The following is a 56,710-nucleotide window of genomic DNA, read 5'->3' as shown; positions in this document are numbered from 1 at the left end:
AGAACCGCGTGCCGGCCGAGGCGACCGGGGTGGGGCTCTCCCTCAAAGGCGGCAAGAACCTCGAGGTGTACGGTGACGAGGCGATGCTCGTCGTCGCCGTGCACAACCTCATCTCGAACGCCATCCACTACTCGCCCACCGGCGCGCACGTGGGTGTCGGCGTCCGGGCGGTCGACGACGTCGTCGAGATCGCCGTCACCGATCAGGGCGTCGGGATCGCCGAAGAGGACCGCGACCGGGTCTTCGAACGGTTCTTCCGCGTCGACCAGGCGCGGTCCCGCCACACGGGCGGCACCGGACTCGGCCTCAGCATCGTCAAGCACACCGTCCAGAACCACGGCGGCGAAGTGAAGGTCTGGTCGCAGCTGGGCCGTGGCTCGACGTTCACCATCCGCCTCCCCAGAGCAACGACCCCGCCGGAGGACCTCTCCACCGGCACGGCAAGGAGTACCCCGTGACCCGCATCCTGCTCGTCGAAGACGAAGCGTCCCTCAGCGAACCATTGAGCTATCTGCTCGAACGGGAGGGGTACGAGGTCGAGGTGGCGGAGGACGGTCCCTCGGCGGTTCAGGCCTTCACGGCTCGCGGCGCGGACCTCGTGTTGCTCGACCTCATGCTCCCCGGCATCCCCGGGACGGAGGTCTGCCGTCAGATCCGCGCGGTCTCGAGCACACCGATCATCATGCTCACCGCGAAGGACTCCGAGGTCGACATCGTCGTCGGGCTCGAGCTGGGCGCCGACGACTACGTCACGAAGCCCTACTCGACCCGCGAGCTCCTCGCGCGGATCAGGGCGGTGCTGCGACGCCGTGTCGAGGCGGACCAGGCGCAGGAGGAGGTGCTGCTCGAGGCCGGCACGGTCCGGATGGACACCGAGCGCCATGTCGTCGAAGTCAACGGGGCGCCGATCCCGATGCCGCTCAAGGAGTACGAGCTGCTCGAGCTGCTCCTGCGGAACGCCGGACGGGTTCTGACCCGTGGTCAGCTGATCGACCGGGTGTGGGGGAGCGACTACTACGGCGACACCAAGACGCTCGACGTCCACATCAAACGCATCCGTTCCCGGATCGAGGCGAACCCCTCGGAACCGGTGATGCTCGTCACCGTGCGTGGGCTCGGCTACCGCTTCGAGGCCTGACGCAGGTCCAGACGGACGAACGCCCCGCACCTCCGAAGAGGTGCGGGGCGTTCGGTCGTGTGGGGCGACGGAGCGCTATTCGGTCGGCTCCGTGGTGGGCGTCGCGAGCGGCGTCGGCGTCTCGGTGGGCTCATCCGTCGGCAGCGGCGTCGGGACGAGCGTGGAGTACTCGAGCAGCTGGCCGGTGAGGACCGGGACGCTCGCCGTGGCGCCCGTCTCGTCGCCGTACTGGAAGAAGACGTCCAGGATGGCTCCAGGCTGGACACCGAGGGACTCGATGCGCAGCGGGTCGTTCGCTCCCGAGCCGTCGAACGTCGTCAGGCCGGGCTCCGCGAGGACCTGGAACTGCTCGTCCTTGCCCTCGATCTCGATCAGCACCGTGTGGGCGCGATCGTCGCGGTTCGCGACGCTGAAGACGAGGTTGCCGGTCTCGCCGTCGTCGGAGACGACGATGGCGTTCCGGACAGCCACCGAGCCGACGGTGACACCGACGCCGTCCGAGGCGTCGTACTGCTTCAGGGTCGCCTGCGGCGCGATGAGGTTGCAACCGCTCATGCCGAGTGCGACAGCACCCGCGACGACGATGGAAGCGATGAGACGCGCCTTCACAGAACCCTCCAAGATGTGGTGGCCCCGGGCGCAGACGAGTGACAGGTGTCCCGGGATCCGGATTCGAGTCTAGCCCACGGCTGCGAAGGGGTGTGGCCGGGTCGTGGACCCGTGATCGGCCGGTGCACCACCCGGTTCGCTGGGCACCCGGTACCCGGCTCTGATCAGGGGTGCCGTGGTATTCTGGGAGACGCTGAAGGGACCGAGACCCATGATCTTCGAAGTTGGCGAGACCGTCGTCTACCCGCACCATGGCGCCGCGACCATCACCGAGGTGAAGACCCGGATCATCAAGGGCGAGGAGAAGCTCTACCTGAAGCTCCGCGTCACCCAGGGCGACCTCGTGATCGAGGTCCCGGCTGAGAACGTCGACCTGGTCGGGGTACGCGACGTCATCGGGCGCGAGGGCGTCGACCGCGTGTTCGACGTGCTCCGTGCGCCGTTCACCGAGGAGCCGACGAACTGGTCCCGCCGCTACAAGGCGAACCTCGAGAAGCTGGCCTCGGGCGACGTCATCAAGGTCTCCGAGGTGGTCCGCGACCTGTGGCGTCGCGACCAGGACCGAGGCCTCTCCGCTGGAGAGAAGCGGATGCTCGCGAAGGCTCGCCAGATCCTGGTCTCCGAACTGGCGCTGGCGGAGCAGACCGACGAGGAGCGGGCGTCGTCGGTCCTCGACGAGGTCCTCGCCTCCTGAGCCGAGCGTTCGTTCGGACGTGTCGCCCGAGAAGTAGGCTCGTGGCATGACTGCCATCGACGAACCGGGTGCTATCGCCGATCCATCCCTGGACGGCCCGGCGGTCGGCGTGATCATCGTGGCGGCGGGTAGTGGGACGCGCCTCGGTGCCGGGATCCCCAAGGCGTTCGTGTCGCTCGACGGCAGTACCGTGCTCGAACACGCGCTCGCCCCGGTCTTCCGCCTGCGGGACGCGGTCCAGGTCGTCGTCGTCGTCCCCGCCGATCGCGTCGGTGAGGCGGAGACGATCGGTCGTCGCGCCGCGGGGAAGGCGGCCGACCACCTCCGCGTCGTCGTCGGAGGCGACACGAGACAGTCCTCCGTCCTCGCCGGACTCGCCGCCCTGTGGCCGGGAGTGCGGACGGTACTCGTCCACGACGCCGCACGGGCACTCACCCCGACCGAACAGTTCGAACGGGTGATCGACGCCGCCGCGCGGACGGGGTGGGGGGTCGTACCGGGGCTTCCGGTGACCGACACGATCAAACGGGTCGATGCGAGCGCCCTCGTCGAGCAGACCGTGGATCGGGCCGCCCTCAGAGCCGTCCAGACACCGCAGGCGTTCCCGCGTGATGCCCTCGTCGCGGCCTTTCGCGTCGCCGAGGACCGCCTCGCGGCGGCCACCGACGACGCGGCACTCTACGCGGACGCCGGACACCCCGTCCTCACCGTCGACGGGTCGGAGGCGGCGTTCAAGATCACGACCCCGTGGGACGCCCAGCGTGCGGAGCGACTCCTGGCGGACCGGGACCGGGATCAGCAGCAGGAGGTGGGCGCACGGCCGACCTCCTCGATCAGGACCGGCATCGGCATCGACGTCCACGCCTTCGCCGACGACGGCGAGCTGAGCCTCGCCGGCCTCAGGTGGCCGGGGGAACGGCCGCTGGCCGGACACAGCGACGGGGATGCGGTCGCCCATGCCATCGTCGACGCCCTGCTGTCCGCTGCCGGCCTCGGCGACATCGGCTCCATGTTCGGCACGGACGACCCCCGGTTCGCGGGGGCGAGCGGCGAGGTCTTCCTGCGGGCAGCTGTTGACCGACTGCACGCCGCGGGCTTCGTCGTCGTCAACGTCGCGGTGCAGCTCGTCGGCAACCGCCCTCGGTTCGCGCCGCGTCGGACGGAGGCGGAGGGCGTGCTGAGCGCACTGGTCCACGGGCCGGTCAGCATCGCGGCGACGACCACCGATGCGCTCGGGTTCACCGGCCGTGGCGAGGGTGTCACAGCCATCGCCACCGCCCTGATCGAGCGCCGCTGACGGTTCGACCCTCAGTCGGTGGACGTCGCCTCGTCGACCGACGCATTGAGTCCGAGGAACCGGCCGTATTCACCAGCGGCTCGTCGGAACCTGGCCTGCACCCGCTGCGACAGCGGTTGGAACGGCGTCGGGGTGACGACGACGCCGGTCGCACTTGTCCGTCGGCGCCAGGTGCCGACGACGCGCCCGTCGACGGCGATCATCGGGAGGAAGATGCCGTTCGCGCCGGGCACGATGCGGTCCGCGAACGCCGCCGGGAGCGTCAGCTCGCGGTCGCGGTAGCCGAGGAGCAGCTCGTCGAATCCGGGAAGCGCGAGCACCCGCGGTGGTCGTGGAGCAGATGGCGGTTCGATGCCCTCGGCGGTCGACCAGCGCGTGACCCCGTCGCGCGATTCGGAGAACAGCCGACCGGCGGCCACCTCGACGCCGCGTTTCGCCTGGGCGACGGTGAGCTTCGACCACCACGTGAGGTCGGCGATCGTCGACGGGCCGTGGCCGGTGAGATAGCGGACGATGAACTCGCCGAGCGCCTCGTCCGCCTCGAGCACCCGCGGTGCACGGATCCACTCCTCAGTCAGGACGAGTGCCTGCTGTCTCCCGGCGGGAGGTCCCCAGCAGACCACACCCGACATCGCGAGTTCCATGATGAGGTGTGAGCCTCGTTGACCGTCGATCGGGATCCCGGCGTCGGTGTGGGCCGTCAACAGCTCATCCCTCGTCACGCGCCGATGCCCGCTGAGCAGTCCCTCGGTGAGCGCGCGGGAGCGCGAGAAGGTCTCAGCGTCGAGCTCGAGTTGACGGTGTCTGGCCGCGATCGTCGAGCGGACCCGCGGGACACCGAGTCCGAGCAGCCACCCGAGGTCCTCTGCGGCGACGAGATGCAGGGTGCCGCGCATCGGCCAGGACCGGACGATCGAGCCGTCCTCGAGCGCCGCGAGCACCTCGTCCATCGTGGTGCCGGTCGACCTGACGCCGACCGCCCACAGCGACGAAGCGAGGTCTTGGGCCTGGATCGCGAGCAGCCGCGAGACGACACCCGTGGGGGAGCGGTGATCGGCTCCGTCGAGGAGCTGGGCCGCGAGTCGCGCGCGGAGAACCTGCTGGTCGTCGCGTCCCGTGGTCATGGGACCATCATGCCCGGACGACGGCGGCTAGTCTGGTCTCGTGGCCCTCCGACTCTACGATTCGAAAACGCAGTCCCTCCGGGACTTCGTGCCGCTCCGCGAAGCCGAGGCGGGGCTGTACGTCTGCGGACCGACCGTGCAGTCCTCTCCGCACATCGGACACCTGCGCAGCGCGCTCGTCTACGACCAGCTGCGTCGCTGGCTGACGGCCTCCGGGGTCCGCGTCACACTCGTCCGCAATGTCACCGACATCGACGACAAGATCCTCGCGAACGCCGCCGCCGGCGTCGAGGGCGGGTTCGCCCAGCCCGGCGAGGAGTGGTGGGCGCTCGCCTACCGGTACGAACTCGAGTTCACCGCCGCCTACGGTGCCCTGGGTATCCTGCCCCCGAGCTACGAGCCCCGCGCGACGGCGAGCATCCCCGAGATGCAAGAGCTCATCGAGCGGCTCATCGACGCCGGGCACGCGTACCCGGCTCCCGACGACTCCGGCGACGTCTACTTCGACACCGCCTCATGGAGCCGCTACGGCGAACTCACCCGGCAGAGCGCCGAGCACATGGAGGCCGCGACCGACGCCGACCCGCGCGGCAAGCGGGATCCCCGCGACTTCGCGCTCTGGAAGGGCACCAAGCCTGGGGAGCCGCGCTCGGCGAGTTGGATGTCTCCGTGGGGCGAGGGACGGCCCGGCTGGCACATCGAGTGCTCGGCGATGTCGACCAAGTACCTCGGTGAGGAGTTCGACATCCACGGCGGCGGACTCGACCTCCGGTTCCCCCACCACGAGAACGAGCTCGCCCAGTCGAGCGCAGCCGGCGACCCCTTCGCGCGGTACTGGCTGCACAACGGGCTGGTCGCCGTCACGGGCGGGCAGAAGATGTCGAAGTCCCTCGGCAACTCCGTCTACGCCGCCGACCTCCTGGCAGCAGCCCGGCCGCTCGTCGTCCGGTACTACCTCGGTGCAGCGCAGTACCGATCGACGCTTGAATTCCATCCGGGCGCACTCGCCGAGGCCGAAGCCGCACTCGGACGAATCGAGGGCTTCCTCGATCGCGCCGCCCGCGCCGACCTGCTCACCGAGACGGGCACGGCCGCCAGTCGAGCGACGCTTCCGGCCGCCTTCGTCGAGGCGATGGACGACGACCTGAACATCCCCCGCGCGCTCGCCGTGTTGCATGACGCCGTGCGCGTCGGCAACGCCGCCCTCGATGGCGGCGACGACCTGGCGACAGCCCGCGAGCGTGCGGTCGCCGTCCTCGACATGACCCGGGTGCTCGGCATCGACCCGACCGACCCCTCGTGGTCGTCGGGCACCGACCCCGTCACTCACCGATCCCTGTCCGCACTCGTCGAGCGTCTGCTCGTCGATCGCGCGGACGCCAGGGTCGCCAAGGACTTCGCAGCGGCCGACCGGATCCGCGACGAACTCACAGCGGCTGGGATCACCATCGAAGACACCCCGTCCGGAGCACATTGGAGTATCAGTGGCAAGTAAGCCTTCCCGCCCGACCGGGCCGAAGAAAGCGAAGAAGGGTCCCACCAAGGGCACCGGTGGCCTCGGCCGCAAGGCGCTCGAGGGTCGTGGACCGACCCCCAAGGCCGAGGACCGCGCCTGGCACCCGGCCGGCAAGCGGAAGGCTGCGCAGGAGCGCTACGCGGCCTCCGGTGGCACCGGTAAGCCGAAGCAGGCGGCCGGCCAGAACGGACGCCCGTCCACGAACGGCCGGACCAAGCAGAAGTCGAGCGACGAGTCCGAGGTCGTCACCGGCCGCAACTCCGTCCTCGAAGCGCTCCGCGCGAAGATCCCCGCCACCACGCTGTACGTCGCGACCCGCATCGAGATGGACGACCGGGTGAAGGAGGCGCTCAGCATCGCCACCCGGCGCGGGATCCCGGTGCTCGAGGTCATGCGTCCGGAGCTCGACCGGATGGCCGGGTTCGACGGCGTGCACCAGGGCCTCGCCATCAAGGTGCCGCCCTACGAGTACGCGCACCCCATGGAGTTGCTCGACCAGGTCATCGCCCGTGGCGAGAACCCGCTGTTCATCGCCCTCGACGGCATCACCGACCCCCGGAACCTGGGTGCGATCATCCGATCGACCGCAGCCTTCGGTGGTCACGGCGTGATCCTGCCGCAGCGCCGGAGCGTGGGCCTCACCGCCTCCGCGTGGAAGACCTCGGCAGGCGCGGCGGCTCGGACGCCGGTCGCGATGGCCGCCAACCTCACTCAGACGCTCAAGGCGTTCAAGGAGCGCGGCGTCTTCGTGATCGGTCTCGACGGCGACGGCGACGTCTCCCTTCCCGGGCTCGAACTCGCCGACCAGCCGATCCTCGTGGTCGTCGGCAGCGAGGGCAAGGGCCTGTCCCGCCTCGTCACCGAGACCTGCGACGCGGTCGTGTCGATCCCGATCTCGGCCTCGACCGAATCGCTCAACGCCGGGATCGCGGCCAGCGTGACGCTGTACGAGATCGCGCGTCGCCGGAACGCCGAATAGGCGACCGGCGCTCGCGGCGCACGAACGAGGACAGGCCCTCGGAACGGATCTCCGTTCCGAGGGCCTGTCTGTCGTCAGGCGAGGTGACGGACCCGATCAGACGAGGTCTCGCCAGTCGACCGGTCCGGTCATGGCGGCGGGGATGCTGATCGCCTCGGTCGGTGGCACGATCATGGTCGCCTCGTCGCGGCGGTGGCGCAGGACGGTGTTCACGTAGGAACCGACGGCTTCCGCCAGAGGGATGTCGCGACCCTCGTTCTGCGCGAGGAACCAGCGGTGCTCCAGGAGCTGGTGGAAGATCTCGGCGGGCTCGAGCTTGCCGCGGAGTTCGCGGGGGATCGCCTTCACCACCGGTTCGAACACGCGGATGAGCCACTCGTGCGCCGCCATCTCCTCGTCGAACCCGTCCTTCCCGAACGAGGCTGAGTAGGCGTCGAGGTCGTTGAGCAGGCGCCTCGCCTGGTTCTCGCCGGCGTCGAGGCCGGTGAGCCGCAGGAGGCGGCGCTGGTGATGCCCGGCGTCGACGACCTTCGGCTGGATCCGCACGGTCGAGCCCTCGTCGGTCGTCTTGATCGCGAGTTCCTCGATGTCGAAGCCGAGTTCGTTTAGACGGTGGACGCGCTCGGTGATGCGCCAGCGCTCAGACGCGTCGAAGGACTCGGAGCCCGTGAGCTCCTTCCAGAGGGACCGGTAGGCGGCGACGATGCCGTTGCTCACGGTGACGGGGTCGAGTTCGGCGTCGGCGCGTCCGCCGGCCTCGAGATCGAGGAGCTCGCCGGCGATGTTCACCCGGGCGATCTCGAGGTCGTTCTCCCGCTGCCCGTTCGACAGGCCGCCCTCGTAGAGCTTGCCCGTCTCGGCGTCGACGAGGTAGGCCGCGAAGGCGCCGGCGTCGCGCCGGAAGAGCGTGTTCGACAGCGACACGTCGCCCCAGAAGAAGCCGACGATGTGCAGGCGGACGAGGAGGACGGCGAGGGCGTCGACGAGGCGGGTCGCCGTATCGGGCCGGAGGGTGCCCTGGAAGAGCGCGCGGTAGGGGAGTGAGAACTTCAGGTGCCGTGTCACGAGCACGCTCGGCAGCTCACGGCCCTTGCGGTCGCTCCGGTTCGTGATGACCGCGAGCGGGTCGACGCAGGGGATGTCGAGCCGCTGCAGGGTGCGCAGCATGTCGTACTCGCCCTTCGCCATCTCCGCGGTCGTCTCCTTGACGGCGATGACATAGCCGGACAGGTTCGCGAACCGGACCAGGTGGCGCGAGATACCCTTCGGGAGCGAGGCGATGGCCTCATTCGGCCAGTTCTCGAGGGGGAGCTCCCAGGGGAGGTCGAGCAGCGCCGGGTCGACGGTGGCAGCGGTGATGTTCAATGCGCCGGACATGGTGCGGAGCGCTCCTCGGTGATCGTCGTGCTGAGACTGGACAAGCGAAAACGACGATGGCCGAGCGATCGGAGACCGACCGCTCGACCATCGTCGGCGGGAAACTAGATCGAGGAGGACACGACCGGCTTGTTGCCCAGACGCTCACCCGATGCCGAGTCGAACGCGTGCACGTGGTGCGGCGTCGGAGCGAGGAACACCGTGTCGCCGATGTGCGCGTGGTTGCGACCGTCGACGCGGGCGACGATGTCGGTGCGCTTGCCGGAGACCTCGGTGTGGCCGTAGAGGTAGCCGTCGGCGCCGAGCTCCTCGACGAGGTCGACGGTCACCTCGATGCCGGAGCCCGAGTTGCTGGACACGGTGATGTCCTCGGGGCGCACGCCGACCGTGACGTTCTTCGACGGAGCGGCGTCGGTGATCTCGCGCTCGACCGGGATGATGAAGCCGCCGAGCTTGATGCCGCCGTCGGCGATCTCACCCTCGAACAGGTTCATGGCCGGGCTGCCGATGAAGCCGGCGACGAAGACGTTGTTCGGCTTCTCGTAAAGGTCGCGCGGGGTGCCGACCTGCTGCAGGATGCCGTCCTTGAGGACCGCGATGCGGTCGCCCATGGTGAGCGCCTCGGTCTGGTCGTGGGTGACGTAGACGGTGGTGACGCCGAGACGACGCTGCAGCGACGCGATCTGGGTGCGGGTCTGGACGCGGAGCTTGGCGTCGAGGTTCGACAGCGGCTCGTCCATGAGGAACACCTGAGGCTGACGGACGATGGCTCGGCCCATCGCGACGCGCTGACGCTGACCACCGGAGAGCGCCTTCGGCTTGCGGGTCAGGTAGTCCTCGAGGTCGAGGAGCTTGGCGGCCTCGAGCACGCGGGTGGCACGCTCTTCCTTGCCGACACCGGCGATCTTGAGCGCGAAGCCCATGTTCTCGGCGACGGTCATGTGCGGGTAGAGCGCGTAGTTCTGGAACACCATCGCGATGTCGCGGTCCTTCGGCGGCACGTCGGTGACGTCGCGGTCGCCGATGAAGATGTGGCCGTCGTTGACCTCTTCGAGGCCGGCGAGCATGCGGAGGGAGGTGGACTTGCCGCAGCCGGACGGGCCGACGAGGACGAGGAATTCGCCGTCGGCGACCTCGAGGTTCAGCTTGTCGACCGCGGGGCGGGTGCCACCCGGGTAGAAACGGGTTGCGTTGTCGAACGTCACAGACGCCATGGTTGTTCTCCTTCACCGGCAGGTACGTGCCGGACGATCCGTTGTGAATGGACGCGAACCCGTCATCGATGGCCGGTTCGCCGTTCCAGTATGCCACGACCACCTGTGAATGGAAGGTCCAGAGGACAGCGGATCTCTCGGTGGACGCACAGCCGGCTCTCGGCCTGGTTTGGGCCTCTCCCAGGCGGCAGGTCTACGATTACTCTGTTTGGCGCTGCCTCGTCTCCGCAGCGCGAGCCCCCCGAAACGAGGATCAATGTCTGGCGCTGGATCGCAGAACCGACCGACCAAGAACGAACGCCGCGACGCGGCTCGCGAGAAGGCGCGGGTGCTGCGCGAGCAGCAGAAGCGCCGCGACCGCCGCAACCGGGTGCTGCTCCAGGGCGGCATCGTGCTCGGCGCGCTCGCGATCGTGGCGGTGGTGGCGGTCATCATCGTGACGTCGATCAAGCCCGCCGGACCGGTCCCGACCGCGGCGAAGAACGACGGCTTCACCGTCTCCGCCGGCTTGCAGCTGGTCGGAGCCCCGGCCGGTGCGTCTACACCGACGCCGAGCGCGACCAATCCGGCCGCGCCCGCGGAGCCTGCCCCGGCCGAGACTCCGGCAGCCACCGAGACCCCGGCCGCCGACGGCGTCGAGATCTCCGTCTACCAGGACTTCCTCTGCCCCTACTGCGGTCAGTTCGAGACCACGAACGCCGAGCAGGTCAAGGGCTGGCTCGAGGCCGGCGCCGCGACCTACACGGTCCACCCCCTCGCAACGCTGAGCAACCTCTCGCTCGGGACGCAGTACTCGCTGCGCGCCTCGAACGCGGCGGCCTGTGTCGCGGAGTACTCGCCGAACGACTTCTTCTCCTTCAATACCGCACTGTTCGAGAACCAGCCCAAGGAGAACACCGAGGGCCTGACCGACGCCGAGCTGAAGTCGATCGCCAAGGGCGTCATCTCCGGCGGCGAGAAGAAGATCAACGCCTGCATCGACGACGGCACCTACAAGTCGTGGGTGAAGGACTCGACCGACCGTGCGCGCAGCGGCCCGCTGCCCGGCACCGACGTCGCCAAGGTCGAGGGGACGCCGACCATCCTGGTGAACGGCAAGCAGTACACGGGTTCGCTCACCGATGCCGAGCAGTTCGCGGCCTTCGTCCTCGCCGTCTCGAGCGAGAGCTACTCCACCGGAACGCCGACGCCGGGTGCCAGCGAGTCGCCCGTGACCAACGGCTGATCCGCCGTCATCGTAGGATGGACGGGACCGGGGCCAGCCCCTGTCGGCCGACGTGGCGCAATTGGTAGCGCAACGCTCTTGTAAAGCGTAGGTTACGGGTTCAAGTCCCGTCGTCGGCTCCAGCCGAGAACCGCCCGCTCAGCCTGCTGAGTGGGCGGTTCCTCATTGGAAGGAACCCTCCCGTGACCCGTGTCCCAGCGCCGCTCGCGCTCCTCATCGCCGTCGTCAGCGGTGCCTTCATCGCGGTGCAGGCCCGGTTGAACGGCGAGCTCGGCGCGCGACTCGGCGATGGGTTCACCGCAGCTGCGATCTCGTTCGGCGGCGGGTTGATCATCCTCACCGTCGGACTGGCGCTGTCCCGTACCGGTCGTCGCGGTCTCTCCACGGTGGCCGGTGCCGTCCGACGCAGGGAGATGCCCTGGTGGACGGTGCTCGGTGGGTGTGCCGGCGCGTTCCTCGTGCTCTCGCAGGGGCTCACCGCCGCCACGCTCGGCGTCGCCCTCTTCACGGTCGCGGTCGTCGCCGGCCAGACGGCGAGCGGACTCGTGCTCGACCGGATCGGTTTCGGCCCGGGAGGTGTCGTCGGGTTCAGCGTCCAGCGCGTCCTCGGGGCGGTCGTCGCCCTCGTCGCAGTCGGCGTCGCGGTCTCGGGCGAGCTCGGCGGGAGCATCCCACTCGGACTGCTCGTCCTCCCGCTCCTCGCCGGCATCGGAATCGGCTGGCAGCAGGCGGTCAACGGACGGGTCAAGATGCGGGCGCAGAGCACGCTCGCCGCCACGTTCATCAACTTCATCGTGGGAACGGTCGTGCTGGTCATCGCCGCCGTGCTCCACGCGGTCATCGTGGCGCCGCCCGGACCGCTCCCGGGGGAGTGGTGGCTCTACCTCGGCGGCCCGATCGGATGCGTGTTCATCGCCGTGGCGGCGTTCCTCGTGCAGCACACGGGCGTGCTCATCCTCGGCCTCGGCACGGTGGCCGGTCAGACCCTGAGTGCGCTCGCCCTCGACGTGCTCCTGCCCACCGACGACGGCGGCGTGCATGTCGCGACGGTCATCGGGACACTCCTCGCGTTCGCCGCCGTGGCGATCGCATCGGCGCGGTTCAGGCGTCGTCCCACGGCATCGTCAACCGCCGACTGAGTCGAGCCGTCGGATGCCGTGAGCGACTCCGTCCTCAGGGCATGGAGCTGAGGTGCGCCTTCGCGTTGATCGTCTTGCGGCGCCCTGTGCGAGCGTTACCCGGCTTCCCTCCGACGTACAACCAGCCGAGGAGCTCCTCGCCCTTCTTCAGACCGTGTGCCTTCCGGACCGCTTTGGCGCGAGTGGCGCCGCCCGTGCGCCAGAACACGCCCCACCCGGCGTCGTCGAGCAGGAGGCTGACCATGTGGGCCACTCCGGCCGCGACCGCCTCCTGCTCCCAGGCGGGCACCTTCGACTTCTTCACGCTGACGACGACCGCGAGCAACAGGGGCGCGCGGAGCGGCTTCGTCGAGGGCTTCGAGTCGCCCTCCGCCTTCGCGAGCGCCCGGCCGAGCTTCACCCGGTCGTCGCCGCGGAGGGTGATGACCCGCCACGGACGCAGGGCACTGTGGTCGGCCACTCGACCGGCCGCCCCGAGGACCTCGAGGAGTTCCGCGTCACTCGGAGCGACGTCGGTGACCTTGGACCACGAACGGCGCCCGGCGACGGCGGCGAGGACTGGACGCTCGACCGGTTCGGTCACTCCGTCGGCTCGGCGGTGTCGGCCGCGGCGAAGTTGAGCGCGATCGAGTTCATGCAGTAGCGGTCGCCGGTGGGCGTCCCGAAGCCGTCGTCGAACACGTGGCCGAGGTGCGAGCCGCAGTTGGCGCACCGGACCTCGGTACGCACCATGCCGAGGGTGCGGTCCTCGATGAGCTGCACCGCCTCGGGGTTCACGGACTCGTAGAAGCTCGGCCATCCACAGCCGGAATCGAACTTGGTACCGCTCTTGAAGAGTTCGGCGTTGCAGGCGGCACAGGTGTAGAGGCCCGCGCGCGACTCGTCGAGGAGCTCACCGGTCCAGGCCCGTTCGGTCGCCGCTCCGCGGAGGACCTGATACTGCTCCGGCGTGAGTTCCTCGCGCCACTGCTCATCGGTCTTCGACACGTCGTACGTCATGCTGCTCCATTCGTCTCGGTCATCCTACGTGCGGGGCTGCCTCGTGCATGCGGCTCCCGACGTATTCCATAACACTGCACCGAGCCTGATCCTTCCCGGTGAACGTCGGCCATCGCCGGGGTGGATGCGGCCCGGCGGGCATCGGCTGAATAGACTTGGACGACGGCGGACCGGAGCATGACTCCACGGTCGCCGCATCGGCACCGATCGGCAGGAGATGAGCATGCAGCCAGCGTCGCGCACGCCTGCCGATGACGACGCGTCGACGCCGACGGGAGGCCTCGACCAGCGCGAGCTCGAGATCCTCGAGTTCGAGTCCCACTGGATGCAGCACGTCGGGGCCAAGGAGGCCGCCATCCGCGACCGCTTCGCCCTGTCCCCGGCCCGGTACTATCAACTGCTCGGCGCGCTCATCGACTCGCCGTCCGCCCTCGCCCACGACCCCATGCTGATCAAGCGGCTGCAGCGCACCCGCGACGCCCGACTCTCGGCGCGAGGAGCCTCGGCTCCCCGCACCGACGGCTGAGCAGCTCTCGGAGACCACACCATGGCTGAATCCTTCCCGCCCGACCGCTTCGACGAGGTCCCCGACCTCAAGCGCGTCGGCGCGCACCGTGCCCCTGCTCCCAAGGGACGCGGCTGGATCGCCTTCCTCGTCGCCGTGGTCGCCACGCTCGTACTCGTGGGGGTCGGCACCTTCGCCCTGTTCGGGTTGAACGACCGGATCGACTTCTTCGGCGGCTCGCAGAGCCCGAGCGCCACGCCCACGCCGACCCCCACCCCGACCGAGGCTGCCCCCGTCGTCGACCCCGCGGCCAGCATCCTCGTCCTGAACGGCACACCCACCGCCGGCCTCGCCGCATCGGCGGCGGCAGCGATCGCGGCTGCCGGCTTCACGCAGCAGATCGGGACGAGCGACGCCAGCACGGAGGACGTCACGACGAGCGGCGTCTACTACCAGGATCCGTCGCAGGAGGGCGTCGCCCGCGCCATCGCGAACGCGCTCGGCGGCATCCCGATCCAGATCACGGACACGTACGCGATCCCCGTCGAGGAGGGCGAGGCGCCGGTCCTCCGCATCGTCGTCGTGGTCGGCGCGGACTACCAGCCTGCCGCCTGAGCGCGGGTGGAGCGGGTCGATCGCTCGGGTCGCCGGCACGCCGTGTTTCCGGAGTGTTTCCTCCATGTTGAGTTGTCGTATCACTCCGCCCCGTTTGTCGATTTCGGGGTGAATCCGCGCGGTGCTCCGGATTAGTATCTGGAACTGGCCGCTCATCCCGTCCCGTCTCGACTCGCCCCCGGGTCCACTTCGGCGCAGGGTGGTCACCGGGGTCCCGATCCCGGATGGCAGGTCCGGGTTCGGCAACAGTCGATGCCTGCGAGCACGCAGCAATGGGAGTATGAAATGGCGAACGGAACCGTTAAGTGGTTCAACGCTGAGAAGGGCTTCGGCTTCATCACGGTCGACGACGGTGGACAGGATGTCTTCGTCCACTACTCGGCGATCGACATGAGCGGCTACAAGTCCTTGGAAGAGGGCCAGGCGGTCGTCTTCGAGGTCGGCACTGGAGCAAAGGGGCCTCAGGCCGAGGGTGTGCGCCTGGCGTAGCCGCTGATCAGGTACGCGATTCCTGCGACGCCGTCCACTTCGGTGGGCGGCGTCGTTCGTCGTTCCGGGGCTGTTCCCGGGAGTTCGCTCAGGGCGCCGGTGCTCACTTGCACTCCCACCCCCTGAGTGCCAGAATCGACTTAGCACTCGTACTCATTGAGTGCTAACAACGTTCATGACGTCCGGGAGGGACGAAAAACACACATGGCTAAGATCATTGCTTTCGACGAGGAGGCCCGTCGCGGCCTCGAGCGTGGACTGAACATTCTTGCTGACACGGTCAAGGTCACCCTTGGGCCGCGCGGTCGCAACGTTGTCCTCGAGAAGAAGTGGGGCGCCCCCACGATCACCAACGACGGCGTGTCCATCGCCAAGGAGATCGAACTCGACGACCCGTACGAGAAGATCGGCGCGGAGCTCGTCAAGGAGGTCGCCAAGAAGACCGACGACGTCGCCGGCGACGGCACCACCACGGCGACCGTGCTGGCACAGGCGCTCGTCCGCGAGGGCCTCCGCAACGTCGCCGCAGGCGCCGACCCCATCAGCCTCAAGCGCGGCATCGAGAAGGCCGTCGAGGCCGTCACGGTCGAGCTCATCGCCAACGCCAAGGAGGTGGAGACCAAGGAGGAGATCGCTGCGACCGCTTCCATCTCCGCCGGCGACACCACCATCGGCGAGATCATCGCCGAGGCGATCGACAAGGTCGGCAAGGAGGGTGTCGTCACCGTCGAGGAGTCGAACACCTTCGGCACCGAGCTCGAGCTCACCGAGGGCATGCGCTTCGACAAGGGCTACCTGTCGCAGTACTTCGTGACCGACCCCGACCGCCAGGAAGCGGTGTTCGAGGACCCCTACATCCTCATCGCCAACCAGAAGATCTCCGCGATCAAGGACCTCCTGCCGATCGTCGACCAGGTCATCCAGTCGGGCAAGCAGCTCCTCATCATCGCTGAGGACGTCGACGGCGAGGCTCTCGCGACGCTCGTCGTCAACAAGATCCGTGGCATCTTCAAGTCCGTCGCCGTCAAGGCTCCGGGCTTCGGCGACCGCCGCAAGGCTCAGCTGCAGGACATCGCCATCCTCACCGGTGGCCAGGTCATCTCCGAGGAGGTCGGCCTCAAGCTCGAGACCGTCACCCTCGACCTGCTCGGCCGTGCCCGCAAGGTCGTCATCACCAAGGATGAGACCACCATCGTCGAGGGTGCCGGCGACGCCGACGCCATCGCCGGTCGTGTCTCGCAGATCCGCAAGGAGATCGACAACACCGACAGCGACTACGACCGCGAGAAGCTCCAGGAGCGTCTCGCCAAGCTCGCGGGCGGTGTGGCGGTCATCAAGGCCGGTGCAGCGACCGAGGTCGAGCTCAAGGAGCGGAAGCACCGCATCGAGGACGCCGTTCGCAACGCGAAGGCTGCCGTCGAAGAGGGCATCGTCGCCGGTGGTGGCGTCGCCCTGATCCAGGCTGGCAAGACCGCGTTCGAGAAGCTCGAGCTCGTCGGTGACGAGGCGACCGGTGCGAACATCGTCAAGGTCGCCATCGACGCTCCGCTCAAGCAGATTGCGCTCAACGCAGGCCTCGAGCCTGGCGTCGTCGCCGACAAGGTCCGCAACCTGCCCGTCGGACACGGCCTCAACGCCGCTACCGGTGAGTACGTCGACATGCTCGCTGCCGGCATCAACGACCCGGTGAAGGTCACGCGCTCCGCGCTGCTCAACGCAGCGTCGATCGCCGGTCTGTTCCTCACCACCGAGGCCGTCGTCGCCGACAAGCCGGAGAAGAACCCGGCTCCGGCCGGCGACCCGACCGGTGGCATGGACTTCTAAGTCCGCAGCAACACCTGCGCAGGGCGTCTCCTTCGGGAGGCGCCCTGCGTCGTTTCGCCTGCATCGCTGTGAGGGGGGAGGTGGCTCTGGAGCGTGTATGTGCCTCGCGGCATGTTCGGACGAAACGTTGTGAAGCCGTGACTGGACGCCCGCAGGACGGGGCCAGTGCGTCTCTCAGCCCGAACCATGACACGACTCGCTCTCGCCGGAACGTTCTGACTGGCCGAGTACGTGTGCCGAAGTCGTATCCGCCGAAACGCTCGAGTCCACCCTTGATCTCACTTCGCCCAGCTGGGAACCGGGCTTCAGCTATCGGTCCAGCAACGTCTCCTACGGTGCGGTGCTCGTCGCTGGGGGCCAGACGTGCGGCTTCGCCGGCGCGGAGTCCGGACGAACCGGATCGATCGACACGCTCCGCGGCGCTGGACCCGCGTTTGCGGACTCGCTGACGCTCGCGCGAACTGCCCCCGGCGTCTCGGTCGTCGAGATCGACGGGCGATAGCGCGTTCGTGCGCGTCAGTCCGACGATCACCGATCGGGCTGAGCTCGAGATGAACCTCCGCGGAACCTGGGTCACGATCACGGTCGGTGGAGCGTCGATGCTGGGAGACGGGTCGCTCACGGCCACGGAGCGGGTCATCGCGCTGGCGACGGCCATGGCGGCGGCCTGACGTCGATCGAGTCGTTCCAGCCGCCGCCGGAGCGTCACCCGCTGAACATGCTCGCGTTCGCCCGCTCGATCTCGGCGTACTGTGTGCCCGCGACGGCGAGCGCTCGGCTGATCTCGCCGAGGTTCTCCTCGACCTGACGCTGGGTGCCCCTCCAGCGCTCGACGACACCGTGGAATGCGGCCGCCGCCGCGCCGGTCCATTGGCCGTCGAGTGCCGCCAGCTGCGTGTGCAGGCGGGCCACCTCATTCTGGATCTGCTCGATCGTGACGCGTGCCGCCGTGGAAGCGCGCTCGACCGCGTCGCTGTCGACCTGGAAAGTGGCCATCGGGAACTCCGTTCGTCCGGGCGATGCCTGTCATCGCCGCTACCGAGACGGTAGGTGCTCGTCACCGGCCGGAACCGGCGAGAAAGGCCTCGGGCGCGCAGTCCGGAGCAGGCCGGAGCCTGTGGAGGAGGGTCGAGGCGGCCCGCCGCCGGGTCAGGCCGGAGGGCCCGCGATGACGATGGGGCTCGTGGCCGCCGACGGGGCGAGCGGCAGGATGACGCGGAACGTCGCACCGCCGCCGGTGGTCTCGGTCACGTCGACCGTGCCACCGTGCGCCGCGACGATGGAGGCGACGATCGCCAGTCCGAGGCCGCTGCCGCCCGTCTCGCGGGTCCGCGAACTGTCGGCACGCCAGAAGCGCTGGAAGATCTTCTCGCGGATCTGCGGCGGGATGCCCTCGCCGTGGTCGACGATGGCGATGCTGGCGGTCCCGGCGCGGGCGTCCGTGCCGACCGCGAGCTCGATCGGACTGTCGGCGGGCGTGAAGCGCAGGGCGTTTCCGATGAGGTTCGTGACGACCTGCCGGATCTTGTTCTCCTCGCCGAGGACGATCGGCGGCACGGCCAGGGTCAGTGGTTCTGCGATGGGCTTCGTGTCGGGCGTGGTGGCGTCACCGGACGGCTTCGGCCGACGCCGGAAGCGGTTGAACGTCGCGCCGAAGATCGGCCCGGTCGAGCCCGTCTGGGGTGGTGCTTCGGCAGCGGCCGGGGACTCGCCGGTGGTCTCGGAGGCATCGTCGTCGACGGCTCGCGCCATGCGTTCGTCGCGGACGACCTGGACCGTGCGCCCGGGGGCCTGGGCCGTGGTGTCGAGCGCGGCGTCGCGCGCGATCGGGAGCAGGTCGACGGGGGCGACGTTCAGAGGTCGCGTCTCATCGAGGCGGGCGAGCTGGAGGAGGTCCTCGACGAGCGCACCCATGCGGATGGCCTCCTTCTCGATGCGCTCCATGGCCTGTGCCACGTCCTGCGGCGTCTGGAGGGCACCCATCCGGTAGAGCTCGGCGTAGCCGCGCACGGAGACGAGCGGGGTGCGCAGCTCGTGGCTCGCGTCGCCGACGAAGTTCCGCATCTGCTCGATGGTCTTCCCGCGGTCCGAGTACGCGCGGTCGATGCGGGCCAGCATCGTGTTGAGCGATCGGCTGAGTCGCCCCACCTCGGTGTTCGGCGTCGACCCCGCGAGTCGCTGGCTGAAGTCGCCGTCGGCGAACGCGGCGGCCGTCCGTTCCACCTGGCGGAGCGGTTCGAAGGTGCCTGTCACCAGCCACCGGGTGAGGAGCGCTCCGACCACGATGATGAGCACACCGAGGACGAAGAAGATCGTGAGGTAGGTCGCGATCGTGTTGTCGGTGCCCTGCATCGAGATGGCGACCCACGCCGCTCCCGTGCGGAACCCGTCGAGGGTGACCGGGACGGAGACCGCGTGGTACACGATCGTGCCGCTCGCGTTGGTGGTCGTGTAGATTTGGGTCCCGCTCGCGGCGACGTCGTTCGCGCTGAGGTGCGCCGGGTGTTCGGGAGCGATGCTGTCGTCCCACCCGGACGAGGCCCGGAGTTCGCCGTTCGTGTCGTACACGGCGACGAACAGCGTCGAGGGGGCGTCGAGCTGGAGTTGTCCGTCCTCGGAGATCTCACCGACGATCTTGCCCTTGGCGGCAGTGACCAGACTGTCGTTCGCCTGCTGGGTGAGGACCTCTTTGAGGAGCGGGGTCGTCCCCATGCCCGCGACGAGCAGACCGAAGGCGAGGACCAGCACCGTCACCCCGGTGATCTTCGTCCGGAGTGAGACGCTGCTCCACCAGGTGGACAGGGAATCGGCCATCGGGTGGGGGCTACGCCTTTCCGGCCTTGAGCATGTAGCCGAATCCGCGCTTGGTCTGGATGAGCGGCTCGCTGGAGAACTGGTCGAGCTTCCGGCGCAGGTAGGAGATGTAGCTCTCGACGATGCCGGCATCGCCGTTGAAGTCGTACTCCCAGACGTGGTCGAGGATCTGGGCCTTCGACAGGACACGGTTCGGGTTGAGCATGAGGTAGCGGAGGAGCTTGAACTCGGTCGGGCTGAGGTCGATGGGGGTGTCGCCGACGAGGACCTCGTGGGTGTCCTGGTCCATCGTCAGCTCGCCGGTGCGGATCACCGCATCTTCGTCGGCCTGCATCGTCCGGCGGAGGATCGCCTTGATGCGGGCCACGATCTCGTCGAGGCTGAATGGCTTGGTGACGTAGTCGTCGCCGCCGACCGTGAGGCCGGTGATCTTGTCCTCGGTGTCGTCCTTCGCGGTGAGGAAGAGGATGGGCGCCGTGTAGCCGGCGCTGCGCAGACGCTTGGTGACGCCGAAGCCGTTCATGTCCGGCAGCATCACGTCGAGGATGATGAGGTCGGGCTCCTCCTCGAGGACCGCCGAGATGGCGGCTGCGCCGTTGCCCACGGCACGGACGGCGAAGCCGGCGAATCGCAGGCTTGTGGTGAGGAGGTCGCGGATGTTCGGTTCGTCGTCGACGATGAGGATGCGGGGTCCGGTCATGACACCATTATCTGCACGTTTCTTGAGACTTTTCTGAGAGCCTGTTTCACGCGTTCTGCAGGGCGTGGGCGTCGAGGATCGTGTAGCTGTAGCCCTGTTCCGCGAGGAAGCGTTGGCGGTTCTGAGCGAACTCCTGATCGACCGTGTCGCGCGACACCAGCGTGTAGAAGCTCGCGGTGAGTCCCGTGGACTTCGGGCGCAACAGGCGGCCGAGACGCTGCGCCTCCTCCTGTCGTGAACCGAACGACCCCGACACCTGGATGGCGACGGTCGCTTCGGGCAGGTCGACCGAGAAGTTCGCGACCTTCGAGACGACGAGCACCTGTTCGGTACCGTCGCGGAAGGCCTGATAGAGCCGTTCGCGCTCGTCGACCGGGGTGGCGCCCGTCAGCTGTGGGGCACCCAGCGTCTCGGCCAGCTCCTGTATCTGATCGAGGTACTGCCCGATGACGAGGATCTGCTCACCGCGGTGCCGTTCGACGAGCTGGCGGACGACGTCGAGCTTCGCCGGAGCGGTCGCCGCGAGGCGGTACCGCTCGTCGTCGGCGGACGCGGCGTACGTGAGGCGGTCGGCCTGCGGCAGGTCGACGCGCACCTCGAAGCACGCGGCGGGGGAGATGAAGCCCTGCGCCTCGATCTCCTTCCACGGGGCGTCGAACCGCTTCGGGCCGATGAGCGAGAAGACGTCGCCCTCGCGGCCGTCCTCGCGGATGAGCGTCGCCGTCAGGCCGAGGCGACGTCGTGCCTGCAGCTCGGCGGTGAGCTTGAAGACGGGGGCCGGGAGCAGGTGCACCTCGTCGTAGACCACGAGGCCCCAGTCCATGGCGTCGAGCAGGGCGAGGTGGGCGTACTCGCCCTTCCGCTTGGCCGTGAGGATCTGGTAGGTCGCGATCGTGACCGGCTTGACCTCCTTCACCTGCCCCGAGTACTCGCCGATCTCCTCGGCCGTGAGGGAGGTGCGCTTCAACAGCTCGTCGCGCCACTGCCGTGCCGACACCGTGTTCGTGACGAGGATGAGCGTGTTGGTGGACGCCGTCGCCATCGCTCCGGCGCCGACCAGGGTCTTGCCCGCACCACAGGGCAGCACCACGACACCGGAACCGCCGGAGAAGAAGTTGTCGACCGCCTGCTGCTGATAGTCGCGGAGGTGCCAGCCGTCCTCGACCAGGTCGATCTGGTGCGGCGTGCCGGCGGTGTACCCGGCGAGGTCCTCGGCGGGCCAGCCCAGCTTCACGAGTTCCTGCTTGAGCGCGCCGCGTGCCCAGGGCTCGACGAGGAAGGTGTCCGGCGTCGGGTGCCCGATGAGGAGGGGCGCGATCCGCTTGGCGCCGGCCACCTCGGTCAGGATCGGGAGGTCCGTGGAGCGGAGGACGAGCTCGCCCTCCTCGGAGCGTTCGATCACGAGCCGGCCGTAGCGGTTGACGGTCTCGCGCATGTCGATCGTCACGGACGCGGGGATGGAGAACTTCGAATGCCGCTCCAGCGTCTCGATCATCTGGTCGGCATCGTGCCCGGCGGCCCGTGCATTCCACAGTCCGAGACGGGTGATCCGGTAGGTGTGGATGTGCTCCGGCGCGCGCTCGAGCTCGGCGAACACCGAGAGATCGTGGCGGGCGTCCTCGGCGAGCGGGTGGGCGACCTCGAGCAGCACGGTGCGGTCGCTTTGGACGATCAGTGGTCCATCAGACATAACGGTCGAGTCTACCGGCGGATCCGGTGCGCAACCCCCTGAGCGAGCGCTCAGCCGGCGATCCGGACCTCGGTGATCATCGCGAGCGGCAGGGTGCGTTCGACGTCGGCCGACCGGTCCAGACCGCGCAGGCGGCCGCCGGCGAGGCTCACCGGTTCGATCGTGAACGTGGATCGGCGCTCGCCGTGCTGCAGCTGCACGGTGACCGGCGTGTGGTCGCGGACGGCGATCTCCAGCTGCTTGGCCAACCATGCGCTGCTCGTGTCGCCGCGGTCGTCGGCGCGGAGCCGCGACACCAGATCCGGTTCCGTCGAGGCGGCCGGAGCGGCGAGCGCGGTGCGCATGACCGGCTGCCGACGGATCCGGAGCGGGGCGCCGTCGTCGTCCTCCGCGACCACCGCGTAGCGCGCGTCGTGGAGGGCCCAGTAGACCGTCGCCGCCTCGATCCGGCTGGTGAGCCGGTGCTCGTCGCTCGGACGGAGACCGAGCGCCACGAGGCTCTGGTCGACTGAGATCGCCGCGATCAGGCCGGCGTCGTCGGAGCGGATGTAGCTGCTGCGTCCAGGGTCGGCCGAGGCGTCGGCCGACGCGCGGATCGTCCCGACGCGGACGAGGCCGAATCGGGATGCGGCCTCGGACACGAGATACCGCAGAGGCTGAGGGACGCCGGTCAGGGAGATGGACTCGAGGTAGGCGAGCAGGTCCTCTGCCGTGTCTCCGTCGGCGAGGGCTCGGGTGACGCTCGCGGTCGTGATGCGGTACCTCGACGCCTGGGCGCGCCCCTCCGGCTCCGCGAGGGCCCGGAGGCGGACGTCGAGTTCCGCCGTCGGGGGACCGAGCGCGATGACGGTCAGGTCGTCCTGGAGGACGACCTGCGACACCTCGGCGGGGAGCATCGACGCGAGCGCCGAGGCCGCGTCGGCCGCGTGGCCGTCGACGAGGAGTCGTCCGAACCCGCTGGTCACCCCGTCGACGGTGATCCCGAGCAGCTCGGCGACCGCGTCGACCGCCCGCGTCGGTGCCACGACAGCGTCCTCCGCCAACGGGTACCACCAGCTGAGCTCCTCGACCAGGTCGACGGAACCGCGCCGGTACGCCGTCAGGATGTGATCGCGGACCGTGGCCGGGATCGCGTCGCGCCAGGCCGTCGCGAGGCGGAGCCAGCGTTCCGCGGTGGCCGACGCCAGCCAGGCCTCGCCGACCTCGCTCAGGCGGATGCTCGAGCCGATCGCGTCGGTGAGCCCGGCCGACGACGCCGCGGACAGGGCGAGCTCGATCTGCTCGGGCGTGCTCGCCGCCGCGGCTGCGAGCCGTTTGAGGTCCGGCATGGACGGGGCCCCACGGCCGAGCAGGCGTGCGGGCTCGCGGTCGAGTTCATGGAGGCTCTCGCCGACGATGCCGACCGCGCCGGCCGCTCGCTCGCTCGCGAGGGCGTCCGTGTCGGGCGAGGGGCGGGTCGCGTGGGACGTCGGCGCCGCCGCCGGAAGTTGGAGTTCGGCACGGCCTGGTCTGCCGCTCGCCGCCCACTCCTCGAACACCGCGGCCACCGCGCTCACCGGTCTGATCGGACCGGCTCCGTCGTCCAGCACGAGGATGTCGTGCTCCAGCCGCTCCAGGGCGGCGTCCACCTCCGACTGCTCGCGTCCGAGCGTGGTCGCGAGCGCCTGGCGCTCGGTCCCGTCCAGCGCGGCGGCGAGCACGGCGAGGGTGTCCCGGTCGAGCAGTGCCATCCGGCGGGCGACGCTCGCATCGTCCAACAGGGCCTCGGCGAAGTCGAAGAAGTCCGCGATGCGGGCGGAGGAGGCCCTGCGGTCGGGCGTCAGCCGGCGGAGCGCGTCGTCCGGGAGCTCCCGGAGGCGGCGCGCGATCGCGAAGGCCTCGCCCATGGTCGTCAGCGTGGCGACTGACCGCGGGACTCGCGGGACCGTCGTACGGCACCCACGATGATGAGCGTGATCAGCATCAGGAAGGCGATCGGGAGTCCGACGAGCGGCAGGATCGTCACGACCGGCCAGACGCCGACGGCGAAGTCGCCCTGCTCGAGGCCGGTGGCGGTGCCGACCATCACCGCGACGAACGCGGCGATCGACACGGCGACGATCGTCACGACCATGTAGGCCAGGATCCGTTCGGGCCGCGAGATGCTCGGCGTCTGCTCATCAGTCACGCTCCCAGGATAGAGGCACGCGGCTGCTGCACCGAATAGGCTGGGGGCCGAGGACCGATGGTCCTCTCGATCGCGCTTCCTGCGCGATCACCGCACGGCGCTGCATTTCTGCGCACGACACACAGCGAGGTTCCCATGCCCACCGGCAAGGTCAAGTTCTACGACGAGGAGAAGGGCTTCGGCTTCATCAGCTCTGATGACGGCCAGGAGGTCTTCTTGCACGCTTCCGCACTGCCCGCGGGCACGGCCGGCGTGAAGCCGGGGACGCGGCTCGAGTTCGGCATCGCCGACGGCAAGCGCGGCGCCCAGGCGCTGTCCGTGCGCGTCCTCGAGGCACCGCACAGCCTCGTCAAGCTGAAGCGCAAGCCGGCCGACGACATGGCGATCATCGTCGAGGACCTCGTGAAGCTTCTCGACGGCATCGGTGGCGACCTGCGCCGCGGCAAGTACCCGAACAGCAGTCACAGCACGAAGATCGCTGCTGTGCTGCGCAAGGTCGCGGACGAGCTGGATGCCTGACGCCGATCAGGAGACCCCCGTCGAGGATCGCGACGTCACGGCCGACACGGACACACGAGCCGAGTCGGACGAGCATCGCTCGGACGCCGGCACCGATGGCGAGTCGACGCCGGCACCCGTGCCGGACGAGACCCTGATCGCGGCCGTGGAGCTCGCGCGCGAAGCGCTGCAGGAGATCACGCCCGCGAGCACGGTCGGTGAGCCGGCCGGGCACGTCGTGGTCGATGATCACGTCGTCTCGCTGCTGTTCGCGAACACGATGGCGGGCTACCCCGGATGGTTCTGGACGGTGACGCTCTCGCGGACCGCCGACGACGCCGCGCCCAACGTGCTCGAGACGGAGCTGATGCCCGGCGACGGCGCGTTGCTGGCTCCGCAGTGGGTGCCGTGGTCGGAACGCCTCGCGGACTACCGCGCCGCGCAGGAGGCAGCGGCTGCGGCTGCGGCTGACGACGCGCTCGACGACGCGGATGACACCGACGAGTTCGACGACGACGATGTCGCGCTGTCCGGGGATCCCCGCGACCGCGACCGCGACGGCATCGAACTCGAGTACGACGAGGACGACGTCGATGCGGCGTCGGACGATTCCGACGACGACTCGGATGACGACGACTCGGATGAGGATGAGAACGAATCCGAGGAGGACGACTCGGACGAGGACGAGGACGAAGACTCCGACGAGGACGACGACCGGTTCGAGGACGAGTAGCACTCGCGCACCACGCGACAGACGAACGGGCGGCCGAACCTCGAGAGGGTTCGACCGCCCGTTCGGCGTTCAGCGGGGGAGACGGATCAGAGCGCCCCGACGACGTGTTCGATGCTCGCGATGAGCTGACGGACGTCTGCGGGGTCGATCGCCGTGAAGGTCGCGACGCGCAGCTGGTTGCGGCCGAGCTTGCGGTAGGGCTCGGTGTCGACGATGCCGTTCGCCCGCAGGGTCTTCGCGACCAGCGCGGCGTCGATGGCGTCGTCGAAGTCGATCGTGACGACGACCTGCGAGCGGTGGTCGGGGTTCGTCACGAACGGCGTCGTGTAGGAGGTGCGCTCGGCCCACTCGTACAGGGCGCCGGAGGACTCGGCCGTCCGTGCCGATGCCCAGGCGAGGCCGCCGTTGCCGTTGATCCACGAGATCTGCTCCTCGAGGAGTACGAGCGTCGACAACGCGGGAGTGTTGAGCGTCTGCTCGAGTCGGGAGTTGTCGACCGCGTTCTTCAGGCTCAGGAACTCCGGGATGTAGCGGCCGCTCGCCGCGATCCGTTCGATGCGCTCGATCGCCGCGGGGGAGCAGAGCGCGAACCACAGGCCGCCGTCGGATGCGAAGTTCTTCTGCGGTGCGAAGTAGTAGACGTCCGCCTGGCTCGCGTCGAAGTCCACACCACCCGCGGCGCTCGTCGCGTCGATCACCGTGAGGGCGCCGGCGTCGCCGGACACGCGTCGCACCGGGGCCATGACGCCGGTCGAGGTCTCGTTGTGCGGCCAGGCGTACACGTCGACGCCCTCGACCACCTCGGGATCGATGCGGGATCCACCCGGCACCTCACGGACATCCGGAGCGGTGAGCCACGGGGCACCCGCCGCCTTGGCGAACTTGCCGCCGAACTCGCCGAAGACGAGGTGCTGGCTGCGCTGCTCGATGAGGCCGAAGGCGGCCGCGTCCCAGAACGCGGTCGAGCCGCCGTTGCCGACGATGATCTCGTAGCCCTCGGGGGCGCGGAACAAGTCGGCCAGGCCGGCGCGCACGCGGCCGACGAGCTGCTTGACGGGAGCCTGACGGTGGGAGGTGCCGAGGAGGGACAGGCCGGCCTCGGAGAGCGCTGCGATCTGCTCAGGTCGGATCTTGGAGGGGCCGCAGCCGAATCGACCATCGGCGGGCAGAAGGGACGTGGGAATCGTGATCTCCGGCATACGGCGATTCTAGAGGCGAGGGCCTCATGGCGTCGTGCCACGGCGCCCGGATGCGTCCACGCGGGGCGGAGTGGCTTGGCGCGGGAACGTCGCCGCCGCGCACTAGGCTTACCGGGAACGTGCAATCGGGCAGGGAGGGCGTCGATGACCGATTTGATTGACACCACAGAGATGTATCTCCGCACCATTCTGGAGCTCGAGGAGGAGAACATCATCCCGCTTCGTGCGCGGATCTCCGAGCGCCTCGGGCACTCCGGACCGACGGTCTCGCAGACGGTCGGTCGGATGGAGCGCGACGGGCTCGTCGTCGTGTCGGGCGACCGACACCTCGAGCTCACCGAACCGGGCCGACGCAAGGCGGTCCACGTCATGCGGAAGCACCGCCTGGCTGAGCGCCTCCTGAGCGACGTCATCGGGCTCGAGTGGGAGTTCGTCCACGAGGAAGCCTGTCGCTGGGAACACGTCATGAGTGAGCAGGTCGAGCGCAAACTGCTCGACATGCTCAACCACCCCACCGAGTCGCCGTACGGCACCCCGATCCCCGGACTCGACGAGTTCGGCGACAGCCCCGCCGTCGCCTTCTCGCAGGGCGTCATCAACATCGTCGGCCTCGTCGAAGGACGCTCCGAGCCGGTCACGGCGACGGTCCGACGTCTCGGCGAACCGGCGCAGGTCGACCCCGAACTGCTCCTGCAGCTCAAGCAGGCCGGCGTCATGCCGGGTCGCGCCGGAACCTTCGCGGCAGCGGGCGGCTACGTGCTCGTCACCATCGACGGTGTCGAGGGCGGCCTCGAGCTGCCCAATGAGCTCGCGACGCACATCTTCGTGGAGACCCCTGCCGCGTGAGCATGAGACGCGCATGAGGATTCCCTCATGTGCCCGTTTTCCCGTGATCGAAACGTGACTTTCTGAGGGGTAACCCGTAGGCTGTCACTCGTCCTGAAGGCCATGATCTGGCTCAAGGAAGACGACCGAGGCACCCCCTAGCCCGTCCCTCGGCCACACGAACCGACATCAATCGTCGGATGGGGCTGCGCTATGCCGATCGCCACACCGCGATCGTCGTCGCTCATGCGGGGTGCCGGAGGAATCCACTTGACTGCAGCTGGCGAGAGCGGCCCCGACCAGGCCGAGACAACCCCGAACGTCCCCCTCACCCGGAAGCAGCTCCGACTCCAGGAGCAGGCCGCGACGCAGGCGGAGGCGACCACCCCGTCCCAGTCGGCAACCGACGACGCGCTCGTCGCCGACGTCGCACCGGACGCACCCGTCGAGCACCCCGAGATCGTCCTCGACGATGCCGTGGTCGAGGAGGCCGACGCGGCCGTCACGACCGGTGAGGTCCGTCTGGACGAGCGGCCGCTGACGAAGCCCGCCGCGCCGGAGCCGACGGCCCCGCAATCCTTCACCGTGACGTCCGCCACCGACACCTCGTTCGCGACCGTCGCCCCGCTCCGCACCGGCGCGGATCGCGTCGCCCGCAGTAAGCCCCCGGTCAAGCCGACCGCGTCGACGGTCGCCGTGCGCAAGCCGAAGCCGTCCGGAGCCCGACCCGGCTCCGTCCGTGGCGTCGCCACCATGGCCTTCCTCGTGCCGGCCCTGGTCGCCACCGTCGCCCTCCCCGCGTACGCGGCGAGCAGCAGCGCGCAGACCGAGTACGGGACCTCCGCCTCGGAGCAGTTGAAGACCTCAGGTGCCCAGAGCGTCGTCGCTTCCGACAAGGTCGCCGACGCTCCGATCTCGCGCGATCTCTACTCCGCGACGACGCCGGACGAGCTCGCCGAGCGCCAGCGGCAGCTCGATGCCGCTGCAGCTGCCAGCAACGCCACCTACTCGATCACGGTCGGTGCACGCCAGGCGGGCGACGACTACCCCTGGTTCGATCAGGCTTCCGACGACGAGGGTGGCGGGCTCTCGCCCCTGCGCTACTACTACCGCGAGTGCGTGGACTTCGTCGCCTGGCGACTCAACCGCGACGCGGGCACGCCGAGCGGGAACTGGGCCTTCACCTGGGGCAACGGCCTGCCGCCGAGCAGTGCCTACGGCTGGGCCGACTCGTGGCAGTACAACAAGGGGACGAACGCCATCGCCGGCTCCGTCGCGTGGTTCAACTACAACCACGTGGCCTACGTACAGTCGGTCAACGCCGACGGGACGGTCACGCTGGAGGAGTACAACTGGGGATCCGCGCGTCACAGCTACAACACGCGCACCATCGCCGCCAGCGCCGTGGCGCTCTACCTCTACCCGCCGGGCGTCGGCTGATCCGACCCGCTCGACCTGGATCGCGTCCCTCCATCGGAGGGAGGCGATTCGTCGTCGATGCGCCGTGACCGTTCGCGACCATGCGATGTCCGTCGTCCGAAGCCGAGATGGCGCGGAGGGGAATTCTCCTGCAACGTGCGGAAATCCGGTCGGTGTGGGTTAATCTGGTGCTCTGCAACTCGGAGAGGTTCAGGAGCTGATGCACGCTATACGTCGCCACGTGGTCGCGAATGGTCGCGGCCTCTACGTGCTGCGGCATTCCAGCCAAGCGTGCCGCGGCTCCGCCGTGGGTCAAGAGGGTGCTGTCGTCATGACAGTGCCCTTTTTTGTTCCCCGGAAACGACTCGATCCGGCGCGTCAGGGACGCTGCAGGTGGTGATCGTCGACCGGTCGCGGCAGCCGTCGTGGCCCTTCGGAAGGGAACGTGCATGCGCACACTGGTGTTGAACGCGGGCTATGAGCCGCTCGCGATCGTCTCGTTCAAGCGGGCCCTCGTGCTCGTGATGCATCACAAGGCGACCGTCGTCGAGATCGACTCCTCGCATCCCGTGGTGGCGACGAGCGGATCGTTCGATCGGCCGTCGGTCATCCTGCTCACCAGATACGTCCGGATCCCGAACGCGCGCAGGGTGCCCGTGACCCGCCGCGGGGTGCTGCGCCGTGACGGCCACCGCTGCGCCTATTGCGGGAAGGCTGCGACGACGATCGACCACGTGCAGCCGCGCTCGCGCGGGGGTGTGGACAGTTGGGAGAACCTCGTGGCCTGCTGCCTGCGCTGCAACAACGTGAAGGGCGACCGCACGCCGATGGAGATGAACTGGAGCCTGCGGGTCTCACCGGGGACGCCGTACGGCTCGCAGTGGATGGTGCGGGGCGTCGAGCGCTCGGAGCCCGACTGGGAGCAGTACCTGGCGCCTGCCGCCTGAGCGACCGGCTAAACTCGACGGGTCAGCCTCTGTAGCTCAATGGAAGAGCAGTTCCGTCCTAAGGAAAGGGTTGGGGGTTCGAGTCCCTCCAGGGGCACTATCGGAGGTACGGTCGTCCATGCGAGCACGGCTTCGCATGTCGGGTAGGGCTGCGAGCACGCCGTAGGCTCGAAGCATGACGCACGACCTCCACCGCCAACTCGAACGCGACGCCATCACCCTTCGTCAGCTGCGGTCGGCTGTGGTCGTCGCGGATGCTCGGACGCTCGGCGCCGCGGCGAACCTGCTCGGGGTCGCGCAGCCGAGTCTCGCGCAGCAGCTGCGGCGGCTCGAGGCCGCGCTCGGGGTCGAGCTGTTCAGCGTCCTGGGGGAGGAGTACCGCCCGACGCGTGAGGGGCAGCGTTTTCTGTTGAAGGTCCGTACCTTCATCGACGTCGTCGCCGACATGGATCCCGCGTCACCGGCGCGGCATATCCGGGTCGGCCGTCCGCCGACGACGTGGGACGCGGTCGTCTCCGAGGCCGGTCGCCGCATCGACGTCCCGGCGGTCGCCGTCGCGATCGAACCGGTCGAGCAGCTGCACCTCGTCACCACGGGGCGTCTCGACGCAACCATCGTGCGTCTGCCGATCGAGCTGCCGGCCGAGCTCGCCGCCGAGGAGATCGCTGCGCTACCGCTCGGCGTCGTCATGCGCTCGGCGCACCCGCTGTCGGCGAAGGACGTCATCGAATGGTCCGACCTCGCCGACCAGGAGCTGCTCCGACCCGAGCCCGGCAAGGACCCGGCGTACTCGGCCTGGCTGGCCGGCGCGCTCGCGGCGCGCGGCTGGTACCCGCGCTCGCTGACGATCGATGCCGGGAACGACACCCTGTTCCTCGACGCCCTGCGCTTCGGTGATCGACTCGTCGCCCTCCGTCCGGTGGCCGCGATGCGGGAAGGCGACGGCCTGTGCTGGCGGCCGTTCGCCGACGCGCCTGAGCTCCGCGAGCGGTTCGCCCTGGTCACCCGGCGCGAGTGAGTCCGCTCGGTCTCGGTCGGTGATGACACCCTCGATGCGCCCTTTTGCGACCCGACCGGGATCTTCTCGCGATCAAGTCGGTCGACTTGTTCCGAATTTCTGCCGCGTTCGACACCGTCTTCTCAGCTCGGAGTGGGTACGCTTATCCCTGTATCGGGGGATGACAGAAGCAGGAAACGCACATGCCCGAACGACGACCACAGCAGCAACGAGGTCATGAACGACGCCAGACCGTCGTCGAAGGTGCCGCCCGCATGTTCGACCGGGTCGGCTACGGACAGGCGAGCCTGTCGGACATCGCCCGCGAGGCGGGGACGACGCAGGGCTCGCTCTACTTCTACTTCCCCTCGAAAGAGGAACTGGCGATCGCCGTCATCAACGAGCAGAGCACACGCTCGATCGCTGCGCTGACCGCGCCGACCACCGCGCCCTCGCCGTTCGGCGGGCTGGTCCAGGCCTCCCGCCTCATCACCGAGCAGCTGCTCACCGACCCGATCACCCGCGCCGGCCTGCGGCTGTCCCTCGAGCAGGGCGTCATCCAGGCTCCGACGACCGCGTTCCACGAGCAGTGGATCGCGAGCGTCGAGGAGCGGGTGCAGGCCTCGATCGAGCTCGGTGAGCTGCAGTCTCCGCTCGAGCCGGCGGAACTGGCGAGGTCCTTCGTCGCGTTCTTCACCGGGACGCAGCTCATCTCGAACCTGTTGGCCGGCCGGACCGACCTCCTCAACGCGGTCGACACCATGTGGCGGATCCTCATCGCGGCGGTCATCGTCGCGGACCGCCAGGCCGAGGTGCTCGCCGTCCTCGACGCCGCCTTCGACGCGCAGGACGCCTGAGCGGTCGGGTGCACGTTAGGGGGTAGCCCTGACGCATGCGCCGTGAGGTCACCCTAAACTGAATCGGGTGATTAACTCACTTTGCTGATCGTCGTGCGACGACGGATGGATCACGGTGTGCGGGGGCATTCCGCGTTCCATCGGCGAAGAGTTGGTTCACGTGCCGGGCTGGGCGATGTCGTGGGGGGATCGCCCAGCCGACGGCGTGTGGACGGCTCAGCGGCCGATGGCTGACGGCGCGTACCGGTGCTCTGGACGCCCCGTGGTCCCGTACCGCAGCTGCGTCGTCAAGAGACCTCGGGCGGCCAGCGCGGAGAGATACCGTTGCGCCGTCGCGCGTGAGACGCCGACCAGCTCGGCCACTTCGGCGGCCGAGCGCTCGCCGTCCGCCTCCGACACCGCTTCGAGGACGGCCGTCTCCGTCGCGGATCTCGACCGGGTCGTCGCCCCGGCGTCGCCGGAGTGCAGGATGCGCAGGGCGCGCTCGATCGTCTCCTGATCGGCGTTCACCGCCTCGTCGAGGACGTTCCGGAACCGGGCGTAGGCGGCGAGCCGGTCCTGGAGTACCTGAGGCGGGAACGGTTTCACCAGGTACCCGAGGGCTCCTGCACGAAGCGCTCGGCGCACGGACGCACCGTCCGACGCTGCGGAGACGACGATGGTGTCGATCGGGAGGTCCACGAGGAGCTCGAGCCCGTTCCGATCGGGAAGGTAGCCGTCGAGGAGCACGAGGTCGGGTGGCTCGGCGGCGATGCTCCGTGCGGCCTCGGCTGCCGACCCGGCAGGACTGAGCGCACGGAACCCGTCGACCTCGTCGACGATCCGGCAGTGCAGGCGGGCGACGTGGAAGTCGTCGTCGACGACGAGCACGGTGAGATCGGCCGCCATCATCGGTCTCCCGCCATGGACGGCGCCGGCTCGACCGTCCCGGGGAGCCGCGCGCAGAAGACCGCACCGTGTTCGCCACGGACGCCGGGGGAGGCCAACCAGACGTCCCCACCTCGACGACGGGCGATGTCGCGTGAGAGGGGCAGACCGAACCCGTGGCCGTGGACGTCGTCCGGGTCGCCCTGGTCGCTGGTCGGGGCGGCGGGTGGAGCGTCGTCCTGGCCGGTCGCCGCGACGCCGTCACCTGAGTCCATCACGGAGCAGTGCAGCTCGGTGCCGTGGTCGAGGACCTCGACCTCCACCCAGGCCGGTCGGACCCTGCCGGCGACGGCCGCGTTCACCGCATTGTCGAGCAGGTTGCCGAGGACGGTGGTCACGTCCTCAGGATCGCACAGGGACCCGGTGACGAGGGTCTCGGAGCCGATGGTGACGAGCACCCCGCGTTCCGCGGCTTCGACGCCCTTCGCGCCGAGGAAGGCCTGGAGGTAGGGCTCGGTGAGGCGGTCCGCGTGTTGGACGGGGTACTTGAGTGGTCCGTGATCGAGCACGTTGGCGAGATACTCGCGGGCCTCGGCGTCCTGCCCGGTCTCGAGGAGGCCGGAGATCGCGTGCAACCGGTTCGCGAACTCGTGCCGCTGCGCGCGGAGTGCGGTCGTCATCGTCGCGACCGCGTCGAGCCGCCGGGTGAGCGCCTCGACGTCGGTGCGGTCTCGGACGACGACCACCCGACCGAGGTCGACGCCGTCCCGGGACACGGGCCGGACGTCGACGAAGAGGACGCGGGACCCGACGACGAGCTGGGCCGAGGTCGGGGTCGCGGCGTCGTCCGCGACGAGGTCCACCAGTCGCTCGGGCAAGTCGAGGTCGTCGAATCGGCGCCCGATGACCGACCCGATGCCGAGGAGCCTGGCCGCCTGATCGGTGCACACCGTCACGACGCCGTCCGGCGAGACACCGAGGACGCCTTCGCCGACCCCGCCGAGGACGGCAGCCTGGTTCTGCACGAGCGCGGCGAGTTCCTCCGGTCCGAGGCCGAGGGTCAGCCGCCGCAGCCGACGCCGGATGAGCATCGATGCGATCAAACCGATCGTCAGTGCGAGCAGCGCAGCGCCCGCGACCAGCATGGTCTCGCCCACGACGTCGGCGAACACGCGCTGTGGCGCGAACCCGACGCTGATCTCGCCGACGACCTCGCCGGCGCCGGACGAGACCACGGCCCCACCGGTGTCGGACGATTCGGCCGCGAAGACGGGCACCTTGGCGCGGGCGGACGGCCCGAGGGTGCCGGTCTCCCACGAGACCGACTCCGTCCCGGCCAGGGCCGCTTCCGCACTGGTGCTCACCCGGAGCCCGAGCTGGTCGGGGTCGGGGTGCGCCAGACGGATCCCGCGCTCGTCGGTGATGACCACGAAGAGCGCCCCGGTCCGTGCGCCGACCTCACGGCCGAGCTCCTGCAGGGGGCCGGTCCGGAGGTCGGCCGCCGTCGGCGTCCCCGGGGTACGTGCCTCGAGCGTCACGGCGGTGCGGACGTCGGGATCGCTCGCGACACTCTGAGCGATCGCGAGGGCGGTGGACTGGGCCTCGTGCACGAGGCGCTCGCTGCTCATCCAGGCGAACACGCCCGTGCACACGGCGACGACCGCGATGACGACGACCAGCTGCAGTACGAGTACCTGCGCCGCGAAGCTGGAGCGCCCGCCCCGTCGCCGACCTGGCCGCTCCGCTTCCTCGCCGATCATGGCTCCGATCGTACGTCGCCGGGGCGATGGGCGGCGTCGACCGCGTGATGAGCAGAATGCGCAGAAGGCGGTGTAACCCGCAGATCCGAGCCGAACGCCCACAAGCGAGACAGCTCCGTGCCGCTCCCGTACGGTTCCGGGAACGCCCGCCGCGCTCGGTCCATCGCCCGTGTCGCCGCGCGGCGTCCCGTCGTGCACACCGCGGTGCACGCAGACGAAGGAGTCGACATGCTGGTCATTCTCGGATTCGCGATGATCCTCACCTTCATGGTGCTGATCATGACGAAGCGCCTCACCCCGATGGTGGCGCTCATCATCGTCCCCACGGTCTTCGGGCTGTTCGCCGGCGCCGGACTCGGGCTCGGCGACATGGTCATCGAGGCGATCGGCAGCCTCGCTCCGACCGCCGCCCTGTTGATGTTCGCGATCATGTACTTCGGGATCATGATCGACGTCGGGCTCTTCGACCCGCTCGTCCGGTTCATCGTCCGTGCGCTGGGCAACGACCCGGCGAAGATCGTCGTCGGTACGGCCCTCCTGGCGGGCGCGGTGTCACTCGACGGCGACGGGTCGACGACCTTCATCGTGACGACCGCCGCGATGCTGCCGATCTACCTGCGGCTCGGCATGAACCCGGTCGTCCTCACCTGCGTCGCCGGGCTCGCGAACGGCACGCTCAACATCGTCCCGTGGGGTGGGCCGACCGTCCGCGCCGCCTCGGCCCTGGGCGTCTCGCCCACCGAGATCTTCGTCCCGATGCTGCCGTCGCTCGCCGCCGGCCTCGTCCTCGTGTTCGCCTTCGCCTGGTTCCTGGGGCTGGGGGAGCGCAAGCGCCTCGCGGGCGTCGACCTCCTCGGCGACGGTGCCTCCGGCGTCGCAGCACCGGCTTCGGGTTCCGGGCCCGCCGACCACCCGCTCACCGGTGGCATGTCGACGACCTTCTCGACCAGTGCCCGTGGGCGCCTCGCGACCCTCGTCCGCCCCGACGACACGGCCATGGCCGACACGATGCTCGACCCCGAGCGCGACACCCTGCGCCCGCGACTCATCTGGGTCAACCTCGTGCTCACGGTCGCGGTCATGACGTTGCTCGTGCTCGACCTCGTCCCGTTGCCCTACGTGTTCATGGTCGGCACCGCCATCGCCCTCCTGGTGAACTTCCCGAGGCTCGCGCAGCAGTCCAAGGAGATCGTCGCACACGCCCCGAGCATCGTCGGCGTGGTATCGATGGTGCTCGCGGCCGGTGTGCTGATCGGTGTCCTCAACGGGACCGGCATGGTCACCGCCATGGCCGACTGGATCGTCGACATCATCCCGACGGAGCTCGGTCCGTTCCTCGCGGTCATCACCGGGGTGCTCAGCATCCCGATGACGTTCTTCATGAGCAACGACGCGTTCTACTTCGGCATCCTGCCGGTGCTGGCCGAGAGCGCCTCGACCTTCGGCATCGAACCGGTCGAGATGGCGCGTGCGTCGATCACCGGTCAGCCGGTCCACCTGCAGAGCCCGCTCGTGCCGGCCATCCTCCTGCTCGTCTCGCTCGCCAGCGTGAACCTCGGCGACCACCACAAGAAGGTCCTGTGGCGCGCCGCGATCGTCTCGCTCGTGATGCTCGTCGTCGGCGTGCTCGTCGGCACCATCCCGTTCGGCTGACACCGGCGGGCGCCGAGGCTCAACGCGTGGTCGTCCAGTCGAGGTTGACGATGTCGCCGATGTAGATGTCGAGTCCGAGGCCGGGGATCGACGGGTTCATGCGGAGCAGCTGCTGCTGCGGCAGGTCGAAGCGCTGCGCGATGTCGAAGAACACGTCGCCGGCGACCACCGTGTAGGTGAGCGGGTTGCCATCGGCGTCCGAGACGACCGGACCGAGCGCGCCGTCCCGCGGCCCGAGGTCGAACGCGGGGCCCTCCGGAAGGGGTTCCGCCGGTTCCGCCGGCGCGTTCGGCACGATCGGCGCCGGTTCAGGAGGCAGGGCGTCGCGCGCGGTCGAGGTGGGGACCGGGGCGACCGAGGGCGACGGGTCGGGCTGCTGGGTGACGACGACCGTCACCGGAGGCGGGGCCGGCTCCGAGACGCAGCCGCTCAGGGCGAGGAGACCGACGACGCCGATCGCGAGGTTCCGGGCGTGCGACAGCGCACGTCGACGTCCGGTCGATTCCTTCGGCCCCACAACGCATCCCCCCAGGATGGACCGGGCCTCAGCGCGGTCGGCGGGGCTCGGTCGAACCCTCAGCCTACGGCGAGGCGCCGCGAGCCCGAGCAGGGCTAGCCCCGAAATCCCGAGCGCCGGAGGCCCTCCAGTAGGCTGCTGGAACGCGCATCGAAGGAGAGCCATGACGGAGCAGGACATCGACCGGACCGGAACGGGAACCCCCGCGGCAGAACCGTCCACCGGCTTGCGATGGGGCATCCTCGGCCCCGCCGGCGTCGCGAAGAGCTTCACCGCCGACCTCCGACGGCACGGATTCGACGTCCGAGCCGTCGCCTCGCGATCCGCCGAGACCGCCGCCTCGTTCGCCGCCGAGTTCGACATCCCGAACGTCCACGTGGGGTACGAGGCACTCGCCGCCGACCCCGAGGTCGACGTGATCTACATCGCGACCCCGCACCCGTTCCACGCCGAGCAGGCGGTGTTGGCGCTCGACGCCGGGAAGCACGTCCTCATCGAGAAGCCCTTCACCCTCAACGCCGCCGAGGCGCAGGCGGTCGTGGCGCTCGCCGCGGAGCGTGGCCTGGTCGTCCTCGAGGCGATGTGGACCCGGTTCCTCCCGCACATGGTCCGGCTCCGCGAGCTGCTCGCCGACGGCGTCATCGGGCAGCCTCGCAGCCTCGTCGCCGATCACACCCAACTGCTCTCGGACGACCCGGAGCACCGCATGAACAACCTCGAGCTGGGCGGCGGCGCGCTGCTCGACCTCGGCGTGTACCCGGTCTCCTTCGCGTCGTCCGTCTTCGGGACCCCGACGACGATCCAGGCCACGGCCGCGCTCCGCGACACGGGGGCGGACATGCAGGTCGCGACCCTCTTCGGCTACGCGGACGGCCAGGTGGCGAACACCCTGTCGGCGAGCAACACCGTCGGCCCGAACCGCGCGGCCATCGTCGGGACCGACGGCTGGATCGAGTTCGACCGCGTCTGGTACACGGCGACGACCTTCCGGGTGTTCGGCACCGACGGCGAGGTCGTGGAGACCTACCGTTCCGAGGTGGACGGCCGTGGGATGCACTTCCAGGCGTGGGAGCTCGAACGGCTCGCCTCCGAGGGCCGCCTCTCCGGTGACATCATGCCGCTCGCCGAGACGGTCGCGATCATGGAGACCCTCGACGAGGTCAGGCGCCAGATCGGCGTCCGGTACCCGGGCGAGTGACCCGAGGCACCTGAACACGCGGGTCGAGACCACTCCGCCGTGCCCGAGCGCCCTCGTGCAGCTCGATGGCGTCACTGTAGTGCCCGATCAGGGCGCTGCTGACGCTCTTCCAGCTGCGCGGCAGGACGCCTGCCCGAGCTGCGGCACCGAACGCCGCCCGCTTCACCTCGTCGCCCACGAGGTCCTGGACGAACCCGCGCAGCTGTTCGAGCCTGCCGGGTTCGTACAGCCACCCGGTGCGGCTGGAGTCGACGAGGTCGACCGGCCCACCTCGACCGGTCGCGACGACGGGTACGCCAGAGGCCATCGCCTCCTGGATGGTCTGGCAGAAGGTCTCCGACTCGCCGGGGTGGACGAACACGTCCAGTCCCGCCATCGCGACCGCCAGCTCCTCGCCGCCCAGGAATCCGGTGAAGACCGCGTTCGGGAGCCGCTGTTCGAGCGAGGCACGCAGCGGCCCCTCGCCGACGATGACGAGCTTGACGCCCGGGAGCCCACCGAGCACAGCGAGGTCCTCGACCTGCTTCTCGGCCGCGAGCCGACCGACGTAGCCCACGATCCGTTCGCCGCCGGGAGCGACGGAACGACGCCAGGCCTCGCTGCGCCGCTCCGGGGAGAACCGCACGGCGTCGACGCCGCGCACCCACAGGCGGACCCGCGGGATGGCGTGCGCCTCCAGCTGAGCGATCGACTGCCGTGACGGCGCGAGCGTGAGCGTCGACCGGCCGTGGAGGCGCTCGACGTGCTGCCACAGCAACGCTTCGGCGACCGGGAATCCGTACCGTCCGGCGTAGGCCGGGATGTCGGTCTGGTACACGGCGACGGTCGGGACGCCTAGGCGCTCGGCGGCTTGGACACCGCGCCAGCCGAGGACGAACGGCGAGGCCAGGTGCACCACGTCGGGGCGGAAGCCGCGGAGGAGCTCCGTGATCCGGCCGACCCCGCCGGCGGCGACCCGCACGTTCCGGTAGCGGGGGAGCGGGATCGACGGGACGCCGTCCACCCGGAAGCCCTCGTGGAGTCGCGGCGTCGAGGCTCCGGCGCCGGGGGCGATGACGAGCACCTCGTCCCCTCGGTCCGCGAAGTGCTCCATGATGCGGAGCAGGGAGTGGGTGACGCCGTTCATCTGCGGCAGGAACGACTCGGTCACGATTGCGATCCTCACACCCATGATGCTCCGCGTCGTACGGGTCGCAGCGGTGCCCGGCGGGCGACGTGTCGGTGACCATCGGGTGACATCGCGGTGCCGCACGATGAGGCGCAGCCTGCTTTACTTATCGCATGAGTGCTGGTGGATTCGGAAGCGGCGGCGGGATCGCGTCGGAGCGGATCGAATCCTTCTCGTACACCCCGGCGCGGCGGCTGCGGCCGAATGCGAAGGTCCTGCCGGAGCACGCCCGTGGTCACAACCGGGCGCTCGTCCTCCAGACCCTCTTCGCCAGCGGGGCCATGAGTCGCGCCGACATCGCCCGAGCCACCGGCCTGACCCGGGTGAGCATCTCCGACCTCGTCGCCTCGCTCATCGCGGACAACCTCATCGTCGAGGTCGGCCTCCGCGAGACCTCTCGCCCGGGCAAGCCCGCCACGCTCATCGACATCAACCGCGACGAGTTCCAGATCGTCGGCCTCGACCTCTCCGACACCGAGGTGTTCAGAGGTGCTGTGCTGACCCTCGACGGCGAGGTCGTGACGATGCTCGAGGTGCCGCTCGACGGTGCCACTGGGGCTGACGCGATCGCGAAGGCCGTCGCGCTCGCCGCAGACCTCGTCGAGGAGGCGACGGTCGAGGTGCTGGGCATCGGGGTCGGTTCGCCCGGCGTCGTCGACATGACCGGCACGGTCCGCAGCGCCCCGAACCTCGGCTGGACCGACGTCGACCTCCAGGGGGCGATCGAGCAGGTCGCCCAGGTGCCGGTCCTCGTCGCGAACGACGCCAATGCCGCGGTGCTCGCGGAGTACAGCTTCGGCGGTGCGGACGGCGACCTCATGCTCGTGAGCGTCGGGAACGGCGTCGGGGCGGGGCTGCTCGTGGGCGGACATCCGCTCTTCGGGAGCCGGTTCGCCGCCGGCGAGATCGGCCACGTGGTCGTCGGCACCGACGGCGGGCCGCTGTGCGCCTGCGGGAAGCGGGGGTGTCTCGAGGCCTGGCTCGCCGTGCCGCACCTGCGCGAGCTCCTCGCGGCGGCCGAGGCGAGCGATCTTTCGACCGCGGAGGTCGAGCAGCGTCGCGAGGAGATCCTGCGCGCCGCGGGGGAGCGCCTCGGTGTCTCGCTCGCCGCGATCGTCGGTGCGCTGAACCTGTCGGAGATCGTCGTGAGCGGCCCGGAGGAGCTGCTCGCCGGCGTGCTCCTCGACGCGGCGATCGAGACCGTGCGGGCGCGCACGATGACCGAGTTCCACGGCGGCGTGCAGATCCGGATGAGCGAGCAGGGCGCCGACATCGTCCTGCGCGGCACCGCGGTGATGGTGCTCTCCGGCCTCCTCGGCGTCTCCTGACCCTCGGACGACGCGCGCGTCGCACATTTCCTCGGCGGACTCGGCGAAAAACCGCACCGCTTCCCGGTGTTTCCCCTACCGGGCACGTATGGTGCAAGTGTGTGGCGGCTAGAGAAGAGACGGGATGACGGCGACGTGACGTCCGGAGTCGAACGGGAAGCAGCGGAGGCGCAACTCCGCGAGGGTCCCGTGGCGGCATCGGCAGGCGTGGTCGACACGGCGCTGCACGCCTGGCGTCAGCAGCTCAGCACGGTCGGCGGCCCCTCGCCGCTGCTCCATTTCGTGGACGCCCCGACGACCCGGGTGGAGCTCAGCTCGACGCATCCCGGTGGTCTGCCGCAGTTCATCTCGGGCAAGTCGACGCTGCTGTCGAACCTCATCCGCGACGAGATCGCGCTCCGCGGTGCGAAGCGCGCCGCCGACCGCATCACGACGAAGGGCATCGAGCTCTCCACCGTCCGCGGCATCGACGCCGTCCACCTCGCCGTCGGTCTCGCCCAGTGGACGCATCAGGGTGAGGACTTCAGCGCGCCGGTCCTGCTCCGGCCGCTGGCCATCCGCCGGTACGGTCGCGACTACGAGGTCAAGCTGCGCGGCGCCACGACCGCGAACCCGGAACTCGTCCGCGCCCTCCGCGAGCAGTTCGGCATCGTCCTCGATCCTGACGAGTTCGTCGCGCTGAGCGAATCGGGCGGGGTCTTCAAGCCGCAGCCCGTCATCGACCGCCTCCGCTCGCTCGCCGCCGGGCTCGAGTGGTTCACCGTCCAGCCGCGTCTGCTCGTCTCCTCGTTCGCCGCCGTCGGTCACTCCCTGCTCGACGACGCCGCCAAGCTCGACCACCCGATCCTCGACGCCGTCGCCGGCGACGAGGGTGCGGTCGGCCTCGTCCGCAGCAGCTTCACGCCCGTCGACGCGCCGGGCCAGGACGACCGCCCGCCGTCGACCGACACCCTGCTGCTCGACGCGGACGTCGAGCAGGAGAACGTCATCGCGCAGATCGGTGCCGGCAACTCGCTCGTCGTCACGACGCTTCCGGGCACGGGCGGCACGCAGACCATCGTGAACGCGATCGGCGTGCTCGCGTCGCAGCACAAGCGCGTCCTCGTCGTCAGCCCGCGCCGCTCCACGCTCGAGGGCATCCGCCACCGCCTGACCAAGGTCGGTCTGCCCGGGCTGTGCGCCTCGCCGTCGACCCTCCGCCGCGACCTCATCCAGGCGATCACGCGTAACGAGCGGGCGATCCCGCCGCAGGTCGGCGAGGTCGACGACGCGCTCGTCCGGCTGCGTCGGGTCCTCATCGACTACCGCACCTCGCTGCAGGCGAAGGACCCCGATCTGCGGGTCTCGGTCATCGACGCACTCGAAGCGCTCTCGAAGCTCTCCAAGCTGCCGCACCCTCCGGGAACCCTGGTCCGACTCGACCGCCAGACGCTCGTCGGACTCGCAGCGGGCCGCTCCCGCGCGGCGGAGGCGCTCGAAGGCGCGGCCGCCCTCGGTGAATTCCGCTACGGACCGGGCGACTCGCCCTGGTACGGCGCGTCGTTCGACACGACCGCGGAAGCCCAGGAGACCCACGACCTCGCCAAGCGCCTGCACCGTAAGGACCTGCCGCAGCTCCTGGAGCGCGCGTACGGGCTCATCGGGCAGACGCAGATGCGGCCGTTCGAGTCCATCGACGAGCTGGGCATCTACCTGCGACTCCTCGCGGACATCCGGGAGACGCTCGACCGCTTCCAGCCCGACGTCTTCGACCGGTCGCTCGCCGACCTGATCGTCGCGACGAGCCCGCGGAAGGACTCCGCCGCGATGTCGTCGGCGAGCCGTCGGCGACTGAAAGCCCTGGCGAAGGAGTACCTGCGGCCCGGCGCACACGTGCCCGACATGAACGCCGCCCTCCGTCGGATCCAGCAGCAGCGCACCCTGTGGCAGCGTTACGTGACGACCGGCGCGCCGCCCGAGGTGCCGCTCGGCATCGCGGACGTCGAGCAGGCGTACCAGACGGTCGCCGCGAAGCTCGAGCTGGTCGACCAGCCGCTCGGCATCGCCGACACCCCGGACCGCCTCGGACGCCTCGCGATCCCGAGTCTCGTCCGCACGATCTCCGAGCTCGCCGCCGAGTCCGAGGTCCTCCACAACCTCCAGGAGCGCACCGCGATCCTCGCCGGCCTGCGCGAGCAGGGTCTCGGCGAGCTCATCATCGACCTCTCACAGCGGCACGTGCCGCGGACGCGCCTCGCCGACGAGCTCGAACTCGCCTGGTGGCAGTCGATGCTCGAACTCGTGCTCACCGAGGATCGCGGCCTGCTCGGCGCGAACACGAGCGTCGTCGAACGTCTCGAGTCCGACTTCCGGCTGGTGGACGAGGCGCACGCCTCCGCCTCCGGGCAGCTCCTCGCCTCGCTGCTGGCCGACACCTGGAAGATCGGTCTCGTCGACCACGCCACCGAGGGCATGGCGCTCCGTTCGCTCCTCAAGCGCGATCGACCGCTCCGAGCGGCTGAGCTCGAGCAGGCGGCCCCCACGTTGTCCCGTGTCCTCGCGCCGGTCTGGCTCGTCTCGCCGTACGAGGTGCCGCGCATCCCCGAGAGCGCGTCCTTCGACGCCGTCTTCCTCGTCGACGCGGGGGCGACGCTCCTCGCCGAGAACGTGGACGCCATCCGTCGTGCGCGTCAGGTCGTCGCCTTCGGTGACCCCGTCACGCAGAGTCCGTCGCCCTTCGAGATCCGTCTGACGGATCAGGAGGCGACCCCCGAGCAGCACGCCGACATCGCCGAACTGCACCGTGAGTCGGCGCTCGAACAGCTGAGCTCCGTCCTGCCGACCCTCATGCTCACGCGCTCCTACCGCGCGGGAGGCGAGGACCTCGCAGAACTCGTCAACGAGCGGTTCTACGGCGGCCAGATCGACTCCCTGCCGTGGGCGGGTTCGTTCCTGGGCCACGGCAGCCTGAGCCTCGACTACGTGCCCGGCGGGCTCGGCATGCCCGACCCGGTCACCGGAGCGGTGGAGAGTGTCGACGTCGAGGTCGAACGGGTCGTGGAACTCGTCCTCGAGCACGCCTCGAACCGCCCGAAGGAATCCCTGATGGTCGTGACCGCGAGCGACAAGCACGCGGTCCGGGTCCAGCAGGCGGTCCTCGCAGCGTTCTCCCGTCGTGCCGACCTCTCCGACTTCCTCCTGCGCGAGCGGGCTGAACCGTTCACCGTCCTGACGCTCGAGCAGTCCGTGGCCGAGAGCCGCGACCGCGTCATCTTCTCGATCGGGTACGGCCTCACGCCGCACGGACGGGTCCTGTCCGACTTCGGCGCGCTGGGTCAGCCCGGCGGCGACCGACTGCTCGCGGTCGGCATGACGCGCGCACGGCGGTCCATGGTGATCGTCTCGTGTGTCCGCCCCGAGGACCTCGACCAGAACCGGATCCAGCACGGCATCCTCGCTCTCGCACGCATCCTCACGGACACGTCGCGACGCGCCTCCGAGGATCAGGCGACGCACGAGGCCGAGCCGATGCTCGTCGACCTCGCGACGCGCCTGGAGACGCTCGGGATGCGGGTTGACATGGGCTACCGCGGCAAGCTCGCCCTGGTCGCCTCGTGGGGTGGCCGAGCCGTCGTCGTCGAGTGCGACGAGGAGCTGGGCGACGCGAGCCTCCGGGAGTCGCTGCGGCTCCGGCCCGACGTCCTGCGCCGCCTCGGCTGGCACTACGTCCGTGTCCACAGCTTCGACCTCTTCGCCGACGCCGAGGCGGTCGCGCAGCGCGTGGCCGGTGTGCTCGGGCTGAACACCACCGAGCACCTCGACACCGCGCCGATCGCCGTGCAGGTCCCACGCCACTGATGGTCGGACGCTGATCATGCAGGACGATCAGGAGCCACGGATCGTCCGTCCCCGAGGATCGAGGCGGGCGATCCGCCCCGGTGCTCCCGGGACGGATCCCGCACCGCAGCTGCCCGCCGGTCCGGTCAAGGCGGCGGAGGACACCGATGCCGCCTGGGGTGGCACCGCCAAGCCCGCGGGCGGCGGTGGCAACGACGACGAGCTGCAACGCAACGTCCCGCCCCACTGGTGAGCGGGACGGGACGTTGGTGCTGCTGGACGAGCCGGACTAGCGGCCGTCGGTCGTGTCGTCGCGTGCGGGCGGCAGCGGAGCGCTCGTGCCCGTCTTCAGGACGTCGCGGATCTCGGTGAGGAGCGACAGCTCGCTCGGTGCTGCCGGCTCGTCGGCGACGGTCGGCTTCGTCGTGATGCGCTTGAAGTGGTTCATCGGCAGGACGATGACGAAGTAGACGACGGCGGCGACGAGCACGAACTGGATCGCCGCGCCGAGGAACGCACCGAACTGGAGCTTCGCAGTCGCGCCGGCGAGCGTCGGGATCTCGACGATGAAGGCGTCCTTCAAGCTTTCCGCCTTGAAGAGTGCCCCGAGCAGCGGGTTGAAGATGTTCTCGACGAGCGAGTTGACGATGGCGGTGAACGCGGCCCCGATCACGACGGCCACGGCCAGGTCGATCACGTTGCCGCGGAGGATGAACTCCTTGAAGCCTTTGAGCATGGGGTCTCCCTGAGGATCGGGGATGGGCAGGACCCTGGCTACGCTACCGGCTCAGGACGTGGCGCTCCCGGCGGAGGCCGGTGTGGCGCTGGAGCCGGAGCTGGAGGAGCCGCCCGAGGAGGAGGATCCGCCCTTGGTGTCCGAGGAGGACGAGCTCGACGACCCCTCCGAGGACTTCGAGGAGGCCGGGATGGAGCTCGAGCCCTTGCCGGCACCGGCGCGGGAGTCCGTGCGGTAGAAGCCGGAGCCGTTGAACGTGACACCGACCGCGCTGAACAGCTTGCGCAGCTTGCCGGAGCATGCCGGGCACTCGGTGAGGGAGTCGTCGGTGAAGGACTGCTGGACGTCGAAGGCGTTGCCGCACTCGGTGCAGCGGTAGGCGTAGGTGGGCACGGGGTCTCCTGGGATGTGGTGGGTCGGCGCGCTCAGCGGCGCGGTCGGACCTGGTCGAAGTCGAGGATGCGGCTCGGGGTCACGGCACCGCCGACGGGTTCGTCGTGGATCTCGCTCGGGACCTCGTCGAGGATCTCGGTGTCGTACAGCACGGCGTAGACGGGTGGGCAGCGCTCCATCGAGCCGAGCGTCTTGTCGAAGTACCCGCGACCCCAGCCCATGCGCATGCCGTGGGCGTCGACGGCGGCCGCGGGGACGAGGATGAGGTCGACGTCGTTGATCGCGATGGGACCGAGGGTGGTACCCACGACCTCGGGGGTGCCGGCGAATCCCACCGTCTCGATGCCCTCTTCGCCGATCGTCCAGTCGAGCAGCCCGTCGGTGCGGGTGATGGGGAACAGGATGCGGATGCCCGCCTCCTGCGCCCACTGGAGGAAGGGACGGGTGTCGGGCTCGCTCGGGGAGGAGAGGTAGCAGGCGATGGAGGTCGCGCCGAAGCGGGAGACGAGGGCTCGGAGGTTGTCCGTCAGGCCGGTGGTCGACCGCTCCTTCTCCAGGGAGGTGAGCAGCTCCCGCCGCTCACGGAGCTCGGCGCGCAGCGCTCGTTTCTCGTGTTCGGCGGGGCTCGTCATGCGACCCATTCTAAACGGCTCGTCGTCGCGCCCGGCTCGTTGCCCGACGTCATAGCCGACATCCGTCGCCTCGTCTAGGGGTTCAGGGGATTTCACCCTCGATCGAGGGGGTATTCGGCGACTTCCCCGACTCCACACGATAGGTTTTCCCTCATGACCACTCGTGTTACCAAAGCAGTCATCCCCGCAGCAGGTCTCGGCACCCGGTTCCTTCCGGCGACGAAGGCCCTGCCGAAGGAGATGCTCCCCGTCGTCGACAAGCCGGCCATCCAGTACGTCGTCGAGGAGGCCGTCAGCGCCGGGCTCGCCGATGTGCTCATGATCATCGGCCGCAACAAGAACGCCCTCGCCAACCACTTCGACCGCGTGACCGAGCTCGAGCTCAACCTCGCGAAGAAGGGCGACACCCAGCGCCTCGAGAAGGTCAACGAGTCGAGTGAGCTCGCCGACATCCACTTCCTGCGCCAGGGAGACCCGAAGGGCCTCGGCCACGCCGTCCTGCGGGCCAAGCGCCACGTCGGCCACGAGCCCTTCGCCGTGCTCCTCGGCGACGACCTGATCGACGCCCGCGACGTCCTCCTCGAGCGCATGCTCGACGAGCAGGACAAGCGGAACGCGACGATCATCGCTCTCATGGAGGTCGACCCCGATTCGATCCACATGTACGGTGCAGCAGCCGTCGAGGCCACCGACGACGCCGACGTCGTGCGGGTGACCGGCCTCGTCGAGAAGCCTGCGAAGGAGGACGCCCCGTCCAACCTCGCCATCATCGGCCGCTACGTGCTGAAGCCCGAGGTGTTCGAGATCCTCGAGCGCACCGAGCCGGGCAAGGGTGGCGAGATCCAGCTGACCGACGCACTCCAGGAGATGGCCGCAGACGTCGAAGGCACGGGCGGCGTCTACGGCGTCATCTTCCGTGGCCGTCGCTACGACACGGGCGACCGCCTCGACTACATCAAGGCGATCGTGCAGCTCGCCGTCGACCGCGAAGACCTCGGTCCCGAGCTGCGTCCGTGGCTCAAGGACTTCGCCGGGGACCTCGACTGAGTCCACCCGACGACACACGACGCGCCCCGGCTCCGCAGCAGCGGATCTCGGGGCGCGGTCGTGTCGGTGCATCGGTGAGCGCTCCACTAGGCTCACCACAGAACGCGAGAGGGGTGGCACGGTGGCGCAGGTCGTACCCGTTCTGAGCAGTGGGCGAGTGAGCATCCGGCCGATCAAGGTCCGTGACGCGAGGCCGCTCGAGCGCGAGCTCGCGGAGAACCGTGCCTGGTTGCGCCGCTGGGAGGCGACGAGCCCCTACGGCCCGGTCCCGGCCGACAGCCGTGCGGCGATCCGGTCGCTGCAGAACCACGCGCGCTCGGGTGCCGGCCTCCCGTTCGTCATCGAGGTCGATGGTGAGTTCGCCGGCCAGCTCAACGTCTCCGGCATCACCTACGGTTCGCTGGCCTCGGCGTCGATCGGCTACTGGGTCTCCCAGCGGTTCGCGGGTCTCGGTGCCACACCGATCGCGACCGCCCTGGCCACCGACCACTGCTTCACCGCCCTGCAGCTCCATCGTCTGGAGATCTGCATCAGGCCCGAGAACGCTCCGAGCCTGCGGGTCGTCGAGAAGCTCGGGTTCCGGTACGAGGGACTGCGGCGCCGCTTCATCCACATCGACGGCGACTGGCGCGACCACTTCTGCTTCGGTCTCGTCCGTGAAGAGGTCCCGGGCGGCGTCCTGAACCGGTGGTTGGACGGACAGGTCCCGAAGGACGCGTGCGTGATCCCCGAGGCCGACCGTCTCGCGGCCGCGTCGCCGTTCCCCACCCGCTGAGCCGGCTCCCCGGTCCCTGCGTCCACCTCCGCCGGTCCCTGAGTCCACCTCCACCGGTCCCTGAGCTTGTCGAAGGGCAGCGTTCGCAGGGAGACACCTGCCGAAGCCGTTTTCCCCCTCCATCCGGGGACACACCCGACGACTGCCCGTCTCCGGTCGTTGCACCCGCTACGGTCAGGGACATGGACGGCGGATTCCTGAGCGGTGGGGTGATCATTCTGGTCGCAGCGATGCTGTGGCTGGTGTACCTGGTGCCGTCGTGGGTGCGTGACAGTCAGTTCTCCGCCAGTGAGCGCAACGCGATCCGGTTGCAGCAGACGCTCCGTGTGCTCGCCGAGACGGCTGAGGTCCCGGAGGCCGTGCGGCTCGAGGCGACGTCGCGTGAGGTCGCAGCGCAGCGCAAGCTCCTCAAGCAGCTCGAGGCGAGGACGAAGGCGACGGCCGAGGCCGCGGCGCGCGTCGAACTCGCCGAAGCCGATCGCATCCGCCGCGAGGAGGAGGCCAGGGCCGTGCAGGCCGAAGCCGCCGCCCGTGCCGCGGAGGATGCTCGTCGTGCGGCCGCTGCCGCAGCCCGTGCCGTGCAGCGCAACGCCCGAGCGGCGAAGCTCGCGCGGAGTCGTCGTCGCTCCAGGCTGCTCGCGACCACCGTGTTGGTCGCCTCCATCATCGGGCTCTGCTCCGGCGTGACCGCGTTCCTCGCGGGTGGCGGTCTCGTCCTCGGTATCTCGTCCACGGTCGTCGGGCTGCTCGCTCTCTCTGCGCTCTCCCGCATGTCGCGCATCGCCCACCGTGCCGTCGCGCCGGTACCGGCGGTCGCCGTCACGACCAGGCGTGTCGAGTCGGCGCTCTTCGAGTACAACGAGCCCGTCAAGGCGGCATCGCAGGCGCAGACGTGGACCCCGACGTCCATCCCGAAGCCGCTCCACCTCTCCGAGGGCTCCTCGGCTGCCGCCGAGCTGGCCAAGGCCGACGCCTACGATCGCCTGCGCCAGGCGGCCATGCAGGAGGCCATCGCCTCTCGCGCCGAGCGTCTCGCGCCGGTCGTACCGACGATCGTGCGTCCAGAGCCCGTCGCCGCTCCGCAGCCCGAGCGCGTCGAACCGCAGCCGGCCCCGAGCCGTTTCGCCTCGATGGGTGTCATCGACGAGGGCGAGATCGCCGCCGGCGGATCCACCCTGTTGCAGCGTCGCCGCGCCGCGGGCTGAGCCCCGAACGCGCCCGACCGGTCGTTCATGAACCGGTCACCGGCGACGGATAGACTCGTGGAGGGGGTTCGTCGCTCGGTTCTCGTCGACGCCCTGGAACGCGAAAGGTGACCATGGGCGTGTGGCGGAAGAGCCGGCGGAAGCCGATGAAGCCCTACGTCGCGCCCCCTGAGGTGGCTCCGCCGCCGGTCGAGCACGCGGTCGAGGAGGGCCTCCTCATCGCGCGGTCCTGGACCGTGGTCGAGGTCACGAACTGGATCATCGAGCGAGCACTCCGCGACGGCGCGTCCTACGACGCCGAGGCGACGCAGGCGGCGGTCCGGCGCGAGCTGGGTCGCATGGCTGACGAGCAGGAGGAGTACGCGGACCTCGCACGGGAGGCGCGCCAGACGGCGTTCCAGCGGCGGGGGAGTGCTCGTCACCAGCACGACTACCGCGCGGGTGACCTGAGCGCCTTATCCCGTCGCCGCGAGGTGTACTCGGGGCTCGCCGCCGAACTCCGTCGGGTGAGCAAGGACGAGGAGTTCGTCGCGGCGATCGCGGAATCCGCTCGTGAGCGTGCGTGGGGCGACCTGGAGCGCGCCATCCAGGCGAAGCTCGACCGGGTCCTCGACGAGCCGGTCGTCGACGAGCACTATCGGCGTGCCCGGAGCCAGCGGCTCCGCTGGTTCCGCGATCTCGACCTCGCTGCCCTCATCGCCGCCAATCCGAAGGACGGCAGCATGCCGGTCGACGACGGCCCGAACCCCTACGAGGACTAGCGCGGCCGGTTCGAAACGGCTCGCCGGTTCTGCTAGCCTGGACGAGTAGTTGGGCCCATGGCGCAGTCCGGTAGCGCACCTCGTTCGCATCGAGGGGGTCAGGGGTTCGAATCCCCTTGGGTCCACCAGCTGCAATGACAACCCCGCACCTCACGGTGTGGGGTTGTCGTGTTTCCGGGTGTCGGCAGCTCCCTGTCCCGTGTCGGCGGCGCCCCGCGTCCTGTACGGTCGGGAGCACGGCGCCGCTTCGGTTCCCGTGAACGGGACGAGCAGTCATGCCAGCAGCATCCGAACCGACCGTGCAGCACGACGCCGTCCTCGGGGTGATCGGCACCTCGCTGAAACCTGACGAACGACGCGTGCCGATCCACCCGGCGCACTTCGAGCGCATCCCGGAGGAGTTCCGGTCTCGGATCGTCGTGGAGCACGGCTACGGTGCCCGGTTCGGCGTCTCCGACGAAGAGATCGCCCCCTACGTCCGCTCGTTCGCGACGCGCGCCGAGGTCATCGAGCAGGCCGACGTCGTCCTCCTGCCGAAACCGCAGCTCGAGGACGTCCAGGAGCTCCGCGACGGGCAGACGCTCTGGGGTTGGCCGCACTGCGTCCAGGACTCCGCGCTGACGCAGCTCGCGATCGACAAACGGCTCACGCTGATCGCCTTCGAGGCGATGAACCACTGGGCCGCCGACGGCAGCTTCGGGTTGCACGTCTTCCACAAGAACAACGAACTCGCCGGCTACAGCTCGGTGATCCACGCGTTGGAGCTCTGCGGCTCCACCCGCAGCTACGGCCGTCGCCTGACCGCCGTGGTCATCGGCTTCGGCGCGACCGCCCGAGGTGCCGTGACCGCGCTCAACGCCCATGGGATCCACGACGTGCGCGTGCTCACCAACCGCCGGGTCGCGGCGGTCGCGGCGCCCATCCACTCCGCCCGCATGATCCAGTTCGACCACGACGACGGCCCGTACCTGAGCGAGGTCATCACCGACGAGGGTCGCGTGCCACTCGCGCCCTTCCTGGCCGAGAGTGACATCGTCGTCAACTGCACGCTGCAGGACCCCAACGCACCACTGCTCTACCTCCGCGAGGACGACCTCGGTGCGTTCCGGCCCGGGAGCCTCATCGTGGACGTCTCCTGCGACGAGGGGATGGCCTTCGAGTGGGCGCGCACGACCGGGTTCGACGACCCGATGTTCACCGTCGGGCCCGGGGAGATCAACTACTACGCGGTCGACCACAGCCCCTCGCTGCTGTGGAACTCGTCCAGCTGGGAGAACAGCGAGGCGTTGCTGCCGTTCCTGCCCACCGTCCTGGCCGGACCGGCCGCCTGGGTTGACAGCCTGACCGTCCAGCGGGCCGTCGAGATCCAGGACGGCGTCATCCTCAACCCGGCGATCACCGAGTTCCAGCACCGGTCGGCCGAGTATCCGCACGAGGTCCTGCCGGGCTGATCGGTTCTCGGCGGACCGTTCAAGCAGTGGGGCCGCGGCGGGCCTCTCGGTGTACCGCTGACGGAGGCACCCCGCCCGGGAGGCCTCCCGCGAGCACTCCGACAGGCTCAGTGACCGGGGATGGTCCACCCGGAATCCTCCGGTCTCCGGGCTCGTCGGAGGGTAGCCCGGTGACCTGACGGAACCGATGAACGTCCAGCGGTCCCTGACCTCCGTTCCCTGAGCCTGTCGAAGGGCCCACGGGGAAGGTTCTCAATCCGGCGGCACCTCTCCGGTCCGTGGGCAGCTCCTCTGATCCCTGAGTAACTCCTTCCGGTCCCTGAGCTTGTCGAAGGGCGCACGAGCAACTTCCACAACCGGGCCGACTCGGCATCTGGAATGTCAGTGGTCCATGGTGGACTGGAGTCATGTCCGAGAGCACCACCTCCGCAGCTCGAGCTGGCGATGACTACGCCGCGCAGCTCGCGGAATTCTCGGACGAGTACGCGGAGATCTGCCGGCAGCAGGCTGTGCTGGCTGCCCGAACGGCTCGGCTCCTGGCCCGGTCAGCGGCCTACGCCGACGCCTTTGCGGACACGGTCGTCCCGGCCGCGTTCCCGCCCGCCGAGCGCCGTGCCTTGTCCCGTCGCTCCACGTGCGCGGCGCTCGCGATGGCGACCCGCATACCCGAGCAGACTGTGCAGCGGGCGACGAATGACGCCGAGGCGCTCGTCAACGACGCCCCGGCCGTGCTCGAGTCGCTCGAGGCGGGCCGTATCTCGGCTCGGCACGCCAAGACGATCACCGACCAGCTCTGCGACGTGCCCACCGACGGGCGGGCCGTGTTCCTCGCCACGGTGCTCCCGGTCGCAGAGCAGGCCACCGATGCGGAGCTCCGCAGGCGAGCTCGTGTCCTTCGCGAGCGCCTGCATCCGGAGTCGATCACGTCCCGCTCGAAGCGTTCCGAAGCGGACCGCCGGGTGGAGGTCGAGCCCGCGGCCGACGGCATGGCCTGGGTGCACCTGTTCACCACGGCACCCATCGCGCTGGGCATCGCCGAGCGGGTCGACGCAGCGGCCGCAGAGTCGCGCAAGGCGGGTGACACACGCACCTGCGCGCAGCTCCAGGCGGATGCCCTGGCGGCGCTCGCCCTCACCGGGGTGACCCCGGACGACGTGATGTCGAGCCCGGTCCTTCCGCATCCGATCGAGGTCCAGGAACACATTAAGCCGACCGTGCAGATCACGGTCCCAGCGCTCAGCATGGCCGGCGTCAGCGACGCCCCGGCCACCCTCGACGGCTACGGGCCGATCGATCCTGAGACTGCGGCACGTATCGCGGTGAACGCGCCGAGCTTCACTCGGATCCTGGTCCAGCCCGAAACCGGTGCGATCCTCTCCGCCGGTCGCAACCAGTACCGCGTTCCGGCTGATCTGCAGCGCGCGGTGTGCTTGCGGGACGGCACCTGTCGCGCACCGGGCTGCGGCAGGCGCGCCCGGGCCTGTGACCTCGACCATTCCGTCGCCTGGGACGACGGCGGCACAACAGATGTCGGCAACCTCGCTTGCCTGTGTCGACATCACCACCGCATGAAGCACCTCCCCGGATGGAACCTCGACCACGGACCAGGCGGCGCGCTCGAGTGGACGACACCCGACGGGAAGCATCACCGGACCGAACCGGACCCCGCACCGTTCTGACCTCCGCCGGTCCCTGAGCCTGTCGAAGGGTTCTTCGTGGGCACTTCGACAAGCTCAGTGACCGGGAAACGTCTGTCCGCACTGCCTCGGTCTCCGAGCTGTGCCGCACTTCGACAGGCTCAGTGACCGGGAGCGGTTTATTCGGCATCTTCCGGTCCCTGAGCTTGTCGAAGGGTTTCCCGTGGGCACTTCGACAAGCTCAGTGATCGGGGGAGGTGTGCCCGGAATGATGAGGCGTCCTCGTGGGCACTTCGACAGGCTCAGTGACCGGAAGCGGTTTGCCCGCCATGTCTCGGTCCCTGAGCCTGTCGAAGGGCAGTCTGGGCCGCGTTACCTCGGTGAACGGGGAGGTTCGCTCGGTTCACGTGGGACGCGTCAGGCACGTGAACACGGCCTGAGAGGTTCGTGGCAGGCCGCGCAAGCGGTCGAGCGCGGCATGCACCCGCCCCTACGCTGGACGCTTGCGCCGTACGGCATCGGTCGGCGGAGGAACACATGGTGCACGACCGGCTCGAGGAGGCATGGATGTTCGTTTGGCAGAGCTGGTGGGGTGTCGCCGCAGCGGCCGGGATAGCGCTGATCGCGGCGCTCGTCGTCATCGTGATCGTGTCGGTCTCCTTCCGGATGGCGGCGCGGCGGAGCGAGTGGCCCGGTGCGCTCGCCGGAAGTGCGCGTCACCCGTTCCGGGCGCTCGTGATCCTCGTGGCGGTGTGGCTGGCGGTGGCGGCGACGCTCCCCGATGAGAACACCCGCGGGTTCGTCGACCAGACCTTCCGGATCGCGGTCATCGCCGCGGCCACGTGGCTGGTCGCCGCGCTGCTCGCCTTCGTCATCGGGCTCGGCCAGGCCCGGTACCGCATCGACGTCCCGAACAACAAGGTCGCCCGGCGCATGCAGACGCAGCTCGCGCTCGTCCGTCGCTTGGCGATCGCGGTCGTCGTCATCGTCGGTGTCGCGTCGATCCTCCTGACGTTCCCCGGCGTCCAGGGCGTCGGGGCGAGCGTGCTGGCCTCCGCCGGTGTCGTGAGCATCGTCGCCGGCCTCGCGGCGCAGTCCGTCCTCGGGAACGTGTTCGCCGGGATCCAGCTCGCCTTCAGTGATGCGATCCGGGTCGACGACGTCGTCATCGTCGAGGGGGAGTGGGGCCGGATCGAGGAAATCACCCTCACCTACGTCGTCGTCGGCATCTGGGACGATCGCCGCATGGTGCTCCCGTCCACCTACTTCACCTCCACGCCCTTCCAGAACTGGACGCGGAACACGAGCGAGCTGCTCGGGTCCGTCGAGTTCGACCTCGACTGGTGGGTGAGCCCCGCGGTCATGCGGACCGAGCTGGAGCGCATCCTCGACCGCACCGACCTCTGGGACGGCCGGGCACAGGTCCTGCAGGTCACGGACGCCGTCGGCGGCTACGTGCGCATCCGCATCCTCGTCACCGCGGTGGACGCACCGACCCTCTTCGACCTCCGGTGCCTCGTGCGCGAGCAGATGGTCGAGTGGATCCTCGCGCAGAACCCGTCGGCGATCCCGCGCAACCGCGTGCAGATGGTCGAGCAGGAGCCTCGTCCGGTGCCGAAGCGCGGCGGGCCGGTCACCGAGCCCGTCGGACTGTTCAGCGGCAGTGCCGAGGCCGAGCAGCGCGCGAGTCTCTTCACCTCCTCGATCACCCTGCCCGACCTGGACGACGAGCCCGAACGCTGACCGTCGCCCGACCGGACGCGTGTGCACCGAATCGTTGTCGTTCCGTCGATCCTGTATGCGCTTCCCGTCGCTACCATCAAGGGAACCTCGCCGGGTGACCTGCCGGCGGGCCGTCGGCGCTGCTGCCGATGTGAACGGACGGCGCCGGCCCGAACCCCGGCGACGGCATGCGAAGGAGACCGCGCGTGAACGACGACACCCTCTTCCTCACCGATGAGGACACCGCCGTCCCCGGCGAACGCCCGGAGCAGCGTCTCGAACGACGCTCCGCGTCCGTCCTGAAGCACCGACTCCTCGAGCAGGAACGCAAGCAGTTCGAGGAGTCCCTCGCCTCGGCCAAGGCGGACGGCGCGCTCGAACGCGCAGCGGCCCTCATCGTCTCCGCCCGGCGGCGCTTCCTCATCGGGGCGTCGAAGTCGTTCACCTACGCGTCCCTCCTCGCCGCGGACCTCAGCTACGGCCTCGCGAACGTCACGCTCATCGACGGCACCATCGTGCGTCCCCTCGACGTCCTGAGCGACGTGCGTACGAGCGACGTCATGATCGCGGTGTCGCTGCAGCGGTATCGGAAGTACACGATCGACTCCGTCGTCCCGTTCGCCGAGGCGGGAGGCAGCCTCGTGCTCATCACGGACGCGCCGGACGCCCCGCTGACCCCGTACGCCGACGAGACGATCGTGCTCGGCCGTGCCGAGGACGGACACCCGAGTTCCTCGATCGGGATCGCGCTCACCCTGCACGTCCTCGCCACGCTCACGACGGCCAGCGCCAAGGGCGCCGGCCGTCGGGCGGTGGAGCGGGAGCGCCTCGCCGAGACGCTCGGGGTCTACGTCTCCGCCGAGGATTGAACGCGGACCGGGATCAGCTTCCCGAGCCCTTCCCCTCGCGCACGATCGACAAGGGTTCCGTGATGTCCTCGAGTGACTTCCGCGCGGCGTCGACGCCGAAGATGAGGGCGATCAACCCGCCGAGGACCATCACGCCGGCGCCGACGAAGTAGCCGACGGTGAGCGGCCCGCGGTCGGTGCCGTCGCCGATCAGGATCCCGTAGAGCAGGGGCGCGACCGAACCCGCGATCTGTCCGATCGCGAAGAAGTAGCCGATCACCTGGCTGCGGAGCTCGAGCGGGAAGATCTCGCTCACGGTCAGGTAGGCGCTGGACGCACCGGCGGAGGCGAAGAAGAACGAGACGCACCAGAAGATCGTCTGGGTCGTCGCGTCGAGCGCACCGGCGTTGAAGAGCACCGCCGAAACCGCCAGGACCGCCCCGGAGACCCCGTAGGTGAGGAAGATCATCTGGCGACGACCCCAGGTGTCGAACAGCCTGCCGAGGAGGAGTGGGCCGAGCAGGTTGCCGATCGCGAAGGGGAAGAAGTAGTACTGCGTCGACGAGGGGCTCGTGCCGTAGAAGTTCTGCAGCACGAGCGCGTAGGTGAAGAAGATCGCGTTGTACAGGAACGACTGCGTGATCATCATCGCGAGGCCGACGAAGGTGCGCTTCGGGTACTTCGAGAAGAGGACGCCGAAGATGGTCCTGATCGGGATGTGGCCCTGGGCCTGCACCGTGAGCGCCTTCGACTCGTCGACCGGCTCGATCGTCCCGCCCTGCTTGCGGACGGTCGCCTCGATGTCGTCGACCGTGGCCTCCGCCTCCTGTTCCCGACCGTGCGTCATGAGCCACCGCGGACTCTCGGGGATGTGGCGTCGCAGGAAGATGATGGCGAGACCGAGGACCGGCCCGATGAAGAACCCGATGCGCCAGCCGACGTCCTCGGCGAAGTAGTCGGTGTTCAGCAGGAACAGGTTCGCCGCCGATCCGAGGGCGGCGCCGCCCCAGTAGGTGCCGTTGATGGCGATGTCGACGTGCCCGCGGTACTTCGACGGGATGAGCTCGTCGATGGCCGAGTTGATCGCCGCGTACTCGCCGCCGATGCCCATGCCGGCGAAGTACCGGAAGATGGCGAGGAACCAGAACGTGGGGGACAAGCCCGCGATGCCGCTCGCGACGAGGTAGATCGCGAGGGTCAGGATGAAGAGCTTCTTGCGGCCGAGGCGGTCCGCCATGCGGCCGAAGACGAGGGCACCCGTCACCTGGCCGAGCAGGTAGATCGTCCCGAGAAGGCCGACCTCCGCCGCCGACAATCCCAGCGACTTCTGGAATCCGGCGGAGGCCACGATCTGGATCTCGAGGCCGTCGAGCACCCATGAGAAGCCGAGACCGACGACGATCATCCAGTGGAACCGGGTCCACGGCAATCGGTCCATCCTGGCTGGGACGAGGCTCCGGACCGGGGCCGGCTGCCCGGAGGTCGACGTGTTCGACATGGAATGACTCCTTCCACGGCCGTCCCGTCGACGGTCGATCCGGGAGATGACGCTACTCCCGCGGAGGGCATCGGACGTCGCTGATCGGTGCCCCTTGACTTCGTCCTG

The 56,710-nt window shown here is 69.4% G+C and carries 54 protein-coding genes and 3 tRNA genes (1 of these 57 only partly in view); 36 read left to right on the top strand and 21 right to left on the bottom strand.

Annotated elements, in window-relative coordinates; genetic code table 11:
• On the top strand, nt 1-458 hold the end of the coding sequence (locus tag IFU11_RS04970; protein WP_137242097.1) for a sensor histidine kinase. The gene continues 709 nt to the left of window position 1, outside the view; only the last 458 of its 1,167 coding nucleotides appear in the window; its start codon lies beyond the left edge, outside the window; its stop codon occupies nt 456-458.
• On the top strand, nt 455-1,138 hold the full coding sequence (locus IFU11_RS04965; RefSeq protein ID WP_064296370.1) for a response regulator transcription factor: 684 nt from the start codon (nt 455-457) through the stop codon (nt 1,136-1,138). The genes IFU11_RS04970 and IFU11_RS04965 overlap by 4 nt, the downstream gene beginning before the upstream one ends.
• Before the next feature lie 75 nt (nt 1,139-1,213).
• On the opposite strand, the gene IFU11_RS04960 is transcribed toward IFU11_RS04965, so the two are convergent.
• Entirely contained in the window at nt 1,214-1,747 is a 534-nt protein-coding gene (locus IFU11_RS04960; RefSeq protein WP_191940689.1) for a hypothetical protein, read from the bottom strand.
• A 211-nt stretch (nt 1,748-1,958) separates the two neighbouring features.
• On the opposite strand from IFU11_RS04960, the gene IFU11_RS04955 reads away from it, so the two are divergent.
• Nucleotides 1,959-2,441 (top strand): CarD family transcriptional regulator, encoded by a 483-nt coding sequence (locus IFU11_RS04955; RefSeq protein WP_137242096.1) that lies wholly within the window; start codon nt 1,959-1,961, stop codon nt 2,439-2,441.
• A gap of 46 nt (nt 2,442-2,487) precedes the next feature.
• Complete coding sequence (gene ispD, locus IFU11_RS04950) at nt 2,488-3,738, top strand: 2-C-methyl-D-erythritol 4-phosphate cytidylyltransferase (protein WP_192018293.1); 1,251 nt, start codon at nt 2,488-2,490, stop codon at nt 3,736-3,738.
• An 11-nt stretch (nt 3,739-3,749) separates the two neighbouring features.
• Here the strand turns inward: ispD and IFU11_RS04945 are convergent, their stop codons facing one another.
• Entirely contained in the window at nt 3,750-4,862 is a 1,113-nt protein-coding gene (locus IFU11_RS04945; protein WP_192018292.1) for a winged helix DNA-binding domain-containing protein, read from the bottom strand.
• Between the two features lie 40 nt (nt 4,863-4,902).
• Between IFU11_RS04945 and cysS the strand changes: the two genes are divergently transcribed.
• Both cysS and rlmB read left to right on the top strand, forming a co-directional pair.
• Nucleotides 4,903-6,357: a cysteine--tRNA ligase gene (gene cysS, locus IFU11_RS04940; protein ID WP_191940692.1), complete on the top strand. Its 1,455-nt coding sequence runs from the start codon at nt 4,903-4,905 to the stop codon at nt 6,355-6,357.
• The gene (gene rlmB, locus IFU11_RS04935) at nt 6,347-7,357 is read left to right on the top strand and encodes a 23S rRNA (guanosine(2251)-2'-O)-methyltransferase RlmB (protein ID WP_085510329.1); all 1,011 of its coding nucleotides are present in this window, start codon (nt 6,347-6,349) and stop codon (nt 7,355-7,357) included. The genes cysS and rlmB overlap by 11 nt, the downstream gene beginning before the upstream one ends.
• 96 nt (nt 7,358-7,453) lie before the next feature.
• On the opposite strand, the gene IFU11_RS04930 is transcribed toward rlmB, so the two are convergent.
• On the bottom strand, nt 7,454-8,734 hold the full coding sequence (locus tag IFU11_RS04930; protein ID WP_064296363.1) for a DUF4032 domain-containing protein: 1,281 nt from the start codon (nt 8,732-8,734) through the stop codon (nt 7,454-7,456).
• A 104-nt stretch (nt 8,735-8,838) separates the two neighbouring features.
• Nucleotides 8,839-9,948, bottom strand: coding sequence for an ABC transporter ATP-binding protein (locus tag IFU11_RS04925; protein ID WP_056007742.1), 1,110 nt, complete (start codon nt 9,946-9,948; stop codon nt 8,839-8,841).
• A gap of 256 nt (nt 9,949-10,204) precedes the next feature.
• Here IFU11_RS04925 and IFU11_RS04920 point away from each other — a divergent pair, with 256 nt between their 5' ends.
• The 3 genes from IFU11_RS04920 (at nt 10,205) to IFU11_RS04910 (ending at nt 12,312) form a co-directional block, all read left to right on the top strand.
• The gene (locus tag IFU11_RS04920; protein ID WP_192018291.1) at nt 10,205-11,173 is read left to right on the top strand and encodes a DsbA family protein; all 969 of its coding nucleotides are present in this window, start codon (nt 10,205-10,207) and stop codon (nt 11,171-11,173) included.
• A 46-nt stretch (nt 11,174-11,219) separates the two neighbouring features.
• Nucleotides 11,220-11,295 (top strand) — tRNA-Thr (locus IFU11_RS04915).
• A 60-nt stretch (nt 11,296-11,355) separates the two neighbouring features.
• Complete coding sequence (locus IFU11_RS04910; RefSeq protein WP_229940440.1) at nt 11,356-12,312, top strand: DMT family transporter; 957 nt, start codon at nt 11,356-11,358, stop codon at nt 12,310-12,312.
• A 34-nt stretch (nt 12,313-12,346) separates the two neighbouring features.
• On the opposite strand, the gene IFU11_RS04905 is transcribed toward IFU11_RS04910, so the two are convergent.
• Complete coding sequence (locus tag IFU11_RS04905) at nt 12,347-12,895, bottom strand: nitroreductase family protein (protein WP_085510333.1); 549 nt, start codon at nt 12,893-12,895, stop codon at nt 12,347-12,349.
• The gene (gene msrB / locus IFU11_RS04900; protein ID WP_085510334.1) at nt 12,892-13,311 is read right to left on the bottom strand and encodes a peptide-methionine (R)-S-oxide reductase MsrB; all 420 of its coding nucleotides are present in this window, start codon (nt 13,309-13,311) and stop codon (nt 12,892-12,894) included. Before msrB ends, IFU11_RS04905 begins: the two co-directional genes overlap by 4 nt.
• A gap of 223 nt (nt 13,312-13,534) precedes the next feature.
• Here msrB and IFU11_RS04895 point away from each other — a divergent pair, with 223 nt between their 5' ends.
• The 5 genes from IFU11_RS04895 to IFU11_RS04875 all read left to right on the top strand — a co-directional run bounded on the left by IFU11_RS04895 (nt 13,535) and on the right by IFU11_RS04875 (nt 17,415).
• A complete protein-coding gene (locus tag IFU11_RS04895; RefSeq protein ID WP_086474690.1) occupies nt 13,535-13,837 on the top strand; it encodes a DUF3263 domain-containing protein in 303 nt (100 codons plus the stop codon).
• Nucleotides 13,838-13,858: 21 nt separating this feature from the next.
• Nucleotides 13,859-14,431 (top strand): LytR C-terminal domain-containing protein, encoded by a 573-nt coding sequence (locus IFU11_RS04890; protein WP_192018290.1) that lies wholly within the window; start codon nt 13,859-13,861, stop codon nt 14,429-14,431.
• 285 nt (nt 14,432-14,716) lie between these two features.
• Nucleotides 14,717-14,920: a cold-shock protein gene (locus IFU11_RS04885; protein WP_079705369.1), complete on the top strand. Its 204-nt coding sequence runs from the start codon at nt 14,717-14,719 to the stop codon at nt 14,918-14,920.
• Between the two features lie 204 nt (nt 14,921-15,124).
• Nucleotides 15,125-16,744 carry a chaperonin GroEL gene (groL, locus tag IFU11_RS04880; protein WP_064296567.1) on the top strand — a complete coding sequence of 540 codons (1,620 nt, stop codon included), beginning with the start codon at nt 15,125-15,127 and terminating at the stop codon, nt 16,742-16,744.
• A 509-nt stretch (nt 16,745-17,253) separates the two neighbouring features.
• Nucleotides 17,254-17,415 (top strand): hypothetical protein, encoded by a 162-nt coding sequence (locus IFU11_RS04875; RefSeq protein ID WP_161578545.1) that lies wholly within the window; start codon nt 17,254-17,256, stop codon nt 17,413-17,415.
• Nucleotides 17,416-17,449: 34 nt separating this feature from the next.
• Here IFU11_RS04875 and IFU11_RS04870 read toward each other — a convergent pair whose 3' ends face one another.
• The 6 genes from IFU11_RS04870 to IFU11_RS04845 all read right to left on the bottom strand — a co-directional run bounded on the left by IFU11_RS04870 (nt 17,450) and on the right by IFU11_RS04845 (nt 24,115).
• Nucleotides 17,450-17,740 (bottom strand): WXG100 family type VII secretion target, encoded by a 291-nt coding sequence (locus tag IFU11_RS04870; RefSeq protein WP_064296564.1) that lies wholly within the window; start codon nt 17,738-17,740, stop codon nt 17,450-17,452.
• A 153-nt stretch (nt 17,741-17,893) separates the two neighbouring features.
• A complete protein-coding gene (locus IFU11_RS04865; RefSeq protein WP_192018289.1) occupies nt 17,894-19,558 on the bottom strand; it encodes a sensor histidine kinase in 1,665 nt (554 codons plus the stop codon).
• Between the two features lie 10 nt (nt 19,559-19,568).
• Nucleotides 19,569-20,258, bottom strand: coding sequence for a response regulator transcription factor (locus IFU11_RS04860; protein ID WP_056007716.1), 690 nt, complete (start codon nt 20,256-20,258; stop codon nt 19,569-19,571).
• Nucleotides 20,259-20,304: 46 nt separating this feature from the next.
• The gene (locus IFU11_RS04855) at nt 20,305-21,948 is read right to left on the bottom strand and encodes a DNA repair helicase XPB (protein ID WP_192018288.1); all 1,644 of its coding nucleotides are present in this window, start codon (nt 21,946-21,948) and stop codon (nt 20,305-20,307) included.
• 50 nt (nt 21,949-21,998) lie between these two features.
• Nucleotides 21,999-23,834, bottom strand: a complete 1,836-nt coding sequence (locus IFU11_RS04850) for a helicase-associated domain-containing protein (protein ID WP_192018287.1) — start codon at nt 23,832-23,834, stop codon at nt 21,999-22,001.
• 5 nt (nt 23,835-23,839) lie between these two features.
• Entirely contained in the window at nt 23,840-24,115 is a 276-nt protein-coding gene (locus IFU11_RS04845) for a multidrug ABC transporter ATPase (protein WP_124768896.1), read from the bottom strand.
• A gap of 135 nt (nt 24,116-24,250) precedes the next feature.
• On the opposite strand from IFU11_RS04845, the gene IFU11_RS04840 reads away from it, so the two are divergent.
• Together IFU11_RS04840 and IFU11_RS04835 are read left to right on the top strand one after the other, a co-directional pair.
• A complete protein-coding gene (locus IFU11_RS04840) occupies nt 24,251-24,634 on the top strand; it encodes a cold-shock protein (protein WP_192018381.1) in 384 nt (127 codons plus the stop codon).
• Nucleotides 24,627-25,346, top strand: coding sequence for a DUF3027 domain-containing protein (locus tag IFU11_RS04835; RefSeq protein WP_137242083.1), 720 nt, complete (start codon nt 24,627-24,629; stop codon nt 25,344-25,346). The genes IFU11_RS04840 and IFU11_RS04835 overlap by 8 nt, the downstream gene beginning before the upstream one ends.
• Nucleotides 25,347-25,432: 86 nt before the next feature.
• Here IFU11_RS04835 and serC read toward each other — a convergent pair whose 3' ends face one another.
• Nucleotides 25,433-26,545: a phosphoserine transaminase gene (gene serC / locus IFU11_RS04830; protein ID WP_192018286.1), complete on the bottom strand. Its 1,113-nt coding sequence runs from the start codon at nt 26,543-26,545 to the stop codon at nt 25,433-25,435.
• Nucleotides 26,546-26,689: 144 nt separating this feature from the next.
• On the opposite strand from serC, the gene IFU11_RS04825 reads away from it, so the two are divergent.
• From IFU11_RS04825 to IFU11_RS04800, 6 genes are all read left to right on the top strand, one after another.
• Nucleotides 26,690-27,391, top strand: coding sequence for a metal-dependent transcriptional regulator (locus IFU11_RS04825; RefSeq protein WP_064296556.1), 702 nt, complete (start codon nt 26,690-26,692; stop codon nt 27,389-27,391).
• A gap of 249 nt (nt 27,392-27,640) precedes the next feature.
• Entirely contained in the window at nt 27,641-28,810 is a 1,170-nt protein-coding gene (locus IFU11_RS04820; protein WP_161578543.1) for a CHAP domain-containing protein, read from the top strand.
• A gap of 428 nt (nt 28,811-29,238) precedes the next feature.
• The gene (locus tag IFU11_RS04815; protein ID WP_192018285.1) at nt 29,239-29,736 is read left to right on the top strand and encodes an HNH endonuclease; all 498 of its coding nucleotides are present in this window, start codon (nt 29,239-29,241) and stop codon (nt 29,734-29,736) included.
• A 25-nt stretch (nt 29,737-29,761) separates the two neighbouring features.
• Nucleotides 29,762-29,833, top strand: a tRNA-Arg gene (locus IFU11_RS04810).
• A gap of 78 nt (nt 29,834-29,911) precedes the next feature.
• Complete coding sequence (locus IFU11_RS04805) at nt 29,912-30,754, top strand: LysR family transcriptional regulator (protein WP_192018284.1); 843 nt, start codon at nt 29,912-29,914, stop codon at nt 30,752-30,754.
• Between the two features lie 182 nt (nt 30,755-30,936).
• The gene (locus tag IFU11_RS04800) at nt 30,937-31,590 is read left to right on the top strand and encodes a ScbR family autoregulator-binding transcription factor (protein WP_079705384.1); all 654 of its coding nucleotides are present in this window, start codon (nt 30,937-30,939) and stop codon (nt 31,588-31,590) included.
• A gap of 216 nt (nt 31,591-31,806) precedes the next feature.
• On the opposite strand, the gene IFU11_RS04795 is transcribed toward IFU11_RS04800, so the two are convergent.
• Nucleotides 31,807-32,478 (bottom strand): response regulator, encoded by a 672-nt coding sequence (locus tag IFU11_RS04795; protein WP_137242078.1) that lies wholly within the window; start codon nt 32,476-32,478, stop codon nt 31,807-31,809.
• The gene (locus tag IFU11_RS04790; protein WP_192018283.1) at nt 32,478-34,217 is read right to left on the bottom strand and encodes a sensor histidine kinase; all 1,740 of its coding nucleotides are present in this window, start codon (nt 34,215-34,217) and stop codon (nt 32,478-32,480) included. Before IFU11_RS04790 ends, IFU11_RS04795 begins: the two co-directional genes overlap by 1 nt.
• A 228-nt stretch (nt 34,218-34,445) precedes the next feature.
• Here IFU11_RS04790 and IFU11_RS04785 point away from each other — a divergent pair, with 228 nt between their 5' ends.
• Nucleotides 34,446-35,870, top strand: a complete 1,425-nt coding sequence (locus tag IFU11_RS04785) for a CitMHS family transporter (protein ID WP_137242074.1) — start codon at nt 34,446-34,448, stop codon at nt 35,868-35,870.
• Between the two features lie 19 nt (nt 35,871-35,889).
• On the opposite strand, the gene IFU11_RS04780 is transcribed toward IFU11_RS04785, so the two are convergent.
• Nucleotides 35,890-36,387, bottom strand: a complete 498-nt coding sequence (locus IFU11_RS04780; RefSeq protein ID WP_161578542.1) for a LysM peptidoglycan-binding domain-containing protein — start codon at nt 36,385-36,387, stop codon at nt 35,890-35,892.
• A gap of 163 nt (nt 36,388-36,550) precedes the next feature.
• Between IFU11_RS04780 and IFU11_RS04775 the strand changes: the two genes are divergently transcribed.
• Entirely contained in the window at nt 36,551-37,585 is a 1,035-nt protein-coding gene (locus IFU11_RS04775; protein ID WP_192018282.1) for a Gfo/Idh/MocA family protein, read from the top strand.
• Here the strand turns inward: IFU11_RS04775 and IFU11_RS04770 are convergent.
• On the bottom strand, nt 37,548-38,750 hold the full coding sequence (locus tag IFU11_RS04770; protein ID WP_085511022.1) for a glycosyltransferase family 4 protein: 1,203 nt from the start codon (nt 38,748-38,750) through the stop codon (nt 37,548-37,550). The genes IFU11_RS04775 and IFU11_RS04770 overlap by 38 nt on opposite strands.
• Before the next feature lie 116 nt (nt 38,751-38,866).
• Between IFU11_RS04770 and IFU11_RS04765 the strand changes: the two genes are divergently transcribed.
• The 3 genes from IFU11_RS04765 to IFU11_RS04755 all read left to right on the top strand — a co-directional run bounded on the left by IFU11_RS04765 (nt 38,867) and on the right by IFU11_RS04755 (nt 44,150).
• Nucleotides 38,867-40,081, top strand: a complete 1,215-nt coding sequence (locus IFU11_RS04765; RefSeq protein WP_192018281.1) for an ROK family transcriptional regulator — start codon at nt 38,867-38,869, stop codon at nt 40,079-40,081.
• A gap of 135 nt (nt 40,082-40,216) precedes the next feature.
• Entirely contained in the window at nt 40,217-43,918 is a 3,702-nt protein-coding gene (locus IFU11_RS04760) for an AAA family ATPase (RefSeq protein WP_240043929.1), read from the top strand.
• A gap of 16 nt (nt 43,919-43,934) precedes the next feature.
• The gene (locus IFU11_RS04755; RefSeq protein ID WP_137242067.1) at nt 43,935-44,150 is read left to right on the top strand and encodes a hypothetical protein; all 216 of its coding nucleotides are present in this window, start codon (nt 43,935-43,937) and stop codon (nt 44,148-44,150) included.
• Between the two features lie 36 nt (nt 44,151-44,186).
• On the opposite strand, the gene mscL is transcribed toward IFU11_RS04755, so the two are convergent.
• The 3 genes from mscL to IFU11_RS04740 are packed head-to-tail and all read right to left on the bottom strand — an operon-like array spanning nt 44,187 to nt 45,658.
• On the bottom strand, nt 44,187-44,633 hold the full coding sequence (gene mscL, locus IFU11_RS04750) for a large conductance mechanosensitive channel protein MscL (protein ID WP_137242065.1): 447 nt from the start codon (nt 44,631-44,633) through the stop codon (nt 44,187-44,189).
• Nucleotides 44,634-44,684: 51 nt separating this feature from the next.
• Complete coding sequence (locus tag IFU11_RS04745; protein WP_124768910.1) at nt 44,685-45,026, bottom strand: FmdB family zinc ribbon protein; 342 nt, start codon at nt 45,024-45,026, stop codon at nt 44,685-44,687.
• Nucleotides 45,027-45,058: 32 nt separating this feature from the next.
• Entirely contained in the window at nt 45,059-45,658 is a 600-nt protein-coding gene (locus IFU11_RS04740; protein WP_085511023.1) for a 5-formyltetrahydrofolate cyclo-ligase, read from the bottom strand.
• 153 nt (nt 45,659-45,811) lie between these two features.
• On the opposite strand from IFU11_RS04740, the gene galU reads away from it, so the two are divergent.
• From galU to IFU11_RS04695, 9 genes are all read left to right on the top strand, one after another.
• On the top strand, nt 45,812-46,705 hold the full coding sequence (gene galU / locus IFU11_RS04735) for a UTP--glucose-1-phosphate uridylyltransferase GalU (protein ID WP_137242063.1): 894 nt from the start codon (nt 45,812-45,814) through the stop codon (nt 46,703-46,705).
• Nucleotides 46,706-46,826: 121 nt separating this feature from the next.
• Entirely contained in the window at nt 46,827-47,480 is a 654-nt protein-coding gene (locus tag IFU11_RS04730) for a GNAT family N-acetyltransferase (protein ID WP_086474356.1), read from the top strand.
• Between the two features lie 182 nt (nt 47,481-47,662).
• Nucleotides 47,663-48,685 (top strand): hypothetical protein, encoded by a 1,023-nt coding sequence (locus tag IFU11_RS04725; RefSeq protein ID WP_192018280.1) that lies wholly within the window; start codon nt 47,663-47,665, stop codon nt 48,683-48,685.
• 107 nt (nt 48,686-48,792) lie between these two features.
• Nucleotides 48,793-49,446, top strand: coding sequence for a hypothetical protein (locus tag IFU11_RS04720; protein ID WP_137242059.1), 654 nt, complete (start codon nt 48,793-48,795; stop codon nt 49,444-49,446).
• A gap of 51 nt (nt 49,447-49,497) precedes the next feature.
• Nucleotides 49,498-49,574, top strand: a tRNA-Ala gene (locus IFU11_RS04715).
• Nucleotides 49,575-49,721: 147 nt separating this feature from the next.
• The gene (locus IFU11_RS04710) at nt 49,722-50,897 is read left to right on the top strand and encodes a N(5)-(carboxyethyl)ornithine synthase (RefSeq protein ID WP_192018279.1); all 1,176 of its coding nucleotides are present in this window, start codon (nt 49,722-49,724) and stop codon (nt 50,895-50,897) included.
• Between the two features lie 407 nt (nt 50,898-51,304).
• Nucleotides 51,305-52,576: an HNH endonuclease signature motif containing protein gene (locus tag IFU11_RS04705; protein ID WP_192018278.1), complete on the top strand. Its 1,272-nt coding sequence runs from the start codon at nt 51,305-51,307 to the stop codon at nt 52,574-52,576.
• 525 nt (nt 52,577-53,101) lie between these two features.
• Nucleotides 53,102-54,277, top strand: coding sequence for a mechanosensitive ion channel family protein (locus IFU11_RS04700; RefSeq protein ID WP_137242055.1), 1,176 nt, complete (start codon nt 53,102-53,104; stop codon nt 54,275-54,277).
• 185 nt (nt 54,278-54,462) lie between these two features.
• Nucleotides 54,463-55,125, top strand: coding sequence for a MurR/RpiR family transcriptional regulator (locus tag IFU11_RS04695; protein WP_199862102.1), 663 nt, complete (start codon nt 54,463-54,465; stop codon nt 55,123-55,125).
• Between the two features lie 13 nt (nt 55,126-55,138).
• On the opposite strand, the gene IFU11_RS04690 is transcribed toward IFU11_RS04695, so the two are convergent.
• Entirely contained in the window at nt 55,139-56,602 is a 1,464-nt protein-coding gene (locus IFU11_RS04690) for an MFS transporter (RefSeq protein ID WP_192018277.1), read from the bottom strand.
• Between the last annotated feature and the right edge of the window lie 108 nt (nt 56,603-56,710).

Source organism: Plantibacter sp. CFBP 8804, from assembly GCF_014841225.1.
GTDB classification, from domain to species: Bacteria; Actinomycetota; Actinomycetes; order Actinomycetales; family Microbacteriaceae; genus Plantibacter; species Plantibacter auratus.
Note: the sequence above shows the minus strand (reverse complement) of the source record. Positions and strands in the feature narration are given on the sequence as shown.

Coding starts and splice junctions, on each gene's coding strand:
- IFU11_RS04855 (WP_192018288.1), bottom strand. CDS start 21,948: ATGTCTGATGGACCACTGATCGTCCAAAGCGACCGCACCGTGCTGCTC.
- ispD (WP_192018293.1), top strand. CDS start 2,488: ATGACTGCCATCGACGAACCGGGTGCTATCGCCGATCCATCCCTGGAC.
- msrB (WP_085510334.1), bottom strand. CDS start 13,311: ATGACGTACGACGTGTCGAAGACCGATGAGCAGTGGCGCGAGGAACTC.
- groL (WP_064296567.1), top strand. CDS start 15,125: ATGGCTAAGATCATTGCTTTCGACGAGGAGGCCCGTCGCGGCCTCGAG.
- IFU11_RS04800 (WP_079705384.1), top strand. CDS start 30,937: ATGCCCGAACGACGACCACAGCAGCAACGAGGTCATGAACGACGCCAG.
- mscL (WP_137242065.1), bottom strand. CDS start 44,633: ATGCTCAAAGGCTTCAAGGAGTTCATCCTCCGCGGCAACGTGATCGAC.
- IFU11_RS04775 (WP_192018282.1), top strand. CDS start 36,551: ATGACGGAGCAGGACATCGACCGGACCGGAACGGGAACCCCCGCGGCA.
- IFU11_RS04785 (WP_137242074.1), top strand. CDS start 34,446: ATGCTGGTCATTCTCGGATTCGCGATGATCCTCACCTTCATGGTGCTG.
- IFU11_RS04955 (WP_137242096.1), top strand. CDS start 1,959: ATGATCTTCGAAGTTGGCGAGACCGTCGTCTACCCGCACCATGGCGCC.
- IFU11_RS04925 (WP_056007742.1), bottom strand. CDS start 9,948: ATGGCGTCTGTGACGTTCGACAACGCAACCCGTTTCTACCCGGGTGGC.
- IFU11_RS04740 (WP_085511023.1), bottom strand. CDS start 45,658: ATGACGAGCCCCGCCGAACACGAGAAACGAGCGCTGCGCGCCGAGCTC.
- IFU11_RS04825 (WP_064296556.1), top strand. CDS start 26,690: ATGACCGATTTGATTGACACCACAGAGATGTATCTCCGCACCATTCTG.
- IFU11_RS04700 (WP_137242055.1), top strand. CDS start 53,102: ATGTTCGTTTGGCAGAGCTGGTGGGGTGTCGCCGCAGCGGCCGGGATA.
- IFU11_RS04805 (WP_192018284.1), top strand. CDS start 29,912: ATGACGCACGACCTCCACCGCCAACTCGAACGCGACGCCATCACCCTT.
- IFU11_RS04945 (WP_192018292.1), bottom strand. CDS start 4,862: ATGACCACGGGACGCGACGACCAGCAGGTTCTCCGCGCGCGACTCGCG.
- IFU11_RS04755 (WP_137242067.1), top strand. CDS start 43,935: ATGCAGGACGATCAGGAGCCACGGATCGTCCGTCCCCGAGGATCGAGG.
- IFU11_RS04930 (WP_064296363.1), bottom strand. CDS start 8,734: ATGTCCGGCGCATTGAACATCACCGCTGCCACCGTCGACCCGGCGCTG.
- IFU11_RS04765 (WP_192018281.1), top strand. CDS start 38,867: ATGAGTGCTGGTGGATTCGGAAGCGGCGGCGGGATCGCGTCGGAGCGG.
- IFU11_RS04710 (WP_192018279.1), top strand. CDS start 49,722: ATGCCAGCAGCATCCGAACCGACCGTGCAGCACGACGCCGTCCTCGGG.
- IFU11_RS04860 (WP_056007716.1), bottom strand. CDS start 20,258: ATGACCGGACCCCGCATCCTCATCGTCGACGACGAACCGAACATCCGC.
- IFU11_RS04865 (WP_192018289.1), bottom strand. CDS start 19,558: ATGGCCGATTCCCTGTCCACCTGGTGGAGCAGCGTCTCACTCCGGACG.
- IFU11_RS04850 (WP_192018287.1), bottom strand. CDS start 23,834: ATGGGCGAGGCCTTCGCGATCGCGCGCCGCCTCCGGGAGCTCCCGGAC.
- IFU11_RS04790 (WP_192018283.1), bottom strand. CDS start 34,217: ATGATCGGCGAGGAAGCGGAGCGGCCAGGTCGGCGACGGGGCGGGCGC.
- IFU11_RS04920 (WP_192018291.1), top strand. CDS start 10,205: ATGTCTGGCGCTGGATCGCAGAACCGACCGACCAAGAACGAACGCCGC.
- IFU11_RS04890 (WP_192018290.1), top strand. CDS start 13,859: ATGGCTGAATCCTTCCCGCCCGACCGCTTCGACGAGGTCCCCGACCTC.
- IFU11_RS04870 (WP_064296564.1), bottom strand. CDS start 17,740: ATGGCCACTTTCCAGGTCGACAGCGACGCGGTCGAGCGCGCTTCCACG.
- IFU11_RS04885 (WP_079705369.1), top strand. CDS start 14,717: ATGGCGAACGGAACCGTTAAGTGGTTCAACGCTGAGAAGGGCTTCGGC.
- IFU11_RS04725 (WP_192018280.1), top strand. CDS start 47,663: ATGGACGGCGGATTCCTGAGCGGTGGGGTGATCATTCTGGTCGCAGCG.
- IFU11_RS04690 (WP_192018277.1), bottom strand. CDS start 56,602: ATGTCGAACACGTCGACCTCCGGGCAGCCGGCCCCGGTCCGGAGCCTC.
- IFU11_RS04835 (WP_137242083.1), top strand. CDS start 24,627: ATGCCTGACGCCGATCAGGAGACCCCCGTCGAGGATCGCGACGTCACG.
- IFU11_RS04705 (WP_192018278.1), top strand. CDS start 51,305: ATGTCCGAGAGCACCACCTCCGCAGCTCGAGCTGGCGATGACTACGCC.
- galU (WP_137242063.1), top strand. CDS start 45,812: ATGACCACTCGTGTTACCAAAGCAGTCATCCCCGCAGCAGGTCTCGGC.
- serC (WP_192018286.1), bottom strand. CDS start 26,545: ATGCCGGAGATCACGATTCCCACGTCCCTTCTGCCCGCCGATGGTCGA.
- IFU11_RS04840 (WP_192018381.1), top strand. CDS start 24,251: ATGCCCACCGGCAAGGTCAAGTTCTACGACGAGGAGAAGGGCTTCGGC.
- IFU11_RS04815 (WP_192018285.1), top strand. CDS start 29,239: ATGCGCACACTGGTGTTGAACGCGGGCTATGAGCCGCTCGCGATCGTC.
- IFU11_RS04895 (WP_086474690.1), top strand. CDS start 13,535: ATGCAGCCAGCGTCGCGCACGCCTGCCGATGACGACGCGTCGACGCCG.
- IFU11_RS04795 (WP_137242078.1), bottom strand. CDS start 32,478: ATGGCGGCCGATCTCACCGTGCTCGTCGTCGACGACGACTTCCACGTC.